General features: G+C 62.5%; 52 protein-coding genes, 1 tRNA gene, 1 pseudogene and 1 riboswitch (1 of these 55 running past the window's edge). Of the genes and pseudogenes, 32 read left to right on the top strand and 22 right to left on the bottom strand.

What is annotated here, in order from left to right; all coding sequences use genetic code 11:
• The 4 genes from JOY50_RS20280 to JOY50_RS20265 all read left to right on the top strand — a co-directional run.
• Window positions 1-1,612, top strand: partial view of an integrase gene (locus JOY50_RS20280; RefSeq protein ID WP_243055748.1) — the 3' portion only. 380 nt of this gene lie to the left of the window's left edge; 1,612 of the gene's 1,992 nt are visible here — the last part of the coding sequence; the start codon falls outside the window, past its left edge; its stop codon occupies window positions 1,610-1,612.
• A gap of 2 nt (window positions 1,613-1,614) precedes the next feature.
• Window positions 1,615-2,019: a hypothetical protein gene (locus JOY50_RS20275; RefSeq protein WP_243055747.1), complete on the top strand. Its 405-nt coding sequence runs from the start codon at window positions 1,615-1,617 to the stop codon at window positions 2,017-2,019.
• A gap of 197 nt (window positions 2,020-2,216) precedes the next feature.
• Entirely contained in the window at window positions 2,217-4,814 is a 2,598-nt protein-coding gene (locus JOY50_RS20270) for a hypothetical protein (protein WP_243055745.1), read from the top strand.
• Between the two features lie 255 nt (window positions 4,815-5,069).
• Window positions 5,070-6,062, top strand: coding sequence for a hypothetical protein (locus JOY50_RS20265; protein ID WP_243055744.1), 993 nt, complete (start codon window positions 5,070-5,072; stop codon window positions 6,060-6,062).
• Between the two features lie 387 nt (window positions 6,063-6,449).
• Here the strand turns inward: JOY50_RS20265 and JOY50_RS20260 are convergent, their stop codons facing one another.
• Window positions 6,450-6,938, bottom strand: coding sequence for a heme-binding protein (locus JOY50_RS20260; protein ID WP_132846733.1), 489 nt, complete (start codon window positions 6,936-6,938; stop codon window positions 6,450-6,452).
• A 321-nt stretch (window positions 6,939-7,259) separates the two neighbouring features.
• Between JOY50_RS20260 and fdnG the strand changes: the two genes are divergently transcribed.
• The 7 genes from fdnG (at window position 7,260) to JOY50_RS20225 (ending at window position 16,463) form a co-directional block, all read left to right on the top strand.
• Window positions 7,260-10,328 carry a formate dehydrogenase-N subunit alpha gene (gene fdnG, locus JOY50_RS20255; RefSeq protein WP_138737139.1) on the top strand — a complete coding sequence of 1,023 codons (3,069 nt, stop codon included), beginning with the start codon at window positions 7,260-7,262 and terminating at the stop codon, window positions 10,326-10,328.
• A complete protein-coding gene (gene fdxH, locus JOY50_RS20250) occupies window positions 10,328-11,278 on the top strand; it encodes a formate dehydrogenase subunit beta (RefSeq protein ID WP_019471898.1) in 951 nt (316 codons plus the stop codon). Before fdnG ends, fdxH begins: the two co-directional genes overlap by 1 nt.
• Window positions 11,275-11,931, top strand: coding sequence for a formate dehydrogenase subunit gamma (locus JOY50_RS20245; protein ID WP_132846736.1), 657 nt, complete (start codon window positions 11,275-11,277; stop codon window positions 11,929-11,931). The genes fdxH and JOY50_RS20245 overlap by 4 nt, the downstream gene beginning before the upstream one ends.
• A gap of 4 nt (window positions 11,932-11,935) precedes the next feature.
• A complete protein-coding gene (fdhE, locus tag JOY50_RS20240; RefSeq protein ID WP_243055743.1) occupies window positions 11,936-12,862 on the top strand; it encodes a formate dehydrogenase accessory protein FdhE in 927 nt (308 codons plus the stop codon).
• A 152-nt stretch (window positions 12,863-13,014) separates the two neighbouring features.
• Window positions 13,015-14,442, top strand: coding sequence for an L-seryl-tRNA(Sec) selenium transferase (gene selA / locus JOY50_RS20235; RefSeq protein WP_243055742.1), 1,428 nt, complete (start codon window positions 13,015-13,017; stop codon window positions 14,440-14,442).
• Complete coding sequence (selB, locus tag JOY50_RS20230) at window positions 14,439-16,361, top strand: selenocysteine-specific translation elongation factor (RefSeq protein ID WP_243055752.1); 1,923 nt, start codon at window positions 14,439-14,441, stop codon at window positions 16,359-16,361. Before selA ends, selB begins: the two co-directional genes overlap by 4 nt.
• Window positions 16,362-16,367: 6 nt before the next feature.
• Window positions 16,368-16,463 (top strand) — tRNA-Sec (locus JOY50_RS20225).
• 121 nt (window positions 16,464-16,584) lie between these two features.
• On the opposite strand, the gene JOY50_RS20220 is transcribed toward JOY50_RS20225, so the two are convergent.
• Together JOY50_RS20220 and JOY50_RS20215 are read right to left on the bottom strand one after the other, a co-directional pair.
• Window positions 16,585-17,574, bottom strand: a complete 990-nt coding sequence (locus JOY50_RS20220; protein WP_405045997.1) for an asparaginase — start codon at window positions 17,572-17,574, stop codon at window positions 16,585-16,587.
• Between the two features lie 72 nt (window positions 17,575-17,646).
• The gene (locus JOY50_RS20215; RefSeq protein WP_063424877.1) at window positions 17,647-19,089 is read right to left on the bottom strand and encodes a sodium:alanine symporter family protein; all 1,443 of its coding nucleotides are present in this window, start codon (window positions 19,087-19,089) and stop codon (window positions 17,647-17,649) included.
• Window positions 19,090-19,267: 178 nt separating this feature from the next.
• Here JOY50_RS20215 and JOY50_RS20210 point away from each other — a divergent pair, with 178 nt between their 5' ends.
• Window positions 19,268-20,077, top strand: coding sequence for a helix-turn-helix transcriptional regulator (locus JOY50_RS20210; protein WP_016497761.1), 810 nt, complete (start codon window positions 19,268-19,270; stop codon window positions 20,075-20,077).
• 11 nt (window positions 20,078-20,088) lie between these two features.
• On the opposite strand, the pseudogene JOY50_RS20205 reads toward JOY50_RS20210, so the two are convergent.
• A pseudogene (locus tag JOY50_RS20205) lies at window positions 20,089-20,934 on the bottom strand (alpha/beta hydrolase).
• Between the two features lie 227 nt (window positions 20,935-21,161).
• Here JOY50_RS20205 and JOY50_RS20195 point away from each other — a divergent pair.
• A complete protein-coding gene (locus JOY50_RS20195) occupies window positions 21,162-22,046 on the top strand; it encodes a sugar nucleotide-binding protein (protein WP_132846741.1) in 885 nt (294 codons plus the stop codon).
• Window positions 22,039-22,971, top strand: coding sequence for an NAD-dependent epimerase/dehydratase family protein (locus JOY50_RS20190; protein ID WP_019471907.1), 933 nt, complete (start codon window positions 22,039-22,041; stop codon window positions 22,969-22,971). Before JOY50_RS20195 ends, JOY50_RS20190 begins: the two co-directional genes overlap by 8 nt.
• Window positions 22,972-23,102: 131 nt before the next feature.
• Here the strand turns inward: JOY50_RS20190 and JOY50_RS20185 are convergent, their stop codons facing one another.
• Window positions 23,103-23,546 (bottom strand): helix-turn-helix domain-containing protein, encoded by a 444-nt coding sequence (locus JOY50_RS20185; protein ID WP_132846742.1) that lies wholly within the window; start codon window positions 23,544-23,546, stop codon window positions 23,103-23,105.
• 102 nt (window positions 23,547-23,648) lie between these two features.
• Between JOY50_RS20185 and JOY50_RS20180 the strand changes: the two genes are divergently transcribed.
• Window positions 23,649-24,854, top strand: a complete 1,206-nt coding sequence (locus tag JOY50_RS20180; protein WP_243055737.1) for an MFS transporter — start codon at window positions 23,649-23,651, stop codon at window positions 24,852-24,854.
• On the opposite strand, the gene JOY50_RS20175 is transcribed toward JOY50_RS20180, so the two are convergent.
• From JOY50_RS20175 to JOY50_RS20155, 5 genes are all read right to left on the bottom strand, one after another.
• Window positions 24,842-25,525, bottom strand: coding sequence for an OmpW family protein (locus tag JOY50_RS20175; RefSeq protein WP_014589498.1), 684 nt, complete (start codon window positions 25,523-25,525; stop codon window positions 24,842-24,844). The two genes, JOY50_RS20180 and JOY50_RS20175, sit on opposite strands and share 13 nt — an antisense overlap.
• A gap of 109 nt (window positions 25,526-25,634) precedes the next feature.
• Window positions 25,635-26,147 carry a DUF3299 domain-containing protein gene (locus JOY50_RS20170; RefSeq protein ID WP_132846745.1) on the bottom strand — a complete coding sequence of 171 codons (513 nt, stop codon included), beginning with the start codon at window positions 26,145-26,147 and terminating at the stop codon, window positions 25,635-25,637.
• Between the two features lie 126 nt (window positions 26,148-26,273).
• Entirely contained in the window at window positions 26,274-27,539 is a 1,266-nt protein-coding gene (locus tag JOY50_RS20165; RefSeq protein ID WP_243055736.1) for an ABC transporter permease, read from the bottom strand.
• The gene (locus tag JOY50_RS20160) at window positions 27,539-28,249 is read right to left on the bottom strand and encodes an ABC transporter ATP-binding protein (protein ID WP_243055735.1); all 711 of its coding nucleotides are present in this window, start codon (window positions 28,247-28,249) and stop codon (window positions 27,539-27,541) included. Before JOY50_RS20160 ends, JOY50_RS20165 begins: the two co-directional genes overlap by 1 nt.
• A complete protein-coding gene (locus JOY50_RS20155; protein ID WP_243055734.1) occupies window positions 28,250-28,825 on the bottom strand; it encodes a DUF2796 domain-containing protein in 576 nt (191 codons plus the stop codon).
• 130 nt (window positions 28,826-28,955) lie between these two features.
• Here JOY50_RS20155 and JOY50_RS20150 point away from each other — a divergent pair, with 130 nt between their 5' ends.
• Window positions 28,956-29,300: a hypothetical protein gene (locus tag JOY50_RS20150; RefSeq protein ID WP_243055733.1), complete on the top strand. Its 345-nt coding sequence runs from the start codon at window positions 28,956-28,958 to the stop codon at window positions 29,298-29,300.
• Window positions 29,301-29,436: 136 nt separating this feature from the next.
• On the opposite strand, the gene trxA is transcribed toward JOY50_RS20150, so the two are convergent.
• The 3 genes from trxA to JOY50_RS20135 are packed head-to-tail and all read right to left on the bottom strand — an operon-like array spanning window position 29,437 to window position 31,453.
• The gene (gene trxA, locus JOY50_RS20145) at window positions 29,437-30,309 is read right to left on the bottom strand and encodes a thioredoxin (RefSeq protein WP_132846750.1); all 873 of its coding nucleotides are present in this window, start codon (window positions 30,307-30,309) and stop codon (window positions 29,437-29,439) included.
• 31 nt (window positions 30,310-30,340) lie between these two features.
• Window positions 30,341-31,000 carry a methyltransferase gene (locus JOY50_RS20140; RefSeq protein WP_019472337.1) on the bottom strand — a complete coding sequence of 220 codons (660 nt, stop codon included), beginning with the start codon at window positions 30,998-31,000 and terminating at the stop codon, window positions 30,341-30,343.
• The gene (locus JOY50_RS20135) at window positions 31,001-31,453 is read right to left on the bottom strand and encodes a hypothetical protein (protein ID WP_138737151.1); all 453 of its coding nucleotides are present in this window, start codon (window positions 31,451-31,453) and stop codon (window positions 31,001-31,003) included.
• 106 nt (window positions 31,454-31,559) lie between these two features.
• On the opposite strand from JOY50_RS20135, the gene nrdR reads away from it, so the two are divergent.
• The 12 genes from nrdR to JOY50_RS20075 all read left to right on the top strand — a co-directional run bounded on the left by nrdR (window position 31,560) and on the right by JOY50_RS20075 (window position 40,377).
• A complete protein-coding gene (gene nrdR, locus JOY50_RS20130) occupies window positions 31,560-32,024 on the top strand; it encodes a transcriptional regulator NrdR (protein WP_003255402.1) in 465 nt (154 codons plus the stop codon).
• 2 nt (window positions 32,025-32,026) lie between these two features.
• Window positions 32,027-33,157 (top strand): bifunctional diaminohydroxyphosphoribosylaminopyrimidine deaminase/5-amino-6-(5-phosphoribosylamino)uracil reductase RibD, encoded by a 1,131-nt coding sequence (ribD, locus tag JOY50_RS20125; RefSeq protein ID WP_138737152.1) that lies wholly within the window; start codon window positions 32,027-32,029, stop codon window positions 33,155-33,157.
• Between the two features lie 42 nt (window positions 33,158-33,199).
• Window positions 33,200-33,865: a riboflavin synthase gene (locus JOY50_RS20120; protein WP_132846754.1), complete on the top strand. Its 666-nt coding sequence runs from the start codon at window positions 33,200-33,202 to the stop codon at window positions 33,863-33,865.
• Window positions 33,866-33,883: 18 nt separating this feature from the next.
• Window positions 33,884-34,975, top strand: coding sequence for a bifunctional 3,4-dihydroxy-2-butanone-4-phosphate synthase/GTP cyclohydrolase II (gene ribBA / locus JOY50_RS20115; protein WP_016497781.1), 1,092 nt, complete (start codon window positions 33,884-33,886; stop codon window positions 34,973-34,975).
• 91 nt (window positions 34,976-35,066) lie between these two features.
• The gene (ribE, locus tag JOY50_RS20110) at window positions 35,067-35,543 is read left to right on the top strand and encodes a 6,7-dimethyl-8-ribityllumazine synthase (RefSeq protein ID WP_003255395.1); all 477 of its coding nucleotides are present in this window, start codon (window positions 35,067-35,069) and stop codon (window positions 35,541-35,543) included.
• On the top strand, window positions 35,540-36,040 hold the full coding sequence (nusB, locus tag JOY50_RS20105) for a transcription antitermination factor NusB (protein WP_132846755.1): 501 nt from the start codon (window positions 35,540-35,542) through the stop codon (window positions 36,038-36,040). Before ribE ends, nusB begins: the two co-directional genes overlap by 4 nt.
• 18 nt (window positions 36,041-36,058) lie before the next feature.
• The gene (gene thiL / locus JOY50_RS20100) at window positions 36,059-37,027 is read left to right on the top strand and encodes a thiamine-phosphate kinase (protein ID WP_132846756.1); all 969 of its coding nucleotides are present in this window, start codon (window positions 36,059-36,061) and stop codon (window positions 37,025-37,027) included.
• Window positions 37,024-37,527: a phosphatidylglycerophosphatase A gene (locus tag JOY50_RS20095; protein ID WP_010951803.1), complete on the top strand. Its 504-nt coding sequence runs from the start codon at window positions 37,024-37,026 to the stop codon at window positions 37,525-37,527. The genes thiL and JOY50_RS20095 overlap by 4 nt, the downstream gene beginning before the upstream one ends.
• A gap of 15 nt (window positions 37,528-37,542) precedes the next feature.
• Complete coding sequence (locus tag JOY50_RS20090; RefSeq protein WP_138737153.1) at window positions 37,543-38,286, top strand: ABC transporter substrate-binding protein; 744 nt, start codon at window positions 37,543-37,545, stop codon at window positions 38,284-38,286.
• Between the two features lie 245 nt (window positions 38,287-38,531).
• The gene (gene ribA, locus JOY50_RS20085; protein ID WP_132846758.1) at window positions 38,532-39,149 is read left to right on the top strand and encodes a GTP cyclohydrolase II; all 618 of its coding nucleotides are present in this window, start codon (window positions 38,532-38,534) and stop codon (window positions 39,147-39,149) included.
• Window positions 39,146-39,565, top strand: coding sequence for an MFS transporter (locus tag JOY50_RS20080; RefSeq protein ID WP_243055731.1), 420 nt, complete (start codon window positions 39,146-39,148; stop codon window positions 39,563-39,565). The genes ribA and JOY50_RS20080 overlap by 4 nt, the downstream gene beginning before the upstream one ends.
• The gene (locus JOY50_RS20075; protein ID WP_243055729.1) at window positions 39,565-40,377 is read left to right on the top strand and encodes a cobalamin-binding protein; all 813 of its coding nucleotides are present in this window, start codon (window positions 39,565-39,567) and stop codon (window positions 40,375-40,377) included. Before JOY50_RS20080 ends, JOY50_RS20075 begins: the two co-directional genes overlap by 1 nt.
• Here the strand turns inward: JOY50_RS20075 and JOY50_RS20070 are convergent.
• From JOY50_RS20070 to ribB, 5 genes are all read right to left on the bottom strand, one after another.
• The gene (locus JOY50_RS20070; RefSeq protein WP_243055728.1) at window positions 40,355-42,226 is read right to left on the bottom strand and encodes a TonB-dependent receptor domain-containing protein; all 1,872 of its coding nucleotides are present in this window, start codon (window positions 42,224-42,226) and stop codon (window positions 40,355-40,357) included. The two genes, JOY50_RS20075 and JOY50_RS20070, sit on opposite strands and share 23 nt — an antisense overlap.
• A gap of 122 nt (window positions 42,227-42,348) precedes the next feature.
• On the bottom strand, window positions 42,349-44,244 hold the full coding sequence (dxs, locus tag JOY50_RS20065; protein ID WP_019472347.1) for a 1-deoxy-D-xylulose-5-phosphate synthase: 1,896 nt from the start codon (window positions 44,242-44,244) through the stop codon (window positions 42,349-42,351).
• 205 nt (window positions 44,245-44,449) lie between these two features.
• Window positions 44,450-45,337 (bottom strand): (2E,6E)-farnesyl diphosphate synthase, encoded by an 888-nt coding sequence (ispA, locus tag JOY50_RS20060; protein ID WP_138737156.1) that lies wholly within the window; start codon window positions 45,335-45,337, stop codon window positions 44,450-44,452.
• Window positions 45,334-45,576: an exodeoxyribonuclease VII small subunit gene (locus JOY50_RS20055; RefSeq protein ID WP_003255380.1), complete on the bottom strand. Its 243-nt coding sequence runs from the start codon at window positions 45,574-45,576 to the stop codon at window positions 45,334-45,336. Before JOY50_RS20055 ends, ispA begins: the two co-directional genes overlap by 4 nt.
• 193 nt (window positions 45,577-45,769) lie before the next feature.
• On the bottom strand, window positions 45,770-46,420 hold the full coding sequence (gene ribB / locus JOY50_RS20050) for a 3,4-dihydroxy-2-butanone-4-phosphate synthase (RefSeq protein WP_016497790.1): 651 nt from the start codon (window positions 46,418-46,420) through the stop codon (window positions 45,770-45,772).
• Window positions 46,421-46,500: 80 nt separating this feature from the next.
• Window positions 46,501-46,642, bottom strand: a riboswitch (FMN riboswitch).
• Window positions 46,643-46,712: 70 nt separating this feature from the next.
• On the opposite strand from ribB, the gene JOY50_RS20045 reads away from it, so the two are divergent.
• Both JOY50_RS20045 and JOY50_RS20040 read left to right on the top strand, forming a co-directional pair.
• Window positions 46,713-47,939, top strand: a complete 1,227-nt coding sequence (locus JOY50_RS20045) for an RtcB family protein (RefSeq protein WP_405045995.1) — start codon at window positions 46,713-46,715, stop codon at window positions 47,937-47,939.
• Window positions 47,940-48,034: 95 nt separating this feature from the next.
• Window positions 48,035-49,021 (top strand): zeta toxin family protein, encoded by a 987-nt coding sequence (locus JOY50_RS20040; protein WP_243055725.1) that lies wholly within the window; start codon window positions 48,035-48,037, stop codon window positions 49,019-49,021.
• Window positions 49,022-49,059: 38 nt separating this feature from the next.
• Here the strand turns inward: JOY50_RS20040 and JOY50_RS20035 are convergent, their stop codons facing one another.
• From JOY50_RS20035 to JOY50_RS20025, 3 genes are all read right to left on the bottom strand, one after another.
• Window positions 49,060-49,953, bottom strand: a complete 894-nt coding sequence (locus tag JOY50_RS20035; RefSeq protein ID WP_243055724.1) for an alpha/beta hydrolase — start codon at window positions 49,951-49,953, stop codon at window positions 49,060-49,062.
• An 82-nt stretch (window positions 49,954-50,035) separates the two neighbouring features.
• A complete protein-coding gene (locus JOY50_RS20030) occupies window positions 50,036-51,382 on the bottom strand; it encodes a sensor histidine kinase (protein ID WP_243055722.1) in 1,347 nt (448 codons plus the stop codon).
• The gene (locus JOY50_RS20025) at window positions 51,382-52,074 is read right to left on the bottom strand and encodes a response regulator transcription factor (protein ID WP_243055721.1); all 693 of its coding nucleotides are present in this window, start codon (window positions 52,072-52,074) and stop codon (window positions 51,382-51,384) included. The genes JOY50_RS20030 and JOY50_RS20025 overlap by 1 nt, the downstream gene beginning before the upstream one ends.
• A 181-nt stretch (window positions 52,075-52,255) precedes the next feature.
• On the opposite strand from JOY50_RS20025, the gene JOY50_RS20020 reads away from it, so the two are divergent.
• Window positions 52,256-54,433, top strand: coding sequence for a TonB-dependent siderophore receptor (locus JOY50_RS20020; RefSeq protein WP_243055720.1), 2,178 nt, complete (start codon window positions 52,256-52,258; stop codon window positions 54,431-54,433).
• Window positions 54,434-54,711: 278 nt separating this feature from the next.
• A complete protein-coding gene (locus tag JOY50_RS20015) occupies window positions 54,712-55,923 on the top strand; it encodes a glycosyltransferase family 4 protein (RefSeq protein ID WP_138737164.1) in 1,212 nt (403 codons plus the stop codon).
• Between the two features lie 273 nt (window positions 55,924-56,196).
• Here JOY50_RS20015 and JOY50_RS20010 read toward each other — a convergent pair.
• Window positions 56,197-56,669, bottom strand: a 473-nt coding sequence (locus JOY50_RS20010; RefSeq protein ID WP_243055718.1) for a transcriptional regulator, incomplete at its 5' end; no start/stop codon positions are given.

Here is a 56,669-nt window from a genome sequence, read left to right as displayed (position 1 = left end):
GAGGGAATATGAGGCCACGGGCTATCAGGCAGGTGTGAGCTTGGTAAAGCTTGTGGAGTTCCTCAATGAAAGTCGGATCGTTCCCGACCAGATTACCTGGCGAAATCCCATCTGCAAGCCAAAAGAGATAGACAGGACAGACGCGGAAGGCAAAAGAAAACGAGCAGAAAAGCTACCAGAGGATCACTGGCTGGAAGCTATGGCGGAGATGTTTGCCAACGATCTCGTGAGTGCCCGGGATCGTTTCACCACGTCCGTATTTGCGCTGCTGATGTGCGCGCCATCTCGCGTGTCGGAGGTTCAAGACCTGCCGGTGAATTGCCTGCATCCTGAAGCAGATGACAAGGGTGTCGAAAGACTAGGGCTACGGTTTTATGCCGGCAAAGGTTACGGGTCGGATATTAAGTGGATCCCGACCATATTCAAGGATATTGCCACTGAAGCCGTGCGTCGGTTGACCGAGTTGTCTGCTCCAGGGCGGGCCTTGGCGAAATGGTATGAAGACCATCCTTTCAGGTTTTACCGCCATAAAGATTGTCCAAATGTACTTGAAAACCACCCGCTAACTAATGAGCAAGCCTGTATGGCGCTTGGTATTAAGGCTATGAAAGGGGCATTGGACGCGTTTTTTTCGAAATACGAACCATATCATGCTTTGAAGAAAAATGGCGGTCCGCTAACGCTTGCTTTTCTAAATGACTACTGTCATAGCCGACTTCCTGTCGGATGGCCTTGGAAAAATCGGGAGCGAAATATTAAGTACTCGGAGGCACTTTGTTGCTTCAGGGGGCACGAACTCCATTCGGTCTTCAGTCCGAGCCCTATCAAAATATGGATGCCCGGTACGAGTACTTTAACCACTGACCTAAACTTCATTGACGGCCAGGAACGTAGCATCTGGAAGCGGCACGGTTACAAGAATCCAGATGGCAGTGAAATCTCGATGACTTCTCACCAGGTGCGTCATTTCCTCAATACCGTGGCACAGCGTGGTGCATTGGGGCAGCTAGACATCGCCAAGTGGTCAGGGCGGGCCAACATCCATCAGAATGCTGTATACAACCATATGAGAGACGATGAGTACGTTGAGTTAGCCAGGAGTTGTGGTGTCGGTGGGATACTTGACAAGATCAAGGCCAGCTTGCCCGTTACCTATGCGGATCTGGAGGCTGCAGGGGACGGTATCGCTCATGTCACTGAGTATGGATTCTGCGTACATGACTACGCGATGCTGCCCTGCCAGAAGCATCGGGATTGCTTGAATTGCACCGAACAGGTTTGCGTGAAAGGCGACGTGACAAAGCTTGATCGTCTAAGGCAGCAGCGTAATTTGACCCATATGCAACTTGAAAAGGCCGAGGCGGCAGATACTTCAGGAACCTATGGCGCCGACCGCTGGAGCCAGCATCAGATCAAGACCTTGGAGCGACTTGATCAGTTGATTCAGATGCTTGAATCACCCGACCTCCCGAACGGAACTGCCATTCGACTCAGCAATGATCAAGAGTACACCCCGTTGAAGCGAGAGCTTGCTGCCCGCCAGTCCTCCCGCAGGCTCCCTTCATCAGAGCCCGACATTGATGAGCTGCGAAATCTGCTGGGAGCCTTCTAGTTATGGCCAAGCATCTAACGACAAGAGACATTGAGCTACTGGTCGGCCTGATTGATGGGTGGGATGGCAAACTCACCTGGGATGCTTTGTGCAACGAAGCCGAAGGCTTGATTGGTACACGCCCAACCCGACAGACCCTCAATGCGCATGCTCGAATCAAGAGCGCGTTCGGTGATAAGAAGACCCAGCAGAAGGCGGGTTTCAAGCCCACGAAGCGTCCGGAAAGCCTAGCGATTGCGGAGCATCGCATCCATCGTCTGGAAAATGAGAACCAGCGTCTGAAGGCTGAGAATAATCGGCTGCTGGAGCGCTTCGTTCGGTGGCAGTACAACGCTCAAAAGCGTGGCCTTTCCCAGGCGGTGCTTGATGCCCCTCTGCCGGAGATTGATCGAGATTCTGCGGAGTAAACCAAGTCGATAACGAAATATAACGTAGATGCGTTCCTGGCCAAGGGAATGGAAAGGCTAATCTGGATTTTCGGCACAGCTGCAGATCTAGGACTGTGGTCACCTTTGCAGAAGGCGGCGAGTTCATTTTATAGTGGCTAAAAGCCATGGTGCGGCTATCTTTCCGAATTGCGCCTCGACAGAAGTGGAGAACAGGGATGTCTGATCTAGCGAATGAAGCGGTTGGAGTCAGTGACTTCGAAAAGTGGCTGAATGACCGTAATGGTTGGCTTCAGACTGCCGCCAAACAGCTCATCGATAACAAACGCTTGCCGAATGAGGGCGAGCTTGCAGAGCTGGTTCGACTCTGCAAGCTGGAGGCGGCCAAACAGGGTGATCCTGGATTCCTGAAGGTGGCTCCTGGTGCATTTTCGGCTGGGGCGGTGCAACGGGTTGTGCGGGTCGAAGAGTTAACCCAAGTCTTCGGGGTTAACGCGATTAAACCTGGTGCATCTCTACCATTCGGAATGGGCAGTTTGACTGTCATCTACGGGCAAAATGGTTCGGGGAAAAGTGGTTTTGCTCGTCTGCTCAAACAGCTTTGTGGATCTCGTTCACGGGACGAAATCAGGCCGAACGTATTCAGCGATGAAGAGCATGCTTGCAGTGCTCAATGCCGAATCACGATTGATGGCAATTCCCGAGATATCAATTGGCACCCTGGCGCCGAGCCCCACGCGATGCTCAAGTACGCCCAAGTTTTTGATTCAAAAGCCGCAACTCAGTACATGGGGCGCACTGAGTCAAGCTATGAGCCGAGCAGCATGCGGTTCATCTCCATGCTCATTCAGATTTCAGGCATGGTTTCTGATGAGCTGGGGCGGGAGAAGGGAAAGCTCGTTAGTGCCCTTCCACAGTTCCCAGGTGATCTTTCAGATACCGCTGAGAAGGCCTGGTTCTCCTCTCTCAAAGCCTCCGTTTCTCCTGAGAAGGTCGAGGCGTATTGCCGGTATGGAAAAGATTTGGACGACGAGCGGGTCAAGGCTGAGGCTCTGCTCGCGGAAAAAGATATCGGGGGGCGCTTGGTTACGATTGGCAAGGAAATTGTTGCCACCGAAAGCATCAAGCAGGCAATGAAGCTGTTGAAAGAAGGCCTCACCGACGAGAAGGCTGATGAGCTGTCGAAGGCAAAAGTATCAGCGGGTGCGGCGAGAAAGGCGGCCAACGAAGTTGCGCAGCAGGCATTCGCGAATGCTCCTCTCCAAGGCGTGGGTGAGACGGCCTGGAAACTTATGTGGGAGCAGGCGCGCGCCTATTCCGTTGCTCATGCATACCATGGTCACGAATTTCCCTTTACTTCAGACGGTGCGCACTGCGTGCTCTGCCAGCAAGAGCTTACGGCTGAGGGCGCCAGTCGGCTCAAAAGCTTCGAGGCTTTCGTCACCGCCGGCCTCGAGACTGCGGCGAAAGCTGCGGAGGCCGCCAGTACGGCACTGATCGCGAAGGTAATTCAGGTGCCTTCGGTTGAAGACTGGATTGCGCGACTGGCTCAGTTGCAGTTCGACGAAGCCACGGCCCGCGCCTTGTATGAGTCATTGAAGTCTAGGCGAGCCCAGTTTGTGGAATGTGCTGCCGTGGGAGATATCTCTGCATTCGATTGGGCTCCTATCGATCTGGCATTGGAAAAACGAGCTGCCGACTTGCTTGCTGAGAAGACCAGCCTCACCCAGCTGCAGCAGGATGGGCAACGGCAGCAGGTCGAGAAGCGAGTGAAGCAACTCAAGGCGCTTCAGTGGCTGGCCCAGAACAAGCCGGCGATTCTCGCAGAGCGTGAGCGGCTCTTAGCTGTCGATCTGCTGGATAAAGCTACTAAGTTAACGGCCACCAATTCGTTGACAACCAAGCGCACCGAGCTTGGGCGCACCGAGCTTGATGCTGGATATCAGGCCCGCTTTGATGCGGAGTTGAAGTCCCTTGGTGGACGGCGGTTACCAGTTGTGCCGCAGAGCAGGGCTCAAGGAAAAGGAGTTATCACATTTGGGCTCGCCCTTGTCGGTGCTCGGGCGGGTTTCACCCCCGATGTCGTACTCAGTGAAGGTGAAACCCGCATTGTTGCACTGGCGGCATTTCTGGCCGACACAACTGGTTCGAACCAGCTTGCCCCCTTCATCTTTGACGACCCGATTTCGTCTTTAGATCAGGATTTCGAGGAAAGGGTTGTTACCCGGCTTGTCGAATTGGCGAAGACCCGGCAGGTCATCATCTTCACTCACCGCCTCTCGTTGATTGCACTTGTTGAGGCTGTAATAAAGAAACACAGTGAGAATCCCACTAACGAGAAAATTACCCACACCGTGCAGTCGCTTCGACGTCTTGATAAAGTCTCGGGAATTCTGGCGCAGCACAGTCTACGAGATGCCAAACCTGACAAGGCGCTTAATGCGGTTAGAGATCACGTCATCCCCAGGCTCAAAAAGCATCAGGCCGATGCGGACGCCGACGGTTATGACCTCGCCGTGAAGAGCGCTTGTAGTGATTTTCGGATCATCTTGGAACGAACGGTGGAGTTCATCCTCTTGAATGACGTAGTTATTCGTTTCAGACGGGACGTCATGACTAAAGGGAAACTAAGAGGTGTTGCCAAGGTGATGGCCGAAGATTGCGATTTTATCGACCGGTTAATGACCAGGTATTCAGTGTACGAGCACTCACAGTCAGATGAGTTACCTCAGATTCCGGTCGAACTAGATGATTTCGAACGGGATGTGTTGGAGCTCATTGCATGGATGGACGAGTTCAAAGGTCGAGTCTGTTAATTTCAAATGGCGAACTGTCTTTGGTAATGGGCGCTTGCGGGCTTGCGCGCAGTTGGTAGTGCCATTTTTATCTTTTTATTGGTGCAGGCGCTTGCGGGAGTGAGTCGTAGGGCACTTCCCCATCCTTGTTAGCTAATTTAAAAGTAGGCGTAGATTTTTGATGCTGCTGCTCTCAGTGTCGAGAGCCAATTTGATGGGGTTAGAAGAAGATCCAATTCCATTCCTTCAGGTTTCTAAATGAGGATGAACGTTCCAATGAAAAGAAAGTTTGTTACTGAATTTGGGCTTGGCTACATGAATAGCTATACGTCCATAGTGACGGCACACCAGTTGTTGCTCGGCGGTGACATTGATCCTGCTGATCAAGAAAATCTGAATAAGTGTCATATTTACATTATTGCTGCAAGGCCTTCACCCTACTTCAAGCCCGAAAAGTTAAAGCATGAAAATCATATGCTGTCGGGATCGGTCTGCTATCGAATCGATGGGGTTGAACACGAAATTCCATTCGAGGGATATCCTTGGAAATTGGATGGCAATGATTTTAAAGTCGAATGTAAGTATCCTTTCCGGGAAGTTGTTAGCTGTAACCTAGATGGTAAGAAAGGGGATACGTACGTACCCGCTAGCGCACTCACCCTTATGTATCTGCGAGAGGATGATAGAGGGGCCTGCGATCTGAACCGCTACGAAACACTTTATGTCGGTCAGGCCTTTGGCCAAGGCAACCGCTCCGCTCACGACCGACTCAAAAGCCATTCGACACTACAAAAAATCCTTGCTATGACTAATCATGACTATCCAGACAAAGAGATCATGATATTTATGTATCAGTTCGAAAATGATCAGATATTTACTTCTATTGATGGAAGGGCCAAAGATGCGGACAATTCTGACCGAAATGAGATGCGGCTCATGAATACTATCCGTAATCCTCCAAATAAGCAGCAAAAAATTGGTATGATTGAGGCGGGATTAATTCGATATTTTCAGCCTCGCTACAATGAAATATTTAAAATTAAGTTCCCTTCTACCAAGCACAAAGTTTTGAAGTCGTGCTACGAGCTAGACGTGACTTCGCTTATCGTGGAGTTAGACTCTACCGATCTCAATTATTATATGTGCTCTCCAACGGTGGCAGCTAAAAACCATCACATCGTAAAGCTCGATCTGGTTTCTTCTAAGGAAAGATACTCCTTCTTCCATGCAACCGGTTTTGTGGAAATGCCGGACATTATCAAGGGCTAAGCGTGCAAGAGTCATACGCCTATGAGAGCGATCAGTACATCCGTTGGACGCATGCTGTCCTCGATAGCTATGGCAGCTTCTATGGCCTGATCGGCTTTGCTTCAGAAGCGCTTGGTGCTCTTCCCTAGGTTCCATACGAACTGTCCACTAGCAGCTGGGGGGCGAAATCTTGACCAAGGTTTCGCCGTCAAGCGTAAAGAATTTAGGGTTATGAGAGCCTAAATTTAACAAAAATCTTTACGGTTATTATCAGTGAGCAAGGTCCTTAGCGGGTTTTTACTATTTTTAAGTGCTATAGGTGTTCATTACCCTTCTGATTCGAGCGGTCAGGCGTCACGCAAAACCAGAAACCCAGGGCAGTTGCCCTGGGTTTTTTTATGCGTGAACTCAGGCATCGCCATCCAGCGCCGCCTGGGCGAATTGCGCGTCCAGTTCCGGCGTAGCGCCGCTGATGCCGATGCCACCGATATGCTGGCCGTCGCCGTCGATGATCGGCAAACCGCCGCCCAACAGGGTGAAGCCTGGCAAGGATGCGTAGGGATTGGCGGGTAGTGCGGCGCTACGGTCTGCCAGCGAGCTGGAGGAAAGCGGGAAGCGAGCAGAAGTCGAGGCCTTGAGTTGCGCGACCTGGATGCTGCCGCTGCTGGTGCCGTCCATGCGGTGGAAGTGCTTCAGGTTGCCATGGCTGTCGACGATGCTGATGACGATGGCATAGCCGTGGGCACGGGCAGCGCGCTCGGCGTTGGCGGCCATTATTCGAGCGGCTTCGGAAGTGATGGGGGACGTAGGCGTGGTTTTCGGAGGATCAGCCAGCGACGGGGCCGCCAGTAATAGCGAGACCATCAAGAGTGCGACGCGGCTGCAGTTCTTGTTCATGTGAGCACCATCCCGAGGATTTTTCGCGAAGCTAGCAAGCGGCGGTCGCCCTTGGATGTAGTCCGTTTCTGAAGTTGACGTGGGGCTACTGCCTGGCAGAGGGTTTTTTTTCTTTTAGTTACATGTCAGGCAATGAAGTGGGCCGCTAGGTACTCAGGCAACCACAAGCCATGCACCAACAGCATCGCCCCTGACCCAGGTCATCGCACGTTTCGGATTCTTGACTAGTCTTACCTGTTGGCGGCCGTCAAAACCGCCACCGTGACTACCAAGAGGCGCCGGCCATGTTCCGCGCGTCCACCACCTGATCAGGAGTGCACGATGGACCTCAACCGTCGGCAATTCTTCAAGGTCGCCGCCGTCGGCCTTGGAGGCTCGAGCCTGGCGGCGTTGGGCATGGCCCCGACGCCGGCATTCGCCGAGCAGGTGCGTCACTTCAAGCTGGCGCATACGAAAGAAGCTCGTAACACCTGCCCTTACTGCTCGGTCGGCTGTGGCCTGATCATGTACAGCCAGGGCGATGCGGGCAAGAACGTCAAACAGAGCATCATTCATATCGAAGGTGACGCCGACCACCCGGTCAACCGCGGCACACTCTGCCCGAAAGGCGCCGGCCTGCTGGACTTTATCCACAGCCCAAGCCGCCTGCAGTACCCCGAGGTACGCAAGCCGGGCAGCAAGGAATGGGTGCGGGTCAGCTGGGACGAGGCGCTCGACCGCGTCGCCGATCTGATGAAGCAGGACCGCGACGCCAACTTCATCGAGAAGAACGCCCTGGGGCAAACCGTCAACCGCTGGCTTACCACCGGTTTCCTTGCTGCCTCCGCCGCCTCCAGCGAGGCTGGCTACCTGACCCACAAGGTCGTCCGCGCAACAGGCATGCTGGGGTTCGATAACCAGGCACGTGTCTGACACGGCCCGACGGTGGCAAGTCTTGCCCCGACGTACGGCCGTGGCGCCATGACCAACCACTGGTCCGATATCGCCAACGCGAATCTGGTCCTGGTGATGGGTGGCAACGCAGCAGAAGCGCACCCGTGCGGCTTCAAATGGGTGACCGAGGCCAAGGCGCACAACAAGGCGCGGCTGATTGTGGTCGACCCACGGTTTACCCGTACCGCTTCGGTGGCGGACTACTACGCGCCGATCCGTACCGGTACCGACATCGCCTTCATGGGCGGGCTGATCAATTACCTGCTGAGTACTGACAAGATCCAGCACGAATACGTGCGCAACTACACCGACGTGTCGTTTATCGTCAAAGAGAGCTATGGCTTCGAGGACGGGCTGTTCAGCGGCTACGACGAGGCCAAGCGCGTGTATGCCGACAAGTCCGGCTGGGGTTACGAGCTGGGTGAGGACGGTTTTGCCAAGGTCGACCCGACCCTGCAGCACCCACGTTGCGTGTTCCAGCTGATGAAGCAGCATTACAGCCGCTATACCCCGGAACTGGCCAGCATGATCTGTGGCATGCCGCAGGATGCCATGATGAAGGTCTGGGAAGAGATCGCCACGTGCTCGGCACCGGGCAAGACCATGACGATTCTCTACGCACTGGGCTGGACGCAACACTCGATCGGTGCGCAGATCATCCGCAGCGCGGCCATGGTTCAGCTGCTGCTGGGCAACGTCGGCATGCCAGGTGGCGGGGTCAACGCCCTGCGCGGGCATTCCAACATCCAGGGCCTGACCGACCTCGGCCTGCTGTCCAACTCGCTGCCGGGTTACCTGACCCTGGCTGGCGATGCCGAGCAGGACTATGCCACCTACATCGACAAGCGCGCATCCAAGCCGCTGCGCCCGGGGCAACTGTCGTACTGGCAGAACTACGGCAAGTTCCATGTCAGCCTGATGAAGGCCTGGTACGGCGCCAACGCCACGGCAGAAAACAACTGGGGTTATGACTGGCTGCCCAAGCTCGACGTGCCTGCCTATGACGTGCTGCGTATGTTCGAGATGATGAGCCAGGGCAAGGTCAACGGCTACGTGTGCCAAGGCTTCAACCCGATCGCTGCGTTGCCGGACAAGAACCGCGTGACAGCGGCGTTGGGCAAGCTCAAGTGGCTGGTGATCATGGACCCGCTGGCTACCGAAACCTCGGAGTTCTGGCGCAATGCCGGGCCATTCAACGATGTCGACACGGCCAGCATCCAGACCGAAGTGATCCGCCTGCCCACCACCTGCTTCGCCGAGGAAGATGGCTCGCTGGTCAACAGCAGCCGCTGGCTGCAGTGGCACTGGAAGGGCGCCGACGGACCGGGTGAGACCCGTACCGACGTGCAAATCATGAGCGAGCTGTTCCTGCGCATGCGCCAACGCTACCAGGCCGAGGGCGGCGCCTACCCTGACGCGATGATGAACATCAGCTGGCCGTACAAGATTCCCGAAGAGCCATCCCCGGAGGAACTGGCCAAGGAGATGAACGGCTGGGCAGTCACCGACGTTACCGACGCTACCGGCGCCACGCTCAAAGCCGGCCAGCAGCTGTCGGGCTTCGGGCAGTTGAAGGACGATGGCAGCACCGCGTCCGGCTGCTGGATCTTCGCCGGCAGCTGGACCGAGCAGGGCAACCAGATGGCCCGTCGTGACAACAGCGACCCCTACGGCATGCATCAGGTGCAGAACTGGGCCTGGGCCTGGCCGGCCAACCGCCGCATCCTCTACAACCGTGCCTCCAGCGACCCGCAAGGCAAGCCGTGGGACCCGGAGAAAAAGCGCCTGGTATGGTGGAGCGGCAAGGCCTGGACCGGCACCGACGTGCCGGACTTCAAGGTCGACTCGCCACCGGAAGCGGGGATGAACCCGTTCATCATGAACCCCGAAGGCGTGGCGCGCTTCTTCGCCATCGACAAGATGGCCGAAGGCCCGTTCCCGGAGCACTACGAGCCATTCGAAACGCCCATTGGCATCAACCCGCTGCACCCGCAGAACAAGAAGGTGGTCAGCAACCCGGCCGGGCGCATTTTCGACTCGGTGTGGGACACCCTCGGCACGCACGACGAGTTCCCGTATGCGGCGACCACGTACCGGCTGACCGAGCACTTCCACTTCTGGAGCAAACATTGCCGGCTCAACGCCATTGCCCAGCCCGAGCAGTTCGTCGAGATCGGCGAGGTGCTGGCCAATGAGAAAGGCATCAAGGCCGGTGACCGGGTGCGGGTGTCGAGCAAGCGCGGGCATATCGATGCGGTGGCGGTGGTGACCAAGCGGATTCGCCCGCTGCAGGTCAACAACCAGACCGTGCACCAGATCGGCATCCCGCTGCACTGGGGCTTCACCGGTGCCACCCGGCATGGCTACCTGACCAACACCTTGGTGCCATTCCTGGGTGACGGCAACACGCAGACGCCGGAGTCCAAGTCGTTCCTCGTCAAAGTGGAGAAACTCTGATGGCCAGCCAAGACATCATTGCCCGCTCGGCCACCACCACCGTACCGCCCTCGGTACGCCAGCAGCAGGAAGTCGCCAAGCTGATCGACACCACCAAGTGCATCGGCTGCAAGGCCTGCCAGGTGGCGTGTTCGGAGTGGAACGAGCTCCGTGACGAGGTCGGCCACAACCACGGCACCTACGACAACCCCCAGGACCTCACCGCCGAGACCTGGACCCTGATGCGCTTCACCGAGCACGAGCGCGACGACGGCAACCTGGAGTGGCTGATCCGCAAGGATGGCTGCATGCACTGCGCCGACCCCGGTTGCCTGAAGGCCTGCCCGAGCCCGGGGGCCATCATCAAACACGCCAACGGCATCGTCGACTTCAACCAGGACCACTGCATCGGTTGCGGCTACTGCATCACCGGCTGCCCGTTCAACATCCCGCGCATCTCGCAGAAGGACCACAAGGCATACAAGTGCACGCTGTGTTCCGACCGCGTGAGCGTGGGCCTGGAGCCCGCCTGCGTGAAAACCTGCCCGACCGGGGCGATCGTGTTCGGCAGCAAGGACGAAATGAAGGTGCATGCCGCCGAGCGCATCGTCGACCTGAAGTCGCGCGGCTACGACAACGCCGGTCTGTACGACCCGGACGGGGTCGGCGGTACGCATGTGATGTACGTGCTGCACCATGCCGACACGCCCAGATTGTATGCCGGCCTGCCGGACCAGCCGGTGATCAGCCCGCTGGTGGGGCTGTGGAAGGGCTTCACCAAACCGCTGGCGCTACTGGCCATGGGCGCGGCGGTGCTGGCCGGGTTCTTCCACTACGTGCGGGTTGGCCCGCAGCGGGTAGAGGAGGACGAGCACCCAGCGCCGCCCGATGACAGCGTGCACCAGGTGGACCCGGCGGTGCATGTCTACGATCCGAAGCAGCCCGGTGGGCAAGGGGAGCAGCGGCCATGAACGACAACAAACCCATCCTGCGTTACAACGCCAACGAGCGGACCAACCACTGGATCGTTGCCATCCTGTTCTTCATGGCCGGGCTTTCCGGGCTGGCGCTGTTTCACCCGGCGCTGTTCTGGTTGAGCCATCTGTTCGGCGGCGGGCCGTGGACGCGCATCCTGCACCCGTTCATGGGCGTGGCGATGTTCGTGTTTTTCCTCGGATTGGTGTTCCGCTTCTGGCGTGCCAACTTCATCACCGCCAACGACCGCCTGTGGTTGCGTCGCATTGATCGGGTGATGGTCAACCGCGAAGACGGCGTGCCCCCCATTGGCAAATACAACGCCGGGCAGAAACTGCTGTTCTGGACGCTATTGCTGTGCATGCTGGTGTTGTTGATCAGCGGCGTGGTGATCTGGCGGGCCTATTTCAGTCACTTCTTCGATATAGGCTCGATTCGCCTGGCATCGCTTGCCCACGCACTGGCGGGCTTCGTGCTGATCCTCAGCATCATCGTGCACATCTACGCCGGTATCTGGATCAAGGGCTCGATCGGCGCCATGCTGCATGGCTGGGTCAGCCGCCCCTGGGCGCGCAAGCACCATGCGTTGTGGTACCGCGAAGTGACTGGCGACAAGACGCCGGGCGATCACGGACGAAAAGAAGGATGAGCGCTTGAGCACGATACTTGAACCCGGGCAGATCGAAGCGTCGGCGGTAGCGCCGCCGTTCCTGCACCTGCCCCCCGCCAATCTGTTCGAACTGCGCGCTGCGCGCCTTGAGCAACTGTCCGATGGCAATGCCCTTGGCGACTATCTGCGGCTGATCGCACGGTTATGCCGCATCCAGCAGCTGCTTGTGGATAACCCACCCGGTGGCATGCCGGTGGCCGAGGAGCGTCAACGCCTGTGCATAAGTCATGGCTTGCCGCCGCTGGCGGCCGATAGCCTGGTGCGTGAAGGGCCGTGGCTTGTCTGGTTGCAGGCCCTGCTTGAGCACTTCAGCGGCGCTACAGGGGGCCCGTTGGGTGAAGCGTTGCAGGTGCTGCGCGGCAGCGATGACGACCAGCGCAAGGGCTGGGGCATTGCCTTGCTGGCGGGTCAATACGACGCGGTGCCTGCTGCATTGGTGCCGTTCCTTGGGGCCGCGCTCCAAGCGGCCTGGTCCAGTTGGTTGCTGGCACTGCCGACGCCCGAGCTTAAACCCGCCGGTAGCCTGGCCCAGTGTCCGGCGTGCGGTTCGCCGGCAATGGCCGGGGTGGTGCGTAACCGCGGCAAGCACAATGGCCTGCGCTATCTGGCCTGTTCGCTGTGCGCCTGTGAATGGCATGTGGTGCGGGTGAAGTGCGTGTACTGCGAGTCGAGCAAGGACTTGCGCTACACCAGTCTTGAGGATGACCGCCATGCGCCAGGCAAGGCGCCGCTGCGTGCGGAGTGCTGCCCAGGGTGCAATACGTACCTGAAGCAGAATTATCTGGAAAACGACGCTGCGGCCGAGGCGCTGGCCGACGACCTGGCCAGCCTGGTGCTGGATATGCGCCTGGACGAGGAGGGCTTCCATCGCCTGGCACCCAACCTGATGCTCGCGCCGGGTAGTGGGTGAGTGTCTACACTGGAACACCGAGTTGCCTTCTTCGCGGGTAAACCCGCTCCCACAGGTACTGCGCAAGCCTTGAGTGCAGCCCGGACCCTGTGGGAGCGGGTTCACCCGCGAAGAGGCCAGTACAGACACCGGATCAGCCAAGGTAGTACCGCATGTCTTCAAGCCTCGCCAGCGACACCCTACGCCTGCCTTCCATCGACACCCTCCTGCGCCACCCGGCCGGCCTCGCACTGATCGACCGCCACGGCCGCGACGCGGTCCTGTCCACCCTGCGCCAGCTGCTCGACGACCTGCGCGCCCCCGCCCGCAACGGTGAACTCACCCCCGCCGAACTGGCCCCCGAAATCCTCTTGGGCCGCACCGGCGAACGCCTGGCCGTTCAGCAGCGCAGCCAGGTCCGCCGCGTGTTCAACCTCACCGGCACCGTGCTGCACACCAACCTGGGCCGCGCCTTGCTACCGGAAGAAGCCATCGAGGCCATGCAGATCGCCGCCCGCTATCCGCTCAACCTGGAATTCGACCTGGCCACCGGCAAACGTGGCGACCGCGATGACTTGATCGAAGGCCTGATCCGCGAGCTGACCGGCGCCGAAGCCGTCACCGTAGTCAACAACAATGCCGCCGCCGTGCTGCTGGCGCTCAATAGCCTGGGCGCGCGCAAAGAGGGCATCATCTCCCGGGGTGAACTGATCGAGATCGGCGGCGCATTCCGCATCCCCGACATCATGGCCCGTGCCGGCGTGAAGCTGCACGAGATCGGCACCACCAACCGCACCCACGCCCGCGACTACGAGGCTGCCATCGGCCCGCGCACCGGCTTGCTGATGCGCGTGCATTGCAGCAACTACAGCATCCAGGGCTTTACCACCCACGTGCCCACGGCCGAGCTGGCGCGCATCGCCCACCAACATGAGCTGCCGCTGCTCGAAGACTTGGGCAGTGGCAGCCTGCTAGACCTTACTTGCTGGGGCCTGCCCGCGGAACCCACGGTGCGCCAGGCGTTGGCCGACGGCGCCGATATCGTCACCTTCAGTGGCGACAAACTGCTGGGCGGGCCGCAAGCCGGGATCATCGTCGGTCGCAAGGACTTGATTGCCAGGATCAAGAAAAACCCGCTCAAGCGTGCGCTGCGCGTCGACAAGATCACCCTCGCTGCACTCGAAGCGGTGTTGGCGCTGTACCGTAACCCGGACCGCCTGGCCGAGCGCCTGCCCAGCCTGCGTCTGTTGACCCGCAGCCAGGCCGAGATACAGGCCCAGGCCGAGCGCCTGGCGCCTGAGCTCAAGGCTCTGCTCGGTGAGCAGTGGGTCGTCAGCGTGGAGCCGGCGCTGGGCATGATCGGCAGTGGCAGCCAGCCGGTGGCGCGCTTGCCCAGTGCAGCCCTGTGCCTGCGCCCGCAGGTATCGAAGAAGTTGCGAGGGCGCAGCCTGCATGTGCTGGAGCGGGCACTGCGTGGCCTGCCGGTACCGGTGCTCGGCCGTATCGATGACGACGCCCTGTGGCTGGACCTGCGCCAACTGGATGACGAAGCCCAGTGGCTGGCGCAATTACCCGCCTTGCAGCTGGGGCCGGTGCAGTGATCGTCGGTACCGCCGGCCATATCGACCATGGCAAGACCGCACTGCTGCAGGCGCTGACCGGGCAGGCCGGCGACCAGCGTCAGGAGGAACGTGCCCGCGGCATGACCATCGACCTGGGGTACCGCTACGCGACCCTTGTCGAAGGTGCACCGCTGACTGGCTTCATCGATGTGCCGGGCCACGAGCGTTTTATCCACAACATGCTGGCCGGTGCCCACGGTATCGACCTGGTGCTGTTGGTGGTGGCTGCCGACGACGGGGTCATGCCGCAGACCCGCGAGCACCTGGCGATCATCGAGCTGTTGGGCATTCCTCAGGCTTTGGTGGCGATCAGCAAGTGTGACCGGGTCGAGCCGGCGCGCCTGGCCGAAGTGCGGGCGCAAGTCAGCGAACTGCTGGCGCCCGGGCCGTATGCCGGTGCGCGGCAGTTTCCAGTCTCCAGCATCAACGGGGAAGGCATAGCCGCGCTGCGTCAGGCCTTGCTGGAGGCCGAAGCAGCGGTGCACAAGCGCAGCGATGGTGGCGGTTTTCGCCTGGCCGTCGACCGCGCTTTCGCGGTTACCGGTGCCGGCGTGGTGGTCACGGGCACGGCGCTGGCCGGGCGGGTCAGTGCCGGCGACACCTTGGTGCTGGGCAAGGCCGGCAAACCGGTGCGGGTGCGTGGCCTGCATGCGCAGAACCAGGCCGCGCTGGTGGCCGAGGCAGGCCAGCGGGTGGCATTGAATATCACGGCCGAACGGCTGGCGATGGAGCAGGTGCATCGGGGTGACTGGCTGGTGCCCGAGTGGCTGTATGCGCCCAGCGTGCGGGTGGATATCGAGCTGAACCTGCTGCCGGGCGAGCCCCGCGCGTTTGAACATTTCAGCGCTGTACACGTGCACCTCGGCACCCAGGATGTAACGGCCCGGGTGGCCTTGCTCGAAGGTGAGTCCTTGGCAGCGGGGCAGCGCATGTTCGCCCAGCTGCTGCTCAATGCGCCGTTGCAGGCCGTGCACGGCGATCGCCTGGTGCTGCGTGACCAGCGTGCCCAGCGCACCTTGGGGGGCGGCAAGGTACTCGACCCGTTCGCGCCAAGCCGGCAGCGCCGCAGCGATGAGCGCCTGCGCCAGTTGCAGGTGCTGCGGGATGCCGAGGACTTGGAGCAGGCCCTGCCGGCACTGCTCGCCAGCGCCCCCGGTGGCCTCGACCCCCAGCGGCTTGAGCGGCAGTTCAATCGACCGCGCGCGACCTGGCAGTTGCCACAAGAGGTATTGGTGGTGGCCACGCGGCAGGGCCAGCTGCTGTTCGCCAATACCCAGTGGCAGGCGCTGAAGCAACAGGTGCTGGAGCACTTGGCGCGGTTCCATGAGCAAGAGCCTGACCAACTGGGCCCGGACCGTGACCGCCTGCGTCGCTTTGCGGCCTTGCCGCTGGAGCGGCCGGCATTCGTCAGCCTGCTGGATGAACTGCTCGATGACGGCGCCATCGCCAGCAGCGGGCCCTGGCTGCATTTGCCCGATCACAAGGTGCAGTTGAGCGAAGCCGACAGTGCGTTGTGGGCGCGCTTGCAGCCGAAGTTGCTGGAGGGGCAATACGATCCGCCCTGGGTCAGGACGCTGGCAACTGAGGAGAATTGCGCCGAAGCCGAAGTGCGCCTGCTGCTGCGCAAGCTGGCTAGGCTTGGTGTGGTGCACCAGGTGGTGCGTGACCTGTTCTACCCAGAGGCGACGCTACAGCGCATGGCAGAGCTGTTGCTGCGGCAGGCCAGCGAAACGCCGATAGTGCAGGTGGCCGCGTTTCGCGATATGTTGGGCATCGGTCGCAAGCGCAGTGTGCAGATTCTGGAATATTTCGACCGCATCGGCCTGACCCGCAGGGTGGCCGACCAGCGTCACATCCGCGCCGACAGCGCCCTGGCCCAGCAACAGGCCAGGCACTGAGTTCAAGGAAGGCAATCGCGCCCGGTGGCGCGGCCGGGCTTCAAACCCGGTTGGGGACGGCAGCCGTTCCCGGGCAGGTTCGACTCCCGCTGCCTTCCGCCAATCATTTGTACCGGGGCTGCTTCGCAGCCCATCGCGACACAAGGCCGCTCCTACACAGGACTGCGCTGTACCTGTAGGAGCGGCCTTGTGTCGCGATGGGGCGCGAAGCGGCCCCAGTCAATCAGGCCCGTTCCCCACAAAGATCCACGGCGAACCACCGCTCTGCCGTGTCAACATCCAGCCCCGCCCCCAGCAGCGCAACCATCTTGCCCAGCGCCGCCTCGCGGGTCATGCCACCCCCGCTGACCAGCCCGGCCCCACGCAAGCGGTTACCCGCCGCATAGGTATCGAACACCACCGAACCCTCAGGGCACTGGCTGATTGCTGCCAGCATCACGCCGCGCTGGCGCGCTGCGCTAAGCACATCCAGTAGCGCCTGGTCATCCGACGGCCCGGTACCGCTGCCGTAGCACTCCAGCAGCAAACCCTGCACACCACTGTCGATGAAAGCCTGCAAGTGCGCGGCCTGCAGCCCGGGGAAGACCGGCACGACTGCCAGGTTGACCGGCTGACGCGGCTGCTTGTAGCCAAGTGCGGCAGGGATAATATCGGCCCGCTCGCCATCACGATGGCGCGGCAGCGCAGCAAAGGCATCGAACGCCTCGCTGCGCAACTTCGACGCCCGGCAGCCATGCAGCAACTGGCCATGGAAGTACAGTTGCACGCCATTTTCCAGGCCGGATTCGAAATGGTGCAACGCGCCGCACAGGTTGGCCCAGGCATCGCTATCCGCGGCGCCTGCCGGCAGCATCGAACCGGTCAGCAGCACCGGCACTGGCAGGCCCAGCAGCAAGAACGACAACGCCGCGGCGCTGTAAGCCATGCTGTCGGTGCCGTGCAGCACCAGCACGCCATCATGGCCTGCCACATCCACGGCTTCGACGATGGCATCGCGCATCGCCAGCCAGTTGTGCTGCTGCATGTTGGCGCTGTCGAGCAGCGGGTTCAGTTCCTGCAGCGTCCATTGCAGCTGTGGCGCATCGGCCATGTGGGCGAAGTGTTCGCGCATCCGCGCTTCGAAGCCCCCGGCTGGCGCCAGGCCCTCTGGGGTTTCGAGCATGCCGATGGTGCCACCGGTATAGAGAACGAGGAGATTCTTTACTGCACGCATGGAAAACATCCGTAGCGGTGAGCCGAGAAAGAAAAGCCGCCCGCGGAAGGGGCGGCTGGGCAGGGGAGGATATCAGCGCTGCGGCTGAGCCTGGACGGCTGCTTTGTCAGCGGCTGTTTCCACCTGCGGGTTGGCAGGCCAGGCATTGCGGTCCAGGTCCAGGTCGGCGAACTTGCTCGAGTCGAACACAGGCTGGCCGATACCGGCTTTGCGCTGGTCGTCATAGTCACGCATGACGCGCAGGCCGACCTTGAACAGCAGGGCCAGGGCCACCAGGTTGACGAAAGCCAGGCAGGTCATGGTGATGTCGGCGAAGGCGAACACGGTCGACAGGTCTTGCATCGAGCCCCACACCACCAGTGCCAGCACCAGGCCACGGAACACCATCAGCACCACGCGGTTGCGGGTGAGGAACTGCAGGCTGTTCTCGCCCAGATAGTAGTTGTAGAGGATGCAGGTGAACACGAACAGCGACAGCGCCACGCTGACGAACACACGGCCCCAGTCACCGACCACGGCGGCCAGCGAGTTCTGGGTCAGGACAATGCCGTCACCCTCGAAGCCCGGGGTGTAGAAGCCCGACAGCAGGATCAGCAGCGCGGTGCAGGTGCAGATCACGAAGGTATCGAGGAACACACTGAAGGCCTGGACCACGCCCTGGGCGCCCGGGTGTTTCACGGCTGCCACGGCGGCGACGTTCGGCGCACTGCCCAGGCCTGCTTCGTTGGCAAACACGCCACGCTTCACGCCCATGACGATGGCGCTGCCGAGCAGGCCGCCAAACGCCGGGTCGAGGCCGAAGGCGCTCTTGAAGATGGTTTCCAGCATGGCCGGCACGTGTTCGATCTGGGTGCCGATCACGTACAGGGTCACGCCGATGTAGGCCAAGGTCTTGATCGGTACCAGCAGGTCCGACACTGCGGCGATGCGCTTGATGCCGCCGATGAAGGTGATGGCCAGCAGCACTGCCAGGACGATACCGGTCTGGCTTGGGGCAAAGTCAAAGGCGTTCTGCAGCGAGTGGGTCACGGTGTACGACTGCAGGCCAATGAAGGCAAAGCCGTAGGTGACCAGCAGCAGGACCGAGAACACGATGGCCATGCTTTTGCGCTTCAGGCCGTGCTGGATGTAGTAGGCCGGGCCGCCACGGTACAGGCCGTCGCCGTCGGCGCGCTTGTAGACCTGGGCCAGGGTGCACTCGAAGAAGCTGCTGGACATACCCACCAGTGCGGTGACCCACATCCAGAACACGGCGCCCGGGCCACCCAAGGTCACGGCGATACCGACACCGGCAATGTTACCGGCGCCAACGCGGCCGGCCAGGCTGAGCATCAGGGCCTGGAAGGAGCTCAGCTGGCCTGCCTGGCCACGCAGCGATTCCTTGAAAACGGTGAACATGTGGCCGAAATGGCGGAACTGAACGAAACGCGAACGGATAGTGAAGTAGCTACCCAGCCCTACGATCAGCACGATGAGGAGTTTCCCCGAAAGGAAATCGTTGAGTACTTCGAGCATTGGAAAATGACCTCGATTCTTATTCTTCGTGTGGAAAGACCAGCGGACGGCAGGCGCACCGCTATTCGTTGGGGCGAATGGTTGGCCATGACAAGAGTCGTTACAATTTCGCGGGTTGCTCTGACTTGATGCTAGTTGATGCTACAATGGCGCCATTCGCGTCACCTGGGTTCCGCACATGAGCGATCATTTCGCCACCAACCTCAAACTGGCTTGCAGCCACTACCGCTCTATCTCCGAAGTTTGCCGGCAGCTCTCGATCAACCGCGCGCAGTTCAACAAGTACCTGAGCGGTCAGAGCCGTCCGACGGCGTTCAACCTCAAGCGCATTGGCGATTTCTTCGGGGTCGAGGATTACGAACTGAACCTGCCGGCCGAGCAGTTCGCCCGGCTGATCGGCGCACGGGTGTCCACCTTGGCCGAGCAGCCCAGCGACCCGATCAGCGAACTGTTCCGCCCGCTGCACGATCATGCGGGCAACCTGTCGCGCTATTGCGGTTATTACTTCGAATATTCCAACTGCATGTCGGTGCCGGGCACGATCCTGGTCTCGCTGGTGCACCTGTGGGAAGAGCGCGGCCGTTTCCTGTTCGAGCGCCAGGAGCGCCAGGAGCGTTCCAGTGCCACGGACCAGCATGCCGAGGTGCGCTGCCGCTACCTGGGCGCGGCGTTTCAACTGCAGGACCGGGTGTTCCTCATCGACTACGAGTCGCTCACCTTCAACGAAATGAGCCAGACCATTCTCATCCCCAGCTTCAAAAGCCGCATCACCCGCCTGAACGGCCTCAAGGCCGGGGTTTCCAGCGGCGACCGGCGCAACCCGGCCTGCACCCGGGTGGTGTGGGAGTACCTGGGCGAGGAGATCAATCGCATCAATGCGTATCGGCAGGTGAAACTGTACCGCCCGGATGATCCGCGAATAGATGATGATGTGCGTGAGCGGTTGAGTGTGGGGCCGTTGCGCAACAGTTTGTTCGAGATCGAGTAATGCTCAACAAGTCAGGCGTCTTCGAGGATGAATCCCGCCACGGCGCTGGCAACCTGATCCGCAATCGCTGGCGTACTTCGTAAGTGGGAAGCGATGCCATGGTCGCAGTCGGTAAGAAACAGGCATTGCAAATGCGCTGCTGGAACTGATTGCATCAGGGCCTGGGTAACTTCTTCAGGAATCGGGCTGTAGCGCTCGGCACTGGCCAGCCACAGGCTACCTGCACTGGTCCCTGGGCCTTTGCCGAATCGTTGTGAGTTGAGCCCGTCATACTCGCCAATCACCATCAGCACTCTGCCTTGGAACTGCTTGAGGAAGGCGTAGCTGTCGCTGTCCAGAAAGCCGTAGGGTTTGCTGATGGCTGTGGTGAATGCCGGGCCAAACGGCGCCCGGTGGGCATCATCTGGATAAACCGCTGGGCAGATCAACACGATCCTGTCCACTTGCGGCAACCGTGCCGCAAGTTTCAGCGTGATTGCCGCGCCCAGGCTGTGGCCGATCAGTGTTCGGCATCGAGGTGCGATATGCGTATGAAACCGCTGTGCCTCTTTGAGGTTGGTAGCCAGTGACGGTGCCACTGCGCCTGGCTCGCTGGCGAGGCTGTGACCAGAAAGATTGCCGGTGAGCGACCCGATGCCAGCGGCTTGCAAGCGATAGAGCAGTGGGTTGAGCCGGGTAAAGTCCTAGCGCGCGCCACCCAGCACCAATGCCGGCGCTGCGCGCTCTGTATCAGGTACAAGCAACCGGGCCTGTTGCTGGTAGCTTCCGAATTGTTCGTCGATGAACAGCTCTTTGCCCGGGGCCGGCTCGTCGAATTGCCATTTCAGGCGCTGCTGGGTGCCAGTTTGCAAGTGCATGACGGTCTCTGAAAAGCCATGATTGGCGCTATTGTCACGCAAAAGAGGCTAGTCGAGATCTCCCCCTTGCGCGGCTGTACATTCGGCATTGACGGCAGGTGAAGCAGACGGTAATCAGCATCAGCAAATCCGTCCATGGCATTCACCGGGCCCTGCGTTGGACTTCCCCGCCCGGAAACCGCAAAATGACCCCTTTCCTTCATCAACCTCTCGGATCTGCTGACTCTATGCGTATGCGCCTAATGCTGTTGGGTGGTGGCAATGCCCTCGGGCAAGCGCTGATTCGTCTTGGGGCCGAGGAGGACATTGCTTTCCTGGCGCCGCGCCCTCCCGAGAATGGCTGGACGCCGGCCAACCTCACCCAGTTGCTCGACGATCACCGCCCCGACGCCCTGGTCAACCTGGCCTATTACTTCGACTGGTTCCAGGCCGAGTCGGTCAGCGAGCAACGCCTGGCTCAACAGGAGCGGGCAGTGGAGCGGCTGGCAGAGCTGTGCCAGCACCACCAGATCACCCTCGTGCAACCTTCCAGCTACCGGGTATTCGATGGTTCGCGGGCAACGGCCTACAGCGAAAAGGACGAGCCCGTGCCGCTGGGGCAGCGTGGCCAGGCCTTGTGGCGCATCGAGCAGAGTGTGCGTGCGACCTGCCCACAGCACGTGCTGCTGCGCTTCGGCTGGTTGCTCGACGAGAGCATCGACGGCTCGCTGGGCCGCTTCCTGACCCGTGCAGAGCAGCCGCAAGAGCTGCTGCTGGCCGATGACCGGCGTGGCAACCCGACGCCGGTCGACGATGCCGCACGGGTGATTCTGTCGGTGCTCAAGCAACTCGATTGCAGTGCGCCGCTGTGGGGCACTTACCATTACGCCGGCAACGAGGCGACCACGCCGCTGGCGCTGGGCCAGGCTATCCTTACCGAAGCAGGCCAATACCGCCAACTGGCGGTGCAGGCGCCGACACCGCAGGCCCATGCCGCACGGCCGGATGCCAGCGAAGAGCCGCAGAACGCTGTACTGGCCTGCAAGAAAATCCTTCATACCTTCGGCATCAAGCCGCGCGCCTGGCGCGCAGGCCTGCCGCCTCTACTGGACCGGTTCTACCGCCATGGCTGACGCCCCCATCCTGATCACCGGCGGTGCCGGCTTCATTGGCTCCCACCTGTGCGATGCGTTGTTGGAAAAAGGCTACGCCGTACGCATTCTCGACGACTTCTCAACCGGCCGGCGGAGCAACCTGCAGGTTGGCCACCCACGGCTGGAACTGATCGAAGGCGATGTCGCCGACGCCGGGCTGGTCACGCAGGCTGCGGGAGGCTGCAGTGCTGTGGTGCACCTGGCGGCGGTGGCTTCGGTGCAGGCCTCGGTCGAAGACCCGGTGCGTACCCACCAGAGCAACTTCATCGGTACCCTCAACGTGTGCGAAGCTATGCGCGTGCACGGTCTGCGCCGGGTGTTGTTCGCCTCCAGTGCGGCGGTGTACGGCAACAATGGCGAGGGTGAATCGATTGCCGAGGACACGCCCAAGGCGCCGCTGACGCCCTACGCCGTGGACAAGCTGGCCAGTGAGCAGTATCTGGACTTCTACCGCCGTCAGCATGGCCTGGAGCCGGTGGTGTTCCGTTTCTTCAATATCTTCGGGCCACGCCAGGACCCGTCCTCGCCGTATTCCGGGGTAATCAGCATCTTCTGCGAGCGCGCAGTGCAGGGCTTGCCGATCACCATCTTCGGCGATGGCGAGCAGACCCGCGACTTCCTTTACGTGGGCGACCTGGTGCAGGTAATGGTGCAGGCGCTGGAGCAGCCGCAGGTCGAGGAGGGGGCTGTGAATATCGGCCTCAACCAGGCCACCTCGCTGAACCAGTTGCTGGTGGCGCTGGAGAAGGTGGTGGGCAGCTTGCCGGCGATCACGCATGTGGCGGCGCGTGCCGGTGACATTCGCCATTCGCGGGCGGATAACCAGCGGCTGCTGGCGCGGTTCGAGTTTCCGCAGGCGACGCCGATGGTTGAGGGCCTGGCGCGGCTATTGGGTAAAGGCTGATTTCCTGGGGGCGCTTTGCGCCCCTATCGCGACACAAGGCCGCTCCTACAACGACCGCGTAAAGCCAATGGACTTGCGGTCACTGTAGGAGCGGCCTTGTGTCGCGATGGGCTGCGCAGCAGCCCTAAAAATCACCCATGCCGCACAACCCTGCGCAGGCAATCCTCGGCCCCCAGTACCCGCCCATCCAAAGCTCGCACCTGCAAAGTCTCGATAGCCTGCCCTTTGGCAGCCTCGAACAATTCAGAACGCGCTTCCCCCGCTTCAAACAGGTATCGCTCCCCCCACTGCCTAAAGCCAACCACCACCGGAAACACCGACCGCCCTTTCTCGGTCAGCACATATTCCTTGTAGGCACTGCCATCCGACGCCGGCTGTGTGATCAGCAACCCGCTTTCCACCAGCAGCTTGAGCCGTGAGGCGAGGATGTTCTTCGCCAGCCCCAGGTTCTTCTGAAATTCACTGAACCGCCGCAAGCCGTCAAAGGCATCGCGCAGGATCATCAGTGCCCAGCGATCACCCAGCACCTCCAGCGCCCGGGCTACGGGGCACTGCGCATTGTTTTCATCGAGCATGGCTCAAACCTGTGTTGATTACCTGGTTGCAGATTAAAACCACATTTGCTAAATAGCCAGTGTGTGGTTTCAAAACGAAACCGGATTGATGAGAGCGGTCCTATGAAGCCTTCGCTGACACGCTGGATAACGCTGTTGCTTGCCACCACCAGCGCCATGGCCGTGGCGACGGTTTACTTCGCCCAGCCTCTGCTTGAGTCGATGGCTACCGACCTGGGAGTGGCGCAGCAGCAGATTGGCTGGGTGGTCGGCGCGACCCATGCGGGCTACGCCGTGGGTCTGCTATTGATCGTGCCCCTGGGGGACCTGGTCGATCGCAAGCGCCTGTTGCTCTGGCAGTTGCTGCTCTCGGCGTTGGCGCTGGTCGGTGTCGGCGTGGCGCCGAACTGGGCAATGTTGCTGTTGGCGCTGGCCATCACCGGGTTGATGGCAGTCATGGTGCAGGTGATGGTGGCTCACGCCGCGAGCCTGGCCTCACCGGGCCAGCAAGGGCAGGCGGTAGGCACCGTCACCAGTGGTGTGGTGTTGGGCATTCTGCTGGCACGCCTGGTGTCGGGCGGGTTGGCTGATCTGGCCGGTTGGCGCAGTGTTTATCTGGTCGCCGCAGGGCTATTGATGTTGCTGGCCCTGGTGCTGTGGCGCAGCCTGCCCGGTGGGCGGCCGATGGGGCAGCGGCCGGGTTACCGGGCGCTGATCGTGGCCCAGTTCAGTTTGTACCGGCACGACAGGTTGCTGCGCCAGCGCGGCGTGTTCGGGGTGTTGATCTTCGCCGCGTTCAGTGTGCTGTGGGGTGCCATGGTCATGCCGCTCAGTGCTGCGCCGTTGCTGCTGAGCCATACCGAGATCGGCCTGTTCGGCCTGGCAGGTGTCGCGGGCACATTGGCGGCTTCGCGTGCCGGTCGCCTGGCAGACCAAGGGCAGGGGGAGCGCACCACCGGGCTGGCGCTGGCCCTGCTGACGCTGTCGTGGTTGCCCACAGCTTTTGTCGGGCAGTCGCTGATGGCCTTTGTGCTAGGTGTGCTGATGCTGGATTTTGCCGTGCAGGCGGTGCATGTCACCAACCAGAGCCTGTTGCTGGCAGGTCGTGGCGCGATGGCCAGCCGCTTGATCGGCGCCTACATGTGCTGCTATTCGCTTGGCAGCGGGCTGGGGGCGGTGCTTGCGAGTTGGGTGCATGCCCATTGGGGGTGGGCTGCGGTGTGTGGGCTTGGCATGGCCATCAGCGCGGCCGCGCTGGGCTACTGGCTATGGCTGCAACGCGTGAGGGCGGCCGAAGCCGCCCTGCAGTGTTCAGGTCAGAACTTGTAGCCAAGGCCGACCATGTACACCCACGGGTCGACATCGACGTCGACCTTGGTCTTGCTGTAGCCCAGCGCGGTCGGGCCGTTGACGCTGGCTTTGGTGTCGATGTCGACGTACCAGACCGAGGCGTTGACCAGCAAGTTGTCGGTCAGCATGTAGTCCATGCCCAGTTGGCCGGCAATACCTACCGAATCCTGCAGCTTGAGGTTGCTGAAGCCTTGTTGCTTGCGTGCGCTGCTCAGGTCTTCGTCGAAGAACAGGGTGTAGTTGATACCCACGCCGGCGTACGGCTGGAAGCGCGAATTCGGCTCCATCGGGTAGTACTGCAGCGACAGGGTCGGTGGCAGTTGCTTGATGTCGGCCAGCTTGCCGTCCAGCCCGCCGCCCAGGCCTTTTACGCCGACGGTGTGCTTGAACGGGGTGGCTGCCAGCAGCTCCAGGCCGATGTGGTCGGTGAGCATGTAGGCAAAGGTCAGGCCCAGCTGGGTGTCGCTGTCCAGGGTCGCCTTGGTGCCCGACACCTTGTTGCCGTCGAACTTCAGGTCGCCGCTGCTCTCGTTCGGGGCAGTGGTGATGGCGCCTGCGCGCAGGATCATGTCCCCCGCCTGATAGGCGTGGGCAGCAGGGGCGGCGAGCGCAAGGGCCACAAGCGAGGCGCCGAGCAAGGACTTGTTCATGGAAGCTCCCAAAGGACGTTATTAATCGAGTAGTCCAATGGTACGGAGGTGGTTAAACAGAAAGTTTGACCCAGCTCAAAGAAGCGTCTTCACGAATTCGAAACAGTTCTCATCTCAGCTCATAAACGTAGATTTTCTCGGCTTCCATCTGGTAGCCGGCGTCGGCCAGTTCGCTGCTGGAGGCTCTGACTTGCATCTTTCCCTCGATCCAGTACGGCTGGTAGAGGTCTTCGACGCGCACGCCCATCTCGCTGAAAATATGCACGATCTGGTTCGACGGTGGCGGCGGCACGTGGATGCACGCCCCGTAGTAAGGGACCAGCAGGAATTCGGTGGTGCGGCCTTCTTCGCTGACCTCCAGCGGCACGATGTAGCCCGGCAGCTTGACCTGCTGGCCGTCGAGGCCCTTCACCACTGGGGCATCGGGGGCTTGCTGGCGCGCGGGTGGGGCGGCTTCGGCAGACAGGGCGTTGCTAAGCTGTGACATGTCGTGCAGCGGCGCCAGTTGTGGCGGGATGACCGGGGCGCCTTCGGGGATCAGGGCGGGCCAGTCCAGCTCCTTGGGTTCTGCGGCCCATAGCGGCATTGCTACCAGCAACAGCAGGGCCAGCAGCAGGTGCATTGCCGGCCTCTTCGCGGGCATGCCCGCTCCCACAGGTCCTCTATAAGGCCTGAGGCTTGTGGAGAACCCTGTGGGAGCGGGCGTGCCCGCGAAGCAGGCGATGAGGTGTCTGATCATTACGCGCACTCAGAGGTGTATGGACAGGCCATCGGCCAGCGACTGCCGATAAGCCCGCCACGCCGGCACGCTGCCCATGAGCAACGCCGCCCCCAGGATGATAGCCAGCAAGGTCCATTCATGTGCGCTCGGCAGGGCCAGTGGCAAATTCAAACCATAGTTGGCCTGCACGTACCCTTGGGCCAGGGCAATCCCCGCATACAGCAAGCCAAGCCCGGCCACGATCCCGACCGCGGCCAGTGACAGCGCCTCCAGTACCAGCAGCCCCGCGATATGCCACGGCCTGGCCCCGACCGAACGCAAGATCGCCATCTCCCGGCGGCGCTCGTTGAGGCTGGTGAGAATAGCCGTCAGCATGCCGATCAGGCCGGTCAATACCACGAACAGCGACACCACGAACAACGCTTGTTCCGCTGTGCCCATCAGGCTCCACAGCTCTTGCAGGGCCACACCTGGCAGGATTGCCAACAAGGGCTCGCTGCGGTACTCGTTGATCTCGCGCTGCAGGCTGAAGGTCGCGATCTTGTTGTTCAGGCCCAGCATGAACGCGGTAATGGCGGCAGGTTGCAGGTCCATCGTGCGTGCCTGGTCGGCGCTGATGCGCCCGGCGCCTCGGGCCGGGACGCCGTTGTGCCAGTCGATATGGATGGCCTCCATACCGCCCAGGCCGATATGCAGGGTGCGGTCGACCGGTGTGCCGGTGCGCTTGAGCACACCGACCACGGTGAACGGCTTGTCGTCGTGTTTGACCAGGCTGATGGCTGCCACGCCGTGGGCCAGCACCAGCTTGTCACCCAGCTTGTAGTGCAACGCCTCGGCCACTTCGGCGCCGAGCACCACCTCGAACGGGTCGCTGGCAAACTCACGCCCCTGGCTCAGTTGCAAGTGCTGGCGGCGGCCGTACTGGTAATGGCTGAAGTAATCCGTCGTGGTGCCCATCACCCTGTAGCCGCGGTGCGAGTCGCCCAGCGAGATCGGGATCGCCCACTTCACGCGCGGGTCCTGTGCATAGTGCTGGAAGCTGTCCCAGCGGATGTTGTTGGTGGCGTTGCCAATGCGGAACACCGAATACAGCAGCAGGTTCACCGAACCGGAGCGGGCGCCGACAATCAGGTCGGTGCCGCTGATGGTGCTGGCGAAGCTGGCGCGCGCTTCTGTGCGAACGCGTTCCACCGCCAGCAGCAGGCACACTGACAGGGCGATTGCGAAGGCGGTGAGCAAGGCGGTGAAGCGGCGGTTGGCCAGGCTGGCCAGGGCAAGGCGGAGCAGGTACATCAGGCCTCCCGGGGCTTGGCGGCGCGGTTGAGGTCGACCAGGGAAAGGTGACGGTCGAACAGTGGCGCCAGGCTCTGGTCGTGGCTGACGAACAGCAGGCTGGCACCGGCTGCGCGGCATTCATCGAACAGCAGGCGGATGAACGCTTCGCGTGTGTCGGCATCCAGCGCCGAGGTCGGTTCGTCGGCAATCACCAGTTCTGGCTGGCCGATCAGGGCGCGTGCGGCGGCGACCCGCTGTTGCTGGCCGATCGACAGGCTGTCGGCGCGGCGGGCGAGCAGGGTGGGGTCGCCCAGGCCCAGGTGGGCCAGCAGCGTGCAGGCCGCCTGGTCGACACTGCCATGGCGCTGTTCGGCGCGGGCCTTGCGGCTGCGCGAGAAGTGGCAGGGCAGCTCGACGTTTTCAAGCACCGAGAGGAATGGCAGCAGGTTGAACTGCTGAAAAATGTAGCCCGTGTGATCGACCCGAAAGCGGTCACGGGCCCCCTGGCCCAGCTTGCCGAGGTCCTGCCCGAGCAACTGAATGCTGCCTTGGGCCGGCACGTTCACCCCGCCCAGCAGGCCCAGCAAGGTGGTCTTGCCACTGCCGCTGGGGCCCTTGAGGAACAGGGCTTCACCGGCGTCCAGGTGGAATGCCGGAATATCCAGCAACGGTGGCTGACCTGGCCAGGCGAACACCAGGTCATGCAGTTCGATCAACGGCTGGCTCATTCAGAAGGCAACCGCTGCCTTGGCCGGCGTGGTTTCCACGCCTTTCTGGCCGTTGGGGCCGATCAGTTGCACGTTGATTTTCTGGGTTGCCGGGAAGGCCTTGTACAGGGGCGCCAGGTCCACCTGTGCCAGTTTGTCTGGGTTGGCGCAGGTCAGCTGGTAATGGGCACCGATGTCGCTGTGCGGGTGGCCATGCGCGTGCTCATCATCGTCGTCGGCTTTCGGGGCATCACCGAACAGCGGGCTTTCCAGCTCCTGCTGTTCCTCTTTGCAGTTTGCTGCTGCAGAAAGGCCGAACAGCTTCAGTGGTTGTTCGAGTTGCTGGCGCACGGCAGCAACCTTGGCCTTGTCGGCATCGCTGCTGGCGGCATGCTCGAAGCCCACCAGGTTCATCGCCGGGCTGTCCAGCTCCAGCTCCAGAGTGTTGCCATCGAGCACGACGTTGAGCTTGGCCACGCCATGCTCGTGGGCGCCCAGCGTGCCATGGGCGTGATCATGATCATGGGCGTCATCGTGGGCATGGGCCACGGCCAGTGGCAGCAAGGCGAAGGGCAGGGCGAGCAGCAGGCGACGCATGGACGACTCCGGGGCGGGCTGGAAGATTGGGTTATGTTATAACAACTTTTCTGCCCGCCGCCAGCCTGCGTGGCTAAGGTTTCATGTTGCGGTAGCATGGCTGCATTGACCTGGGCTCAAGGAATGCATCATGAGAATTCGTGGACAGATTGGTGACTGGCCGGTGGACCTGACCATCGAGCTGGCGCCTGAAGAGTGGGCGCAACTGGGTAAGCACATCGAGGTGCCCGCTGTGGCACAGGGTGCTGCGACGGCTACTGTTGCGGCACCGCGCCATGATGACGTGCAATGGACTGCAGCGCGTGATGTGCTGCGCCTTGCCGGGCAGATGAGCGGGCCGGAGTTGCTGGACCGGCTGGAAGGGCTGGCGGGAAGCACGGCGGCGGGCAAACGGCTGCTGGTGCGCTTGCGGCACAGCAGTGAGGTGAAGGTGGAAAGTGGCGTGGACTCGCCGGTCTATCACTGGGTTGGGTGAATTGGTATTGCCTGTTCTGGCCTCTTCGCGGGCGCGCCCGCTCCCACAGGATTTCACCGCACTGGGGAGCTGTGCAGCACCTGTGGGAGCGGGCGTGCCCGCGAACGAGGGCGAAGCCCTCGCAAATGCCATCAGGTCAGAACATCGCCGCCGACAGCTTGCGGCGATAAACGCTCACCAGCGGGTGATCCCCCCCCAGCAACTCGAACACCTGCAGCATCGCCTTCTGCGGCAAGCCATTCTCGTAACCACGGTTACGCTGGAACAGCTTCAGCAACCCATCCAGCGCCGCCTCGTACTGCTGGCGCGCCAGTTGCTGAATGCTCAGCTGGTAAGCCGCCTCGTCATCCTGCGGGTTCTGCGCCAGGCGGCTTTTCAGGTCTGCCACTTCCGGCAGGCTGGCGGCCTGGCGCAGGAAGGTCAGCTGGGCCTTGGCACCGGCCAGCGCAGCCTTGTGCTCGTCGGTCTTGACCGCATCCAGCACCACCTGGGCTTCGCCCAGTTCACCGCGCTCCGCCAGGCAGCGGGCGTACAGGATCAGCGCCTCGGCATTGCTGTTGTCTTCACCCAGCAGCGCCTGCAACAGCGCTTCGGCTTCAGCAAAGCGGCTTTCGGCAAACAGCGCCTTGGCCTGCTCCAGCGGCGAAGCAACGGGTGCAGCGGGCATCTGCACGTGCGGCTCGAGCATGGCGCGAATCGCTGATTCCGGTTGAGCCCCGGCAAAACCGTCCACCGGCTGGCCGTCCTTGAACAGCACCACGGTCGGCAGGCTGCGGATACCGAACTGGGCAACCACCTGTTGCTCCACGTCGCAGTTGATCTTGGCCAGTAGCAGCTCGCCCTGGTAACCCTCGGCGATCTTGGCCAGCAACGGCATCAGTGCCTTGCAGGGTGCGCACCACTCGGCCCAGAAGTCCACCAGCACCGGCTTGTGGAAGGAGTTCTCGATTACCAGTTGCTGGAAGTTGGCATCGGTAGCGTCGAAAATGTAAGGCGTGTCTTGGGTCATCGCGACTCTCGCAAACTCGTGAATGGCACCACTATAAGGCGTCGCGGCTGGCGTGGTACAGGCTGACCCTGCGGAATTCGTGTGGCTCGGCCAGGTCCGGCAGGGTCAGCGCTTCAAGTACGCCCAACTGCTGGTACAGCGGGTGGCTGAAGTCGCGTACCCGCGAGTCCGCCACCAGCGCCTGGCGGCCGCGGCCGAGGAAGGCGTCCAGCAGCGGCAGGTTGGCGCGGTCGTACAGCACATCGGCCACCAGGATCAGGTCGAAGCGGTCGTCTTCGGCAAAGAAGTCACTGCTGTAACTCAGCTCGACCCCGTTCAGCGCGGCGTTGGCGCGGCAGGCATCAAGGGCCAGCGGGTCGAGGTCGCAGGCCACCACTTCCAATGCACCGGCGCGCGCGGCGGCAATACCGGCGATACCTGAGCCGGCACCAAAGTCCAGCACGCGCTTGCCGGCCACCCACTCCGGGCGCTCGGCCAGGTACCGGGCCATGGCCAGGCCACTGGCCCAGCAAAAACTCCAGTAGGGCGGCTCTTCAAGAATGCGCCGGGTTTCGTCGCTGCTGAAGGCGCGGTCCATGTTCTGGTCGTCGATCAACCACAGCTTCAGGTCACAGCCGGGCAGCTCGCTGACGATCAGGCGCGCTTCGCCGATCAGGCCGCTGAGGGCCTGCTGCAGGGCCAGCGGCGCCACTTACGGCGCCTTCTCGAAACGCAGCGGGCCGGTGGCCTGGGTCTGGGCTTGGGTAATGCGCACGGGGGGCAGGTGCATGATCAACTGGCCGGAACGGCTGGCGCGGCCACGCAGCTCGACCCGCGTACCGGCCGGGAAGGCTTCGGGGTTAAAGCGCAGGTGATAGGGCAGGGCCTGGCCGGTGCCGGTCAGGTTGCTACTGGCCAGCAGGCGTTGCGGGCGGCCACGTTCGTCGATGATCAGCAAGGCCAGTTCCACGTCGGCACCGGCCGGGATTTCCAGCAAGGTGCCGCTCAGTTCGCGCTGGTAGGCCGGCAACGGGCCCAGTACTTCGGCCGGTTTGGCCGAGCGGGTTGGCGTGGGCGCCGGGGGCGTATCGGTTATCGGCCTGTCGCTGCCGCAGGCAGCGAGCAGGGCGGCGCAGCACAGCACGACGAGCGCTCGGTAGTGCATGGGGGAGTCCTTAACGGGCAGATTTCCCATGGATGTTAACCCCTTTGGCTTGTCTTGCCAGTGCAATGCGCTACCATGGCCCTCCCTTTTTTTGTTGCCTGCCACCATGCACTGTCCCTTTTGCGGTGCCAACGACACCAAGGTCATTGACTCTCGCCTCGTTGCCGAGGGCGAGCAGGTGCGCCGCCGCCGCGAATGCGTGGCCTGTGGCGAGCGCTTTACCACTTTCGAAACCGCCGAGCTGGTGCTGCCCCGGCTGATCAAGCAGGACGGTACGCGCCAGCCTTTCGACGAAGAAAAGCTGCGCGCCGGCATGCAACGGGCGCTGGAAAAGCGCCCGGTCAGCGTCGAGCGCCTGGAAGCGGCGCTGGCGCACATCAAGAGCCGCTTGCGTGCCACGGGCGAGCGCGAAGTCAAATCGCTGGTGGTGGGTGAAATGGTCATGGCCGAGCTGCGCAAGCTCGACGAAGTGGCCTATATCCGCTTTGCCTCAGTGTACCGACGCTTCCAGGACCTCGACGAGTTCCGCGAAGAGATCGACCGCCTGGCCCGTGAGCCGGCCAAAGAGTGAACATGCCCAGCCAAGCCGCCATCCTTGACGCCCACTACATGGCCCGCGCGCTGGAGCTGGCGCGCAAGGGCCTGTACACCACCCACCCGAATCCGCGCGTTGGCTGCGTGATCGTGCGCGATGGCGAAGTGGTCGGCGAAGGCTGGCACGTGCGCGCCGGCGAGCCGCATGCCGAAGTGCATGCCCTGCGCCAGGCCGGTGAGCGTGCCCGTGGCGCCTGTGCCTACGTTACCCTTGAACCGTGCAGCCACCATGGGCGCACGCCGCCGTGTGCCGAGGCGCTGGTCAAGGCCGGTGTGGCGCGGGTGGTGGCAGCCATGCAGGACCCTAACCCGCAAGTGGCGGGGCAAGGCCTGCGGCGGCTCGCCGAGGCCGGTATCGAGGTGGCCAGTGGCGTGCTCGAAGCCGAGGCCCGCGCACTCAACCCGGGCTTTCTCAAGCGCATGGAAACTGGCCTGCCGTTCGTGCGCGCCAAGTTGGCCATGAGCCTGGACGGCCGCACTGCCATGGCCAGTGGCGAAAGCCAGTGGATTACCGGCCCGGCTGCCCGTTCGGCGGTACAGCGCCTGCGCGCCCGCTCCAGCGTGGTGCTGACCAGCGCTGCCAGCGTGCTGGCCGACAACGCCCGCATGACCGTGCGTGGCACCGAGCTGGGCCTGGATGCCGAAACCACAGCCCTGGCTCTCAGCCGTACGCCGCTGCGCGTACTGGTCGATGGCCGCCTGCGCCTGCCACTGGATGCGCCGTTCTTCCAGGCCGGCCCGGCATTGGTGGTGACCGCTGTCGCAGATGACCCGCGCTATGCCGCTGCCGGCCACGAACTGCTCAGCTTGCCGGGCGACAATGGCCAGGTCGACCTTGCGGCGCTGCTGCAGGCCCTGGCCGCTCGCGGCGTCAACGAAATCCTGCTGGAAGCCGGGCCTGGCCTGGTCGGTGCCTTCGCCCGCCAAGGCCTGGTCGACGAGTATCAGCTGTTCGTCGCCGGCACCTTCCTCGGCTCCCAGGCCCGCCCGTTGCTGGACTGGCCGCTGGACAAGATGAGCGAAGCGCCGCGATTGAAAATTACCGAAATGCGCGCAGTGGGCGATGACTGGCGGGTCACGGCCATCCCCCTGCCGGCGCCCGGCGTATAATGCCGGGCTTGCCCCGTGCAAACCGTTTTTGAGGAAGACCCCATGTTCACCGGTATCATCGAATCCATCGGCACCATCCGCACCCTCACCCCCAAGGGTGGCGATGTGCGCGTCTACGTCGAAACCGGCAAGCTCGACCTGGGCGACGTCAAGCTCGGCGACAGCATCGCGGTCAACGGTGTATGCCTGACCGCCGTCGAATTGCCGGGCAATGGCTTCTGGGCCGACGTCAGCGTCGAAACCCTCAAACGCACCGCATTCATCGACCTCAAGAGCGGCAGCAAGGTCAACCTGGAAAAGGCCCTGACCCCCACCACCCGTCTGGGTGGGCACCTGGTCAGCGGCCATGTCGACGGCGTCGGCGAAATCATCTCGCGCAGCGATAACGCCCGCGCCATCCAGTTCCGTGTGCGTGCACCCAAGGAGCTGGCCAAGTACATCGCCCACAAGGGTTCGATCACCGTCGACGGCACCAGCCTGACGGTCAATGAGGTCAATGGCGCCGAGTTCGAGCTGACCATTGTCCCGCACACCCTGTCCGAAACCATCATGGCCGACTACCGCGCAGGGCGTCGGGTAAACCTTGAGGTCGACCTGCTGGCCCGTTACCTGGAGCGCTTGCTGCTGGGTGACAAGGCTGCCGAACCGAGCAAGGGCAGTGGCATTACCGAAAGCTTCCTGGCCGCCAACGGCTTCTTGAAATCCTGATTGAGAAGGGGGTGCCGCGTGGCGCTCAACAGCATCGAAGAACTGGTCGAAGACATCCGCCAGGGCAAAATGGTCATCCTCATGGATGACGAAGACCGCGAGAACGAAGGCGATATCATCATGGCAGCCGAATGCTGCCTGCCCGAGCACATCAACTTCATGGCCAAGCACGCCCGTGGCCTGATCTGCATGCCGATGACTCGCGAGCGTTGCGAAACACTGAAGCTGCCGCTGATGGCGCCGCGCAATGGCTCGGGCTTCGGCACCAAGTTCACCGTGTCGATCGAAGCCGCCGAAGGCGTCACCACTGGCATTTCCGCCGCCGACCGTGCACGCACCGTGCAGGCCGCCGCAGCGAAGGACGCCAAGGCCGAAGATATCGTCAGCCCTGGCCACATCTTCCCGCTGATGGCCCAGCCGGGCGGTACCCTGGCCCGCGCCGGCCACACCGAAGCTGCCTGCGACCTGGCGCGCATGGCCGGTTTCGAGCCAAGCGGTGTGATCTGCGAAGTGATGAACGATGACGGCACCATGTCGCGCCGCGCCGAGCTGGAAGTGTTCGCCGCCGAGCACGGCCTGAAGATCGGCACCATCGCCGACCTGATCCACTACCGCATGATCCACGAGCGCACCGTGCAGCGTGTATCCGAGCAGCCGGTGGAAAGCGAGCTGGGCGAGTTCAACCTGGTCACCTACCGCGACGCGGTGGAAGGCGACGTGCACCTGGCCCTGACCCTGGGCAAGATCTGCGCCGAAGAGCCGACCCTGGTGCGGGTACACAACATGGACCCGTTGCGCGACCTGCTGCTGGTCAAGCAGCCGGGCCGCTGGAGCCTGCGTGCTGCAATGGCCGCCGTGGCCGAGGCCGGCAGCGGCGTGGTATTGCTGCTGGGTCACCCGCTGGACGGCGACGTGCTGCTGGCGCACATCCGCGAAAGCGCAGGCGATGCGCCGGCCAAGGCGCCGACCACCTACAGCACCGTGGGTGCGGGTTCGCAGATCCTGCGCGACCTTGGTGTGCGCAAGATGCGCCTGATGAGTTCGCCGATGAAGTTCAACGCGATATCCGGATTCGATCTGGAAGTTGTAGAATACGTGCCCTCCGAGTGACTTGAGGCGGCATTGACGCCCTCTGCTCGAGTCCAGACCCCTGTCGAGGCCGCTTGTATGCGGCCTCGCTCTTGAAGATGAGAATATCGGAATGACCCTGAAGACCATCGAAGGTACCTTCATCGCCCCCAAAGGTCGCTATGCTTTGGTGGTTGGCCGCTTCAACAGCTTCGTTGTTGAAAGCCTGGTAAGCGGTGCCGTTGATGCCCTGGTACGCCACGGTGTCAGCGAAAGCGACATCACCATCATCCGTGCCCCGGGCGCTTTTGAAATCCCGCTGGTAGCACAGAAGGTCGCCCAGCAAGGCGCCTACGACGCGATCATCGCCCTGGGCGCCGTGATCCGTGGCGGTACCCCGCACTTCGAATACGTGGCGGGCGAGTGCACCAAGGGCCTGGCCCAGGTGTCCATGGAGTTCGGTGTTCCGGTGGCCTTCGGCGTACTGACCGTCGACTCCATCGAGCAAGCCATCGAGCGTTCCGGCACCAAGGCCGGCAACAAAGGTGCTGAAGCTGCCCTGTCCGCACTGGAAATGGTCAGCCTGCTGGCGCAGTTGGAGGCCAAGTGATTAGCGACGAAAGCGATCGTTTCAACCCGCGCGATCCAAAACCTGCGGATGCCGGCAAGCCCTCGAAGAGCGCCAAGCGCCGCGAAGCCCGCAAGCTCGCGACCCAGGCACTGTACCAGTGGCACATGGCGCAGCATTCGCTGAACGAGATCGAAGCGCAGTTCCGGGTGGATAACGATTTCACCGACGTCGACGGTGCCTATTTCCGTGAAATCCTGCATGGGGTTCCGGCAATCAAGGGCGAAATCGACAAGGCGCTGACGCCTTGCATGACCATGACGCTTGAAGAGCTCGACCCGGTCGAACTGGCCGTGCTGCGTCTTTCCACCTGGGAGTTCATCAAGCGCGTCGACGTACCGTACCGCGTAGTGATCAACGAAGGTGTCGAGTTGGCCAAGGTCTTCGGCGCCACCGATGGCCACAAGTTCGTCAACGGCGTGCTGGACAAGCTGGCACCGTCGCTGCGTGAAGCCGAAGTCAAGGCGAACAAGCGCTGATTCTGGCGCTGCCGAGCCATGGGTGAGTTCGAGCTGATCAACCATTACTTCGCCGCCGCGCCCTGTGCGCAGGGCGGCGAGGGCGTGGCCCTGGGTATCGGCGACGACTGCGCCCTGCTGGCTCTTCCCCCTGGTGAGCAACTGGCGGTGTCGACCGACACCCTGGTCGCCGGGGTGCATTTTCCCGCTGTCTGCGATCCGTTGCTGCTTGGCCAGCGTTCGTTGGCCGTGGCCGCCAGTGACCTGGCCGCCATGGGCGCGACCGCGATCGGCTTCACCCTCGCCCTGACCCTGCCTGACGTTGGCCCTGACTGGCTGGCGGCCTATGCTGATGGCCTCAGCCGCATGGCCCACCGTTGCCGCATGAGCCTGATCGGGGGTGACACTACCCGGGGCCCGCTGAGCATCACCGTCACCGTGTTTGGCCGCGTGCCGGCAGGCCAGGCGTTGCGCCGTAGCGGTGCGCGCCCAGGCGACCTGCTGTGCGTCGGTGGTGTGCTGGGCAAGGCGGCCGGCGCGCTGCCGCTGGTGCTGGGCGAGCGCGAGGCGCCGGCCGAGCAGGCCGAGCCGCTGCTGGCCCATTACTGGTCGCCAATGCCGCAGCTCACCCTCGGCACGCTGCTGCGTGGCCGGGCCACGGCGGCGCTGGACATCTCCGACGGCCTGCTCGCAGATTGCGGGCACATCGCCAAGGCGTCCGGCGTTGCGCTGGAGGTGAACCTGGCCCAGGTGCCAGTGTCTCCTGCTGTAGAGGCGTTCCTCGGGCGCGAAGCGGCCGTGCAGGCCGCCCTCGCCGGTGGCGACGATTACGTGCTGGCCTTCACGCTGCCGCCTGAGGCGCTGGCGCCCCTGGCTGACTTCGGCCTGGTCGAGGTGCATACCATTGGCCGTGTGCTCGAAGGGCAGGGTGTCACCTTGCGTGACGCACAGGGCCGGGACATCACCCCCGTTCAGCGGGGCTATCAACACTTTAGGGAGACACCGTGACCGATCACCCCAATCAGGTGCCTGCGGAGTTTGTTCCGCCTTCGGTCTGGCGCAACCCGTGGCACTTCATCGCTTTTGGCTTCGGTTCCGGTACCTTGCCCAAGGCCCCGGGTACCTGGGGCTCGCTGGTGGCCATACCGTTCATCCCGTTGTGGCAGCTGTTGCCTGACTGGGGCTACTGGCTGTTGCTGGGCGTCAGCATGCTGTTTGGCTTCTGGTTGTGCGGCAAGGTCGCCAATGACTTGCGCGTACACGACCATGAAGGCATTGTCTGGGACGAGATCGTCGGCATGTGGATCACCCTCTGGCTGGTGCCAGAAGGCTGGCAGTGGCTGCTGGCAGGGTTCCTGATGTTCCGCTTCTTCGACATCCTCAAGCCATGGCCGATCCGCTGGATCGACCGCCATGTGCACGGGGGCGTCGGCATCATGCTCGACGATATCCTGGCCGGCGTGTTTGCCTGGCTGGGCATGCAGGTTCTGGTATGGGCGGTTGCCTGAGCAGGGAGCGCGTGAATGGCCATAAGGACGTTGCTGTTGGCAATGCTGCTGAGCGTTGCCCCATGGGTGGCAGCTGCTGAGGGCGTGCCGAAGCAGATCCACCTGGTCAGTGAAGAGTGGCTCGATTACACCAACGCTGACGGGACCGGGGTGGCCTGGGATGTGCTGCGCAAGGTGTTCGAGCCGGCAGGGGTCAAGGTGGTGCCGCAGAGCGCGCCTTACAGCCGTGCAGTCGGGCTGGTCAAACGTGGCGAAGCCGATGCCTGGGTGGGCTCGTACAAGCAAGAAAACAACGACAACCTGTACCCGCGCTGGCACTTCGACATGGACCACATCTACGCCCTGGGGCTGGCCAGCAAACCTGTGCCTACGGCGCAGAATGTGGGCAAGTATCGCTTGGCCTGGGTGCGCGGCTACGACTACGGCAGCTACCTGCCAGATGTGCATGAATACCGTGAAATTCAGCGTCGCGAAGGCATTCTGCCGATGCTCGAGCATGACCGTGTGGACTTCTACATCGATGCACAGACCGAAGTCGATTATGTCCTGAGCCAGTCATCCCAGCCCGAGCGCTTCCGCCGTACCCATGTGGCCGAGTTACCGCTGTACCTGGCGTTTGCCCGCAACGGCCAGGCCAAGGCGCTGTGTGACCTGTTCGACAAGCGCATGGACGAACTGGTGCGCAGCGGCGAGCTCAAGCCGATTTTCGAGCACTGGAAACAGCCGTATCCTTTCGGCCCTGATAGCCGCCCGCATTAGCATTCAGAGGGCTTGCGCGGTCCCCTGTAGGAGCGGGTTTACCCGCGAACACCGGCGGAGCCGGTGCCAGGCACCGCGTCGTCTGCTTCGCGGGTAAACCCGCTCCCACAGAGAGCCTGCCAAGCCCGCGCTGCTAAGTATCGAACTTTTCGATCTTAACCCGCGGTATTCAGCCCGCCCACAGCTTGCAACCGGCTGATACAATCGGCCCACGAGAAATTTCCAACTTATTCCAGGAGCACAACGTGCCCGTCGTCTTTGTTGCCGCCTCTAAACTCCCGACGCCATTCGCGACCTTCACCATGCACGGCTTTCTCGACGAAGCCACTGGCCGCGAGCACGTAGTGCTCAGCCTGGGTGACATCGCAGATGGCCAGCCGGTGCTGGGGCGCCTGCACTCCGAGTGCCTGACCGGCGATGCCCTGTTCAGCCAGCGCTGCGACTGCGGTTCGCAGCTGGAAGCCGCGCTGCAGGCCATCGCCCGCGAAGGCCGTGGGGTGCTGCTGTACCTGCGTCAGGAAGGCCGTGGTATTGGCCTGTTGAACAAGATCCGCGCCTACGAGTTACAGGATGGCGGTGCCGATACTGTCGAAGCTAACGAACGCCTTGGCTTTGCCGCCGACCAGCGCGACTACGCCATGTGTTTGCCGATGCTGGAGCATCTGGGTGTGAAGGCCCTGCGCCTGATGACCAATAACCCGCGCAAGGTCAAAGCGCTGACCGACATGAATATCGTGGTTGCCGAGCGTGTGCCGCTGCACACCGGTCACAACCCGCACAATCGCCTTTACCTCGCGACCAAGGCCGGCAAACTCGGCCACATGCTGGGCAATGAACACCAGGGCGAGGTGCCCCAGGCGTGACCCGCGCCGAGGTCAAGCGGCGCCTGGCACTGGCCTGGTGGCAGTACCTGGCGATGGGCCTGGTGCCGCTGCCGGTCATGGCCTGGGCCTTTGGTGGTGGTGACGCGCTGATCCCGGTGCTGGCCATGCCACTGTTCATCGCCGGCGCGGCGACCATGTTCCTCAGCCTGCCACGTTTCGGCGCCTACAAGCGGGCACTGATCGCCACCTCCAAGGTGCTGGGCAGCAGCGAAGAACCCGCCGCCTGGATCGAACTGGCGCGCGTGCGGCGCATAGCCATGCTGTACGCCTGCTTCCCGGCCTGGGTCGCCGCACTGTCGGTGCTGGTCGGCCTGGAGGCGGTGCCGCAGATCTTGCTGGCGTTGTCCACCGTGGTGGTGCTGTACCTCTATCGCATCCCGCGCCAGCTCGGCTGATGCGCCTGCTGCCTGGCCTGCTGGCGCTGTTCGCCTGCACCGCGCTGGCCGCTGACCCCTTGCGGGTGGTCAGCCTGGCGCCCTCGATGACTGAGATCATGCTCGAACTGCGGGCCGATGACCTGCTGGTGGGGGTGCTCGACGGTGGCGAGCGGCCGGCAGCGCTGCGCGACCTGCCCTCGGTTGGGCGCCAAGGGCAACTGAACATGGAGCGCCTGCTCAGCCTGCGCCCCGAACTGTTGCTGCTCTGGCCGGGCAGCGTGCCACCTGCCCAGCGTGACCAGCTCAACCGCCTGGGCATCGCCACCTTCAGTGCAGAACCCCATGATATCGACCAGTTGATCGCGCAGATCGAAGCCATCGCCGAGCGTATTGGCCGTGCCGAACAAGGCCAGCAGTACGCCAAGGCCCTGCGACAGCGGCTGCAGCAGTTACGTGAGCAGTACCGGCGTGACGAGCCATTGCAGGTGTTCTATCAGGTATGGGACCAGCCGTTGTACACCCTGGGTGGCCGGCAGGTGGTGAGCGATGCCTTGGCCGTGTGCGGGGCGCGCAATGTGTTCGCCGACCTCAGCCAGCCGGCGCCGCAGGTGAATGTGGAGTCTGTGCTGCTGCGCAACCCACAGGTCATCCTGGCGGGCGATCAGGCGCAACTGGCCAGCTGGAAGGCCTGGCCGCAACTGCGTGCGGTTGCCGATGGCGGCTTGCTGGTGGTACCCGACAAAGGTCTGGAGCGGCCCAGCGGGCAGATGATCGAAGCCACCGCACGCTTGTGCGCGTTGCTCGCGGCTAAAGCGCCGGCGTCCAGGTAACGCTGAACAACAGCGTGCGGCCTTCTTCGCGGTAGGGGTGGTAGGCACCCTCGTAGCTGTACAGGGCGCGGCTGTAAGCGTGGTCCAGCAGGTTATCCAGCTTCGCTTCCAGTTTCAGTTCGTCAGTGGCTGCCCAGCTACCGCGCAAACCGAGCAGGCCATAGCCGCCGATGTGGTTGCGGTTGGCCTCATCGTCGTAGCTGCCGCTGACCGCTTGCCAGCTTGCCCCCACGGTGAATCGGCCGAGTTCACGGTCCAGGTCCAGGCTCAACGTGCGGCGTGCACGGCGGGCGAGGGTGTGGCCGCTGTCACGGTCACGAGGGTCGATCAGTGCCAGGCCGAGCTGGCTGTGCCAGGCGCCCCACTGCTGCGCCAAAGCCATTTCGAAGCCGTTGATACGTGCCGAGGCCACGTTGCGGGGTATCGAGTCCTGGCCGAACACGATCGCATCGCGCAGGTCGGTGCGGTACAGCGAGGCTTCCAGGCGGCTGTCCGCAGTCAGCTGGCTGCGCCATTGCAGCTCGTAGCTTCTGGAGTGCTCGGGGTCCAGGTCCGGTTTGCTGAACTGGGGGTAATACAGGTCGTTGAAGGTTGGCGCCCGAAAGCCTTCGCTGTAGGACAGCAGCACATCATTCTGTGCGTTCAACGGTACGCTCAGGCTGCCGCTCCAGGTGGTCTGGCCGCCGAACTGCTGGTTACGGTCATGGCGCACACCCACTTCGGTGGAAAACTGCTCGCCCTGGTAGCGGTGCTGGACGAAGACGGCGCGGTTCCAGCGGCTGTCTTCGGTGAAGTCGGTGCTGGCGTGCACCCGGTCTTCGTACCAGTCGCCACCCAGCAGCAGGCTGTTCCGCTCGCCCAGGGCCAGGTCGTTCTGCCAGGTGACTTGATCACGGTAGGTGTTGAACACGAAGCGTTCGGCGCTGAGCTTGTCGCGCTTGTCGTCGCGGTTCTCGCTGTGGGCCAGTTCCAGCCGCGAATGCCAGGCGTCGGTGAGCTGGGCATCGAAGTAACTGCCCAGGCTGCTGACGCTGAAATCGGTGTAGGGCTGCTGGCCGAAGCTTTCGAAGGTAACCGGGTCGAAACCGCCGAACGGGTTGTCGTACTCGCTGCGGCCACGGCTGTCTAGCAGGTTCAGCCCGGCCTCGAAGCGCTCGCCGAAGGTGTGGCTAAGGCTCAGGTTGAATGCCTTGTTGCGGTAAGCGTCGTGGTCACCATCGCTGGCGAACGACGGCCCGGTCGAGTCGATGCCGGCCGTTTCATCCAGGCTGGCGCCGAGGTTGAAGCGGGTCGCGCCATCCCCGCCCGAAAGCCCCAGGCTGCGCTGGAATGTCTGGTTGCTGCCGGCGGCCAGGCGCAGGCGTGGTTGCAGGCCGGGGCCGCTGCTGCGGCGGGTAAAGATCTGAATCACTCCGCCAATGGCATCGCTGCCGTACACCGCCGAGCGCGAGCCGCGCAGCACTTCCACCCGCTCGATCTGGTCAACGTCGAGAAACTGCAGGCCGCTGTCGCCGGAGGTGGCGTTGGCAATGCGCACACCATCCACCAGTACCAGGCTTTGTGCGGCCTTGGTGCCGCGGATGAAGATGCCGGGCAGGCTGCCACGGCCACCGGTAGGCGCCACTTGCACGCCAGGCACGCGGCTGAGCAGGTCGGTGACGCTGGTGGGTTGCAGGCGGTCGATATCGGTGCGGGTGAAGACGGTATTGGCGGCGCTGGTGGCGGTGCGCGATTCGACCTGGCGGCTGGCGCTTATGAGCACGTCGGGGAGCTTGAGGGCGTCGTCGCGCTCAGCGGCCAGCAGCGGGAGGGGGAGGCAGAGCAGGGTGGCAAAAGTGGGGGCTTTCATGGGCAGTACCATTTTGCGAGGGCTGTGCCCTCGATCGCGACACAAGGCCGCTCCTACAGGAATGCGCGTTCCTGTGTAGGAGCGGCCTTGTGTCGCGATGGGCCGCAAAGCGGCCCCGGGGATTACAAGCCGAGCCTGGCCATGCGGGCTTTTACCGAAGCCTCGATCCCGGCCGCATCCAGCCCGCACTCAGCCAGCATCTGTGCAGGCTTGGCATGCTCGACGTAGATGTCGGGCAAGCCCAGGTGCAGCAGTGGCTTGAGCACTGCCTGGCTGGCCAGGAACTCACCCACCGCAGCACCCGCGCCACCCATGATGGCGTTCTCTTCAATGGTCACCAGCAGCGCGTGGCTGCCAGCCAGTTCCAGCACCAGGGCCTCGTCCAGCGGTTTGACGAAGCGCATGTCGACCACCGTGGCGTTGATCTGCTCGGCCACCTGCATGGCCTCGGCCAGCTGCACGCCGAACACCAGCAGGGCGACGTTCTCGCCCTGGCGACGAACCACGCCCTTGCCGATTTCCAGTGGCTCCAGGTCGCCACTGATCGGCGCATTCGGGCCGGTGCCACGCGGGTAGCGCACGGCTGCCGGGCCGTTGTACAGGTGACCGGTGCTGAGCATCTTGCGCAGCTCGTTTTCGTCACTGGGGGTCATCACCAGCATGCCCGGGATGCAGCGCAGGTACGACAGGTCGTAGCTGCCCGCGTGGGTCGGGCCGTCTTCGCCGACCAGGCCGGCGCGGTCGATGGCGAACAGCACGTCGAGGTTCTGCACTGCCACGTCGTGGATCAGCTGGTCGTAGGCACGCTGCAGGAACGTGGAGTAGATCGCCACCACCGGCTTGCTGCCCTCGCAGGCCATGCCGGCCGCCAGGGTAACGGCGTGCTGCTCGGCGATCGCCACGTCGAAGTAGCGTTCCGGGTAGCGCTCGCTGAAGTCGACCAGGTCGGAGCCTTCCTTCATCGCCGGGGTAATGCCCACCAGGCGGTTGTCGGCGGCGGCCATGTCGCACAGCCACTGGCCGAACACGGCAGAGTATTTCGGGCCGCTGACTTTCTTCGGCGCGGCAGGCTTGTCGGCCGGCTCCAGCTTGGTGATGGCGTGGTAGCCGATCGGGTCGACCTCGGCCGGGGCGAAGCCCTTGCCCTTCTTGGTCACCACGTGCAGGAACTGTGGGCCCTTCAGGTCACGCATGTTGCGCAGGGTGGCGATCATGGTCGGCAGGTCGTGGCCGTCGATGGGGCCGATGTAGTTCCAGCCCAGCTCTTCGAACAGCGTGCCCGGCACCAGCATGCCCTTGGCGTATTCCTCGGTGCGGCGGGCGATTTCCCAGGCGCCTGGCAGGCGCGACAGCACCTTCTTGCTGCCTTCGCGCATGCTCGCGTAGGTGCGGCTGGAGAGGATCTTGGCCAGGTAGTTGGACAGGCCGCCGACATTGCGCGAAATCGACATGTCGTTGTCGTTGAGGATCACCAGCATGTCGGCGTTGACTTCCTGGGCGTGGTTCAACGCCTCGAAGGCCATGCCGGCAGTCAGCGCACCGTCGCCGATCACCGCAATCGACTTGCGTGCGCTGTTCTGCAGACGGGCGGCAATGGCCATGCCCAGTGCGGCGCTGATCGAGGTGCTGGAGTGGCCGACGCCAAACGTGTCGTACTCGCTTTCGCTGCGGCGCGGGAAGGCGGCGATACCGTCCTTCTGGCGCAGGCTGAGCATGCGGTTACGGCGCCCGGTGAGGATCTTGTGTGGGTAGGCCTGGTGGCCCACGTCCCACACCAGCCGGTCGTCCGGGGTGTCGAACACGTAGTGCAGGGCGATGGTCAGCTCGATCACGCCCAGACCGGCGCCAAAATGCCCACCGGTCTGACCCACGGTGTAGAGCAGTTCCTGGCGCAGTTCGTCGGCCAGGGTCTCCAGGTCGGCTTCGGCCAGCCGGCGCAGGCCGGCAGGCGTGTCAGCGCGGTCGAGCAACGGCGTGACCGGGCGTTCGCGGGGGATCTCTTGAAACGTCGTGGGCATCAGGCGAGTCGTTATAGGTGTGTGAAGACGCGGCAGTTTACCCCATTGTAGGAAATACTGCCCATTCAGACGGGTGTCGCACGGGGCTGCTTTGCAGCCCATCGCCGGCAAGCCAGCTCCCACAGGATCTTCACAGATCACAGGCCGCTGAGGTACCTGTGGGAGCTGGCTTGCCGGCGATGGGGCGCGCAGCGGCCCCAATCAATCAGTTACGGCGTTCGACAATGTAACGCGCCAAGGCCCGCAGCGGCTCGGCCGTTTCACCGAACGCTTGCAGTGCGACCAGCGCCTGGTCGCGCAGTTCGATTGCATAGGCCTTGGCCGCTTCCAGGCCCAGCAGGGCCGGGTAGGTCGGTTTGTCACGAGCTATGTCGGCACCCTGGCGTTTGCCCAGGGTAGCGGTATCGCTTTCCACGTCGAGGATGTCGTCCTGCACCTGGAATGCAAGGCCGATGGCCTGTGCATAAACCTGCAAGGCATCCAGCTGCGGCTGTTCGGCACGGGCGCTGGCCAAGGCGCCGAGGCGTACGCTGGCTTCGATCAGCGCGCCGGTCTTGTGCCGGTGCATGAACTCCAGTGCCTGCTGGTCCAGCTTCAGGCCTACCGAACCGAGGTCGATGGCCTGGCCGCCGACCATGCCTGCCGGGCCGGCAGCCTTGGCCAGGGCCTGGACCATGGCCAGGCGAATGCTGTCGGCCTGCGGGCTCAGGGCTGGGTCGAGCAGGGCACTGAACGCCAGGCTCTGCAAACCGTCGCCAGCGAGGATAGCGCAGGCTTCGTCGAACGCTTTGTGGGTAGTGGGTTGGCCGCGACGCAGGTCGTCGTCGTCCATGGCTGGCAGGTCGTCATGCACCAGCGAGTAGGCGTGGATCAATTCGACCGCGCAGGCCGCGCCGTTGGCCTGTTCGGCCGGGGCGCCCAAGGCTTCGCAGGCCGCGTAGGCCAGCAACGGGCGTACGCGCTTGCCGCCGTTCATCACGCTGTAGCGCATGGCGGCGTAAAGGCGTTCCAGTTCTTTGGACGGGGCAACGAACAGCGGTTCGAGGGCAGCGTCGACCCGAGCCTGGCAGCTGGCCTGGTAGGTGCCGATCATGCTTCCGGCTCCGCGTCGAAGGGCTGTGCAGCCAGTTCGCCGTCGCGCTCCAGGAGGATTTGCACCTTCTGTTCGGCCTGGGCCAGGGCACCCTGGCAATCACGGGTCAGGGCGATGCCTTGCTCGAAGGCGGCCAGCGACTCTTCCAGCGACAACTCGCCGTTCTCCAGGCGCTCGACCAGTGCTTGCAGGTCTGCGAGGGATTGCTCGAAATCGAGGGAGGCTTTTTTGCGGGCCATGGCGACTGTCTCGGTGGCATTCAGAACGGCGCGACACTAGCAGAGCGGGGCGGGGGGAGCAAACTTCCGGGCTAATGCGGTTGGATTTGCCGGCCTCTTCGCGGGTAAACCCCCACAGGTATTGCACCGGTTTTGAACCCGGCGCGAACCCTGTGGGAGCGGGCAAGCCCGCGAATAGCCCCAAGGAGCTCTATCAGGCCGGCTCTGCTTCCCGTTCCAGCATCGCCTCACGGTACCGCGCCAACTCCTCGATGGTCAGCACCGGCAAGTTGTACTGGCGCGCATAAACCGCCACCTGCTCGCCGCGGGCCATGCTGCCATCGGGGTTCATCAGCTCGCACAACACCGCCGCCGGGCGCAGGCCGGCCAGGCGCGCCAGGTCCACCGAGCCTTCGGTGTGCCCACGGCGGGTCAGCACCCCGCCATTGCGGGCGCGCAGCGGGAACACATGCCCCGGGCTGACGATATGGCGCTGTTCGGCGCTGGAGCGCAGTGCCGCGCCAATGGTGGTGATGCGGTCCTGGGCAGAAACCCCGGTGGTGATGCCTTCTGCGGCCTCGATGGTGACCGTGAAGCCTGTGCCATGACGGGCCTGGTTGTTCTGCACCATCGGCGCCAGTTGCAGTGCGTCGACGGTGGCTTCGTCCAGGCACAGGCAGACGATGCCGCTGCAGTCGCGAATCATCATGGCCATGGTTTGCAACGTAATGTTCTCGGCCGCCGCAATGATGTCCGCTTCGTCCTCGCGGTCGTCATCGTCAAGCAGCAGCACAGGGCGCCCGGCCTGGAAGGCGGCGATAGCGGCGGAAACAGCGGGGAATTGCGGGTGGTTACGGGTGGACATGAAACGCTCCTCGTGAATGATCGATGAACGTCTCGGGGCGAACAAAATGCGCGCGCAGGGGCGCCCGGATGGCCCCTGCCTGACGCCTTCTTTCATCCGGACTATGACCGTCGGCTCTGGAGTTGCACCAGATCTGCTGACCCCCGGCATGGCCGGAGCGCTCGCGGGCTCATCTTTCGATTTACCGCCGGTGGGGACTTGCACCCCGCCCTGAAGACCGGCCAAGCATACAGCACCTTGCCACCCCGCTGGCAACCCACGTCTCTACGACCTTTGGCGGTATCATGCCCTCATGCATTCGAGGAACAAGCCCATGGATATTCTCCAGGTCGCCGGTGGCAAGCCGATCAAGCTGTGGACCGATGGCGTGCCGGTCGAAGACGACGCCCGCCGGCAATTGCTGAACACGGCCAGGATGCCGTTCATCTTCAAGCACCTGGCAGTGATGCCCGACGTGCATCTGGGCAAGGGCTCGACCATCGGCAGCGTCATCCCCACCGTCGGGGCGATCATCCCCGCTGCGGTTGGCGTGGACATCGGCTGCGGCATGATCGCCGCGCGCACCTCGCTGCACGCGCGTGACTTGCCAGACAACCTGCATGGCCTGCGCAGTGCAATCGAGCAGGCGGTGCCGCATGGCAAGACCTTTGGCAAACGTGACCAGGGCGCCTGGGCCGATGTGCCGGCCAAGACTGACAAGGCCTGGGGCCAGCTGGCCGGGCGCTTCAAGGCCATTACCGAAAAATACCCGCGGCTGGAGAAGACCAATAACCGCCACCACCTGGGTACCCTGGGTGGTGGCAATCACTTCATCGAGGTGTGCCTGGATGAAGCCGACCGCGTCTGGGTCATGCTGCACAGCGGCTCGCGCGGTGTGGGCAATGCCATCGGCAACCTGTTTATCGAGCTGGCCCAGGCCGATATGCGCCAGCACCTGGCCAACCTGCCGGACAAGGACCTGGCGTATTTCGAAGAGGGCAGCCGCCATTTCGCCCACTATGTCGAAGCCGTGGAGTGGGCGCAGGACTACGCCCGGCAGAACCGCGAGCTGATGATGCTGGCCGTGGTCGGCGCTGCTCGCAAGGCGCTTGGCAAACCGTTCGAGGCCAGCCTGGAAGCGGTGAACTGCCACCACAACTATGTACAGCGTGAGCAACATTTTGGCCGCGAAGTGTTGGTCACGCGCAAGGGGGCGGTGTCGGCGCAGAAGGGGCAGTTGGGCATCATCCCGGGCTCGATGGGGGCCAAAAGCTTCATCGTGCGTGGGCTGGGCAATGAGGAGTCGTTCTGTTCGTGCAGCCATGGCGCCGGCCGGGTGATGAGCCGGACCAAGGCCAAAAGCCGCTTTACCGTGGAGGACCAACGGCGGGCCACGGCACATGTGGAGTGCCGCAAGGACAAAGACGTCATCGACGAAATCCCGATGGCGTACAAAGACATCGACGCGGTGATGCGTGCCCAGCAGGCGCTAGTAGAGGTGGTTCATACCCTGCGCCAGGTTGTGTGTGTGAAGGGCTAGCGAAAAGCGCCATAACTGACTACCACACAGTGCGCCGGGGTAGTTCCTAGAGTGTCGGGCAGCCCAATTGGGGCAGACACCTGAGGATTGCAGATATGGCCACGCTTTACCCGTTCACTGACAGCGACGTCGATGATGCCTTCGCCCAACTCGACCATGCACTGTTCGACAAGGCGCGCGAAGCTGATGGTCCTGAAAGTGACCCCACCCCGAAAATGCTCATCGTTGCCGGTGCGCAAGGGTCGGGCAAGACCTACTTGCTGGAGAAGCAGTTGCTACCCAGCGAGCGCTACCCGAACCATGTGCGGCTGTACTTGCCAGAATTTCGCAAACTGCACCCGCACTACACCGAAATGAGCGAGCACGGTGTGCTGCATGTGTACGAGCACACCGAAGCCTTCATCAGGGCACTGAGTGGCAAGGTATTTGGGTACGCCTTCGCCAACCGCTACAACATCATCATGGAATCGGCTCTGGACGACGAAGCATTCGCCGGCTTCCCGCCTGCGGCCGTAGAGGCGGGTTACCGCTTCGAGATTCACATGATCGCCTGCAAGGTGGAATTCAGCCATTGGGCGACCCTCGACCGCGGCGTGAAGAGTGTCGCCAAGGGCGAAATCGAGCGATTCGTGGCGTTGTCGCAGATCCAGACCTCACAGGCGAATGCCAAAAAGATCCTGAACGCTTTCGAACACGCCTGTACGCAGGCCCCTGGCTCGCAGGTCACGCTTTATGAGCGTGGCTTCGAAACGGATCAGCAGAGCAAGGTGCTGTGCCACAGCATCTGTGATGCCCCTGGTGTGTTGACCCCGCAGGCGGACTACGATGGCCAGCCCTTTTTCCGGGCGCCTTACCACGACACACCGGTTGAAATCCGGCGCAGCCCTGAAGGCAACGATTCTGGCGCCTACCTCCAATTCTTCCAGGTCGTGCATGCCGGCATGCTCGATGAGCCGGTGCGCCAACAGATGGTCATGGCCTGCTGCAAGACCCTTGGCCGTAGCACCGACCTGGTACCCCGAATTTCCAAAGATGCCTTCCGCGACCTGAGCCAGTACCTGCTCAAGTACACCTACCCCTGATGATAAGAGGGTGCAGCAGGCCGGAGCCGAATAGGGCGTTATCTGGCCAGTTGCTCGATCACCGTCTTCAACGATGCCCCCAGCATTTGCCCATGGTCGAGCCCTTCGAACCGTTCGAAGTGGACCCGAAGGCCTTTTACCCTGGCCAGGTCTGCCGCCAGTTCTCGTGCAGGCCTCTCGACATCGCCCTTTACCTGCTGCGCCCTGGGGTTGGCAGGTTCCTCGCTGCCGCGCATCAGCAGCAGCCGTGCAGGGCTGTTGCCCAAGCGTTGCGCAAGGCCCTGCGCCTCCTGCACGATCGCCCCGTCATGCCACCACAGTGAAGGGCTGGCCGCCGCATAGTCACTGAACGCCCCGGGCCGGGTAAACAGCGCATGCAGCACGGCCAGCCCGCCGTAGGAATGGCCCCACAGCGTCTGTCGCTGCAGGTCGATGGGGGCCAGCCCGGCCACCATCGGCCGCATGCGCTCGGTCAGCAGGTCAAGAAATGCATCCACGCCACCACTGGGCTGGCCAGTCAGCGGGTCGCGCTGCTCAGCCTGCCCGGGCAACGCCGGGGTGTAGTCATAAGTCCGCGCAGCCCGCTCGATACGCTGCTCGGTCTGGTAGCCCACAGCCACCAGCAAGGGCGCCTGGCCGGCGGCAAGCTTGCCCAGTTGCTGGCTGTCCAGCGCGCCAAGCGCGGCATTGCCGTCGAGCATCCACAGCACCGGGTACCCCGATGCTGGCGCGGGGCGGTTCGGCGTGCCGACCCACAAACGGTAATGACGCTGGCCATCGGCCGAGTCCAGGTCGAGCTGGGTGAAGCGGTAGGCCAGGTCCTGACGCTGCAGCAGCGAAGTGTCCATCTTCTGGTTGCGCTCGGGCTGTGCCAGGGCAACAGGGGCTGCAAGGGCCAGTGCCAAAGCCAGCGTCAGGGTCATCTTGCTCATCAGGCGTCTCGTCAGGGCTTTGCGAGGAACGCAAGGCTGGAACGCCCAGATGATAATCAGTCCTGATTGAGCGTAAAGCGCATTAACTTTCTAAACAGTCCCTGGCCATCGGCAAGGTCAAGTGCAGGCGCAGCCCAGGGTGGCCATTGCTGGCCCACAAGCGGCCGCCTTGCAGCTCGATGGCGCGTCGGGCGATGGCCAGGCCCAGGCCGAAACCCGCGCCGCTGTCGGCCAGGCGCTGGTAAGGCTTGAAGATGCGTTCAAGGTCGGCTTCAGGTACGCCGGGGCCCTGGTCGCTCAGGCGCAGGTGCCAGCAGTCGCCTTCACGCCAGCCATCCAGGCTGACCCGGCCCTCGGCCGGCGAGTGGCGAATGGCATTGCGCATCAGGTTTTCCAGGGCCTGGGCCAGGCTGTCCAGATGGGCCTGTACCAGGCAATCGGTGCCAAGCGAACACGGCAGGCGTGCACGGTCCCAGCCACTTTCGAAGCAGGCGTCCTGGCACAGTGCTTCCCATACGGAGACCATCATTACCGGCTCGGTCGGCAAGCTGGGTTGTTCGGTGTCCATCCAGGCCAGGTCCAGCGTGTCTTCCAGCAGCTTCTGCATGTCGGCGACTTCACGGTCCAGGCGCTCGCGCAACTGCAGCGGCGGCAAGTCGCTGTCATGGGCGATGCGCAAGCGTGCCAGGGGCGTGCGCAGCTCGTGAGACAGCGTGCGCAGCAGCATGCGCTGTTGCTCCAGGCTCTGGCGCAGGCGCCCGGCCATGTGCTCAAAGGCCTGTGCCAGTTCACCCAGCTCGTCACGGCGTTCCAGCAGGGGCAGGGCGGGGCTGTCCAGGTCGTCGGCCCGCAGGGCATCGGCGCGGTCGCGCAGGCGGTTCAGCGGCACTACCAAATGCCGATACAACGCCAGGCCCAGCAGCAGGGCGAGCACTGCGGGTGCAACGCCGTGGGTGACCACATGGGTCCATGGCGTCAGGCCGGTGGGCAGCAGGCGCTCGGGCAATTGCAGCACCAGGCGGCCGCGCTCGGGGTGTTGCGGGAATTCGATGCTGACGTAGGGCAGCTCATCCTGCAGGCGCCGGCTCATGGGCCAGTCCAGTTTGCGCATGAAGGTCAGGTGGCTGGCCTCCTCGGCGCTCAGCGGCGTGGTGCCGAGGCTTTGCAGGTGCGGGCCGATCACCGCCACCCAGGTGTCCTCGGCCTGTTCCAGTTGCCTGCGCCAGGCCTCGGCGCCGATCGCGCCGCCCTGGCTCCAGGCGTCTTCAGCTTGTTGCGCATAGCGCGCCAGGTAATCCTGGTCGGCCCGGGACAGAAAATAGGTGCTGCGCTCCACGGACAGGCCCCAGGTCCAGATCAGCCAGATCAGCAGCAGGCAGAAGCTGACCTGCAGGACCGCCAGTTTCCACAGCAACGGGTGGCGCCGCATCAGGGCTGTTCCGTGTCGACCAGGATGTACCCCTGCCCGCGCACGGCCTGGATCTGCACATGCTGGGCACTGATGTCGGCCAGTTTGCGGCGCAGGTTGCACACGTGCACGTCCAGGCCCCGGTCCAGGCGGGTATAGGCCCGGTGCAGCACGGTCTGGTACAGGAAGGGTTTGCTCAAGGCTTCGCCGGGATGCGCCCGCAGCGTCACCAGCAAGCGGAATTCGGATGCGGTGAGGCCAGCGGCATTGCCGTTGTGGATAACGTCCTGGCGGTCGTGGTCCAGCATCACTTCGCCGACGTCGGCACGCAGCGCCATGCCGCAATCAAATGCCACGCGCCGCAGCAAGGCATCGACCCGTGCGTCCAGCTCCGCCAGGCTGAAGGGCTTGGGCAGGTAGTCGTCGGCACCACGGGTAAAGCCACTGATGCGGTCCTGCTCGGCCCCCAGCGCCGACATCAGCATGACCGGCACCGCCTGCTGTCGGCGCAGCTCATCGAGCAGGCTGAGGCCATCGATACCCGGCAACATGATGTCCAGCAACACAAGCTCGAACGGTGATTGCCGAATCGCGTCCAGGGCCTGGGTGCCCGTGGCGCAGGCGTGCACCCGGAAACCGCGTTTGAGGAAATGGCGTTCCAGGTCCTGACGCAGGCTTGCGTCGTCTTCGGCGAGGAGAAGTGAGGTGGGCACGGCGAGCCTTGAATGAGAACCTGTATCAGTTACGGATCATCCCATTGCCAGCAAGGGAGGGCAACGCCTGGGTGTGTTAAGAAGGTTAATCCTGCTGCGCCCCCGTTTTCCCTCCGGTATCGTTCGCAAAAAGCAACTTGTTTCGTTTGCGAGCTACTATCATTTGGGCGAAGGGTGTGTCATGAACGGTTTCAAAGCTGTGGGGAGCTCGCGACGGGCTCGGGGCTGGCTGGTGCTGGGGTTGCTGGCGCCGTTTTCGGTGTCGGCACTGGCCGAAACGGTAGCGACCCAGGCGGCAGGCGAGGACAGCTCGCTCGACCTGCCGGCACTGACCATCGAAGGCAATCGCCTTTACGACATGCTGCCCTCGGAAGCGACCGGTGGCTACAGTGTCGATGCAGCGACCGTGGGCACCAAGACGCCAGCCGCGCTGAAGGACATTCCCCAGTCGATCACCGTGTACACCCAGGACTACGTCAAAGACCGCCAGTTCGTGCACCTGGATGACCTGGCCAAGTACACCGCCGGCCTGCGTACCCTGACCAACGACAGCGGCCGGTCGTCGATCTACGCCCGTGGCTACGAGTACAGCGAATTCAACATTGACGGCCTGCCGGCGCCGATGGCCAGCATCTTTGGTACCGTACCGTCGCTGGCGGCGTTCGACCGTGTCGAAATCATGCGCGGCCCGGCCGGGCTGTTCAGCAGCACCAGTGAACTGGGTGGCATCGTCAACATGGTGCGCAAGCGCCCGACTGCCGAGTTTCAGGGCCACGTCGAAGGCAGCTATGGCACCTGGGACACCAACCACGAAGAAATCGACCTGAGCGGGCCGCTGGATGACGCCGGGCGCGTGCGCGGGCGTTTCGTCGCGTCCCGTGATGACACCAATGGCGAAGTCGATTACAACGCCAACACCAGCAACAGCTACTACGGTGCGCTGGATGTCGACCTGGACGACGCCACCACCCTGTCGTTCGGCCTGATGCACGAAGTGAAAAACATCACGCCGCACAATGGCTACCCGGCAACGCTGTCCGGGGATGTGCCCGACTTCAGCCATTCCCGTTTCCTGGGGGCGGACTGGAACTACTTCGATGGCAAGACCACCGACCTGGTCGCCGAGCTGACCCACCGCTTCGACAACGGCGGCTATGGGCGTATTGCGGCGCGCGGCTCGCACCGCGACACCAACTACCTGTACGCCTTTACCGCAACCAATGCCACCACCGGTGCCAACTCCGAGCGTGCCAGCGCCCGCGACTTCACCCAGGACACCTACTCGCTGGACGCCAGCTACAGCCAGCCGTTCGAAACCCTCGGCCAGGTCAGCGAGTTTGTGGTCGGCACTGACTACAAGAACTACGACACCGAGTACCTCAACGGCACCACCAACCTGGGCGCAATCAACGTCAACACCTACTCGCCGAAGCAGTTCGCCAAACCGTCGCCCAACTACAGTACCGAGACCGGCATGCAGGAAGAGGAATACGGCTTGTATTCCAAGGTCACTTTCCGCCCGATCGAGCGCCTGGCGCTGATTGCCGGTGGCCGCTTCAGCTGGTACCGCGGTGATTTCTACACCACCACCCTGAGCAGCGGTGCCAGTACCAACGACAGCAAGCGCGTGGACGGCCACTTCACGCCGTATGGCGGCCTGGTCTACGACCTGACCGAGAACCATGCGCTGTACGCCAGCTACTCGCAGGTGTTCAAGCCGCAGTCCGACACCGACAGCAGCGGCCGGGTGTTGAAGCCGCGTGAAGGCGAGCAGTATGAGTTCGGCCTCAAGAGCAGCTACTTTGGCGGCGACCTGAATACCCGTTTCTCGGTATTCCGCCTGACCGACAAGAACCGCGCCACCACCGAGTATGACGAGGATGGTGTAGACACCAATTTCTCGATTGCCTCCGGCAAGACCCGCGTCAAAGGCGCGGAAGTGGAAGTGAGCGGCAAGCTGACGCCGAACTGGGAGCTGCTGGCCGGCTACACCTGGATGGAAACCGAAACCCTCAAGGGTGACGCCGAAACCACGTTCTTCATCATGCCGCGCAACCAGGCTTCGCTGTGGAGCAAGTACACCATCAGCCAAGGCCCGCTGACCGGCCTGGCCATTGGCGGCGGTGTATCGGCGATGAGCAGCTTCTATTCCGAGAATGGTGGCGTGCGTATCGATGCACCGGGCTATGCCACGGTCGACGCCATGCTGTCGTACCCGGTTACCTCGAAGCTGACGGCCACCGTCAACGTCAACAACCTGTTCGACCGGGACTACCTGTCGCGGGTGGGGTCGACGTCCACGTTCAACTTCTACGGGCCGTCGCGCAGCATGATGGTGGGCGCGCGTTACGATTTCTGATCGGCTCCTTTCGGCACGCGTGCGGTCCCTGTAGGAGCGGCCTTGTGCCGCGATGGGGCGCTCCTACAAGGGGGGCAGCAAACGATGAGAAATTGTTGCCACACCGCGTGTGCAATCTGTGAAGCCGCACTAGAGTGAACCCATGCGGAGCGCTTGCTGCGTCCGCAGGAGGTCTGCAAGGACGCTACAACGTTGTTGAGATGGACGGCTGGTATTGAGGAGTAGGCCCCATGTAGACAATTCAAACGTTAGTGTCTTGGCATCCCTGTGAGGGGAATATGATTGAAGACCCATACATGCTGTTCACCCGAATTCCTGTTGTCGTAGACGAGCGAGGCGGTTTGTTTACAGACCCCTTGTGGGTCAAAGATATAGAGCTTCATCTAACCTACATAGAAAACTTCGGCATGTGCTGCCCTGTCGAGAGAGGCGGCAAGGTCGACGGGCTGCAAAGCATTAGCCATCTGGATGTAAAATGGCTTTATGGGTTGCGCAAAGACTATGGGCTTTCGTCAGTATTAAAGAACTTCTTTCCGAATTTCATAACCGTCATCAATGCCTGCAAGAAGGCCAGAATCGTTCATTCTGACGGAGCAGGTTGGGCATTCCCTTTGTCCTTTTATCTATTGCCGCTCAAGCCGTTCTTCCGCTTTCAGTGGGTGATTGTCATAGAGTCTTCATTCTGGATGTTGGCTCAGGGACAGCCGCGAAGCCTTAGAGCAATCATCGAACACCATATGCACACCCTTTTGTTGAAGCGCTGCCTGAAGCTGGCGAATGCCAGGATCTTTACTCAGTCTTTCTACAAGGAATATTTTCTTGGGCGGAATAGCAGCCGCACGCTGATCAACCCTGCCAGCTGGCTGGATAAAAAATACATCGCGGCACCGGACGCCGTCAGGAAAAGATTCGAAGCCAAGGGCAACCGTAAACTCAAACTGCTTTACCCATCACGCCTTGTCCTGGATAAAGGTGTTCTGGTAGTCCTTGAAGCCATTGAACAACTGCAAATTGAAAATATTGATATCACCGTCACTCTCATGGGTGAGGGTGATTTCAAAGAGCACTGCCTACGCTTTGCAGCTGAAGACCATGGCGGCATCGAAGTGCGGTTCCAGAACGCAGTTGATTACGGCAAAGACTTTTTCAGCATTATTGCCCAGCATGACTGGCTGTTGGTGCCGACATTGAAACAGGAACAACCCCGCATCATTTTTGACGCATTCAGCCAGGGCGTTCCCGTCATCGGTTCTGACACATCCGGGGTGCTGGACATAACCAGCAAGCACAACACGCTCACGTTTGAAACCGGAAACCCGTCCAGCCTGGCAGACCGTATTCGTCATGCTTCCCGGCATCCCGAGCTGGCGCTGGAAATGGGGCTTGCGGGGTTGGATTATGCGACGGGGAAAACACACTTGCAGATGCACCAGGTGCGCGAGGAATTCCTGAAGAGCAGTTTGACGGCCTCTACCAGCCCGCGCGCCTGACATGATCAACGAAGGGCTACCGGTTGTAGCTATTCGTTCGGGCATTAAAAAGCCGGCTTGTGGCCGGCTTCTCGGGGACGCTTCCGACTAATTTATGGTAAGCCGCAATCGCCTTAACTGTGTGGCCATCAAGGGCCTGAAAGAGATGGCAGATGCCCGTGTGGGGTATCGCCGAGCCCTCTGGACCGCGGCTCGCGCCGGTCGGGGCTTAATGTGCGGCGTAGCATACAAGGGCACGCGCAGGATGCCCAGCAAAAAATGGCACAGGTTGTTTCAGCCCGGCCGCTGCTGGCGGAAATGCGACCAGTGGAATACCCAGCCGATAATCTCCAGGCCCTGCGCCTGGCGCTGGGCGGGGGTGTAGCGTTCGACGGCGTAATTGCGCCGGTCATGGCTGTGCAGGTACAGGGTGCCCTGCGTGCCGAGGCTGAGGTTGTTTACCCTGAGCACCCCATTGTGCAGCAGGGCATAGGTTTCGCCCTCTGTTATCCGCGTCATGCCCAGGTCGACGGCCAAGGTGGCCTCCAGTGGCACCAGCGGCAGCATGTTGCTGGCTGGCATGGCCAGGCAGATGGCGTTATCGGCGTGCACACCCAACGCTTTCAGCGCTTTTGCGGGCAGGCGCAGGTGTTTGCTGGGCACCGGTGAAAGCAGGCCGTTTCGCAGTTCGTAAAAGGGTACCTTCAGCTGACGGGCGCGGTGTGCCGACAGTGGGCTGGGCGGGTTGATGGGGGCCTGGTGTGGCG

The sequence above is a fragment of the Pseudomonas sp. BP01 genome, from assembly GCF_022760795.1.
GTDB classification, from domain to species: domain Bacteria; phylum Pseudomonadota; class Gammaproteobacteria; order Pseudomonadales; family Pseudomonadaceae; genus Aquipseudomonas; species Aquipseudomonas putida_Q.
The sequence above is the reverse complement of the archived record's forward strand: the minus strand, read 5'-3'. Positions and strand labels throughout refer to the sequence as shown.

Excerpts from the sequence above, each read along its gene's own strand:
- JOY50_RS20275 (WP_243055747.1), top strand. The coding sequence starts at position 1,615 with ATGGCCAAGCATCTAACGACAAGAGACATTGAGCTACTGGTCGGCCTG.
- JOY50_RS20270 (WP_243055745.1), top strand. The coding sequence starts at position 2,217 with ATGTCTGATCTAGCGAATGAAGCGGTTGGAGTCAGTGACTTCGAAAAG.
- JOY50_RS20265 (WP_243055744.1), top strand. The coding sequence starts at position 5,070 with ATGAAAAGAAAGTTTGTTACTGAATTTGGGCTTGGCTACATGAATAGC.
- JOY50_RS20260 (WP_132846733.1), bottom strand. The coding sequence starts at position 6,938 with ATGAACAAGAACTGCAGCCGCGTCGCACTCTTGATGGTCTCGCTATTA.
- fdxH (WP_019471898.1), top strand. The coding sequence starts at position 10,328 with ATGGCCAGCCAAGACATCATTGCCCGCTCGGCCACCACCACCGTACCG.
- JOY50_RS20245 (WP_132846736.1), top strand. The coding sequence starts at position 11,275 with ATGAACGACAACAAACCCATCCTGCGTTACAACGCCAACGAGCGGACC.
- selA (WP_243055742.1), top strand. The coding sequence starts at position 13,015 with ATGTCTTCAAGCCTCGCCAGCGACACCCTACGCCTGCCTTCCATCGAC.
- JOY50_RS20220 (WP_405045997.1), bottom strand. The coding sequence starts at position 17,574 with ATGCGTGCAGTAAAGAATCTCCTCGTTCTCTATACCGGTGGCACCATC.
- JOY50_RS20215 (WP_063424877.1), bottom strand. The coding sequence starts at position 19,089 with ATGCTCGAAGTACTCAACGATTTCCTTTCGGGGAAACTCCTCATCGTG.
- JOY50_RS20210 (WP_016497761.1), top strand. The coding sequence starts at position 19,268 with ATGAGCGATCATTTCGCCACCAACCTCAAACTGGCTTGCAGCCACTAC.
- JOY50_RS20195 (WP_132846741.1), top strand. The coding sequence starts at position 21,162 with ATGCGTATGCGCCTAATGCTGTTGGGTGGTGGCAATGCCCTCGGGCAA.
- JOY50_RS20190 (WP_019471907.1), top strand. The coding sequence starts at position 22,039 with ATGGCTGACGCCCCCATCCTGATCACCGGCGGTGCCGGCTTCATTGGC.
- JOY50_RS20185 (WP_132846742.1), bottom strand. The coding sequence starts at position 23,546 with ATGCTCGATGAAAACAATGCGCAGTGCCCCGTAGCCCGGGCGCTGGAG.
- JOY50_RS20180 (WP_243055737.1), top strand. The coding sequence starts at position 23,649 with ATGAAGCCTTCGCTGACACGCTGGATAACGCTGTTGCTTGCCACCACC.
- JOY50_RS20175 (WP_014589498.1), bottom strand. The coding sequence starts at position 25,525 with ATGAACAAGTCCTTGCTCGGCGCCTCGCTTGTGGCCCTTGCGCTCGCC.
- JOY50_RS20170 (WP_132846745.1), bottom strand. The coding sequence starts at position 26,147 with ATGCACCTGCTGCTGGCCCTGCTGTTGCTGGTAGCAATGCCGCTATGG.
- JOY50_RS20165 (WP_243055736.1), bottom strand. The coding sequence starts at position 27,539 with ATGTACCTGCTCCGCCTTGCCCTGGCCAGCCTGGCCAACCGCCGCTTC.
- JOY50_RS20160 (WP_243055735.1), bottom strand. The coding sequence starts at position 28,249 with ATGAGCCAGCCGTTGATCGAACTGCATGACCTGGTGTTCGCCTGGCCA.
- JOY50_RS20155 (WP_243055734.1), bottom strand. The coding sequence starts at position 28,825 with ATGCGTCGCCTGCTGCTCGCCCTGCCCTTCGCCTTGCTGCCACTGGCC.
- JOY50_RS20150 (WP_243055733.1), top strand. The coding sequence starts at position 28,956 with ATGAGAATTCGTGGACAGATTGGTGACTGGCCGGTGGACCTGACCATC.
- trxA (WP_132846750.1), bottom strand. The coding sequence starts at position 30,309 with ATGACCCAAGACACGCCTTACATTTTCGACGCTACCGATGCCAACTTC.
- JOY50_RS20135 (WP_138737151.1), bottom strand. The coding sequence starts at position 31,453 with ATGCACTACCGAGCGCTCGTCGTGCTGTGCTGCGCCGCCCTGCTCGCT.
- nrdR (WP_003255402.1), top strand. The coding sequence starts at position 31,560 with ATGCACTGTCCCTTTTGCGGTGCCAACGACACCAAGGTCATTGACTCT.
- ribD (WP_138737152.1), top strand. The coding sequence starts at position 32,027 with ATGCCCAGCCAAGCCGCCATCCTTGACGCCCACTACATGGCCCGCGCG.
- JOY50_RS20120 (WP_132846754.1), top strand. The coding sequence starts at position 33,200 with ATGTTCACCGGTATCATCGAATCCATCGGCACCATCCGCACCCTCACC.
- ribE (WP_003255395.1), top strand. The coding sequence starts at position 35,067 with ATGACCCTGAAGACCATCGAAGGTACCTTCATCGCCCCCAAAGGTCGC.
- thiL (WP_132846756.1), top strand. The coding sequence starts at position 36,059 with ATGGGTGAGTTCGAGCTGATCAACCATTACTTCGCCGCCGCGCCCTGT.
- JOY50_RS20090 (WP_138737153.1), top strand. The coding sequence starts at position 37,543 with ATGGCCATAAGGACGTTGCTGTTGGCAATGCTGCTGAGCGTTGCCCCA.
- JOY50_RS20075 (WP_243055729.1), top strand. The coding sequence starts at position 39,565 with ATGCGCCTGCTGCCTGGCCTGCTGGCGCTGTTCGCCTGCACCGCGCTG.
- JOY50_RS20070 (WP_243055728.1), bottom strand. The coding sequence starts at position 42,226 with ATGAAAGCCCCCACTTTTGCCACCCTGCTCTGCCTCCCCCTCCCGCTG.
- dxs (WP_019472347.1), bottom strand. The coding sequence starts at position 44,244 with ATGCCCACGACGTTTCAAGAGATCCCCCGCGAACGCCCGGTCACGCCG.
- ispA (WP_138737156.1), bottom strand. The coding sequence starts at position 45,337 with ATGATCGGCACCTACCAGGCCAGCTGCCAGGCTCGGGTCGACGCTGCC.
- JOY50_RS20055 (WP_003255380.1), bottom strand. The coding sequence starts at position 45,576 with ATGGCCCGCAAAAAAGCCTCCCTCGATTTCGAGCAATCCCTCGCAGAC.
- ribB (WP_016497790.1), bottom strand. The coding sequence starts at position 46,420 with ATGTCCACCCGTAACCACCCGCAATTCCCCGCTGTTTCCGCCGCTATC.
- JOY50_RS20045 (WP_405045995.1), top strand. The coding sequence starts at position 46,713 with ATGCATTCGAGGAACAAGCCCATGGATATTCTCCAGGTCGCCGGTGGC.
- JOY50_RS20040 (WP_243055725.1), top strand. The coding sequence starts at position 48,035 with ATGGCCACGCTTTACCCGTTCACTGACAGCGACGTCGATGATGCCTTC.
- JOY50_RS20035 (WP_243055724.1), bottom strand. The coding sequence starts at position 49,953 with ATGAGCAAGATGACCCTGACGCTGGCTTTGGCACTGGCCCTTGCAGCC.
- JOY50_RS20030 (WP_243055722.1), bottom strand. The coding sequence starts at position 51,382 with ATGCGGCGCCACCCGTTGCTGTGGAAACTGGCGGTCCTGCAGGTCAGC.
- JOY50_RS20020 (WP_243055720.1), top strand. The coding sequence starts at position 52,256 with ATGAACGGTTTCAAAGCTGTGGGGAGCTCGCGACGGGCTCGGGGCTGG.
- JOY50_RS20015 (WP_138737164.1), top strand. The coding sequence starts at position 54,712 with ATGATTGAAGACCCATACATGCTGTTCACCCGAATTCCTGTTGTCGTA.